Consider the following 57,671-nt stretch of genomic DNA (forward strand, 5'->3'; position numbering starts at 1 on the left):
GAGCGGCAGGAGGCGCAGAGCATCCTGCAGCTGGTGCTGGAGAGCACCACGGAAAGCCTCTGGCAGATCGATGCCACTGCGCTGACCATCGAACTTAGCGAACGGTTCGTGCGACGTTTTGGTCTGGGGGCAACGCTGCTGACGTTGAGCGAGTTCAACCAGCGCGTGCACCCGGACGACCTGGAACGCTTGCGTCATCTGCGCAAGCTGTTTGCCGACAGTGGCGAAGAATACTTCGACGCTGAGTATCGCTACCTCGATTGCCGTGGCGAGTACCTCTGGCTGCTGAGTCGTGGCAAGGTCCTGTCGCGTGACGAGAGCGGCTGGCCGCTGCGCATCGCCGGCACGCACGTCGACATCACCCGGCTCAAGCAGGTGCAGGAGGAGTTGCGTCACGCCAGCCTGGAAGCGCTCGCCGCCAGCCAGGCCAAGAGCCGCTTCCTGTCGAGCATGAGCCACGAACTGCGCACGCCGCTCAACGCCATCCATGGTTTCGCTCAACTGATCGAGATGGAGGTGCAGGACAAGCAGGACGCCAAACTGGAGACCGATTACTCGCGCGAGATCGTCAGCGCCAGCCGCCATCTCACCTCGCTGGTCGATGACATCCTCGACTTGTCGAGCATCGAGAGTCGGCGCCAGCAGTTGCAGTTCCAGCCGATCGAGATCGGCAGCCTGCTCAAGGGCTGTGCCGAACTGGTGCAGCCCGAAGTGCAGCAAAAACAGCTGCAAATGCAGGTGATGGAGGCGGCCGATCCGCCGTTGTTCGTGCAGGGCGACCCACGCCGGGTAAGGCAGATTCTGCTCAACCTGCTGTCCAACGCGATCAAGTACAACAGCCCACGCGGGATGATCCGCATGGGCTATGAGGTGCGCACCGACTGCGTACGCCTGTGGGTCGACGACACCGGGCCAGGGCTGTCGAGCGAGCAACAGACGCAGCTGTTCCAGCCGTTCCAGCGCCTCGGCCGCGAGAGCTCGAACATTCCGGGTACCGGTATCGGGCTGGTGCTGTGCCGCGAGTTGGCCACGCTGATGGATGGCGAGATCGGCGTGCGCAGCGAGGCGGGGGTGGGCAGTCGCTTCTGGCTCGACATCCCCAGTGCGGCAAGCCCTGAAGGCCCGGACAACGAGGCGGACGCGGTGCCAACGCAGAGCGTCAAGAGCCTGGTACAGGTGTTGTGCGTGGAGGATCACCCGGCCTGCATGAAGATTCTGCAGGCATCGTTGCGTGAGTTTGCCGAAGTCAGCGGCGTGAGCTCCTGCAAGCGGGCGCTGGCCGAATTGCAGAACAGTACACCTGCGCTGGTCTTGCTGGATATCGACCTGCCCGATGGCAGCGGGCTGGAGGTGCTCGACGCCATGCGCGCCGAGCCGCGCTTGCGTGATGTGCCAGTGATGGTGATCAGCGCCGTGGCCGACGCTCGCTTGTTCGAGGATGCCCGGGCGCGCGGCGCATCGGCCTGCCTGAGCAAGCCGGTGGATCTGCAGGAGGTCAGGCAGGTGGCGCTGGGTCTGCTTTATAGCGGCTTCTGACCGCTCACTCGCTGGCCGACAGCAGATCCAGGGCCTCGCCGAGTACCTTGACCGACTCGGCGTGATCGCCGGCCTTGTGCAGGGCTTCACCTTCGGCGCGCAGTTCCTTGACCTTGGCCAGCACCTCGGGGTCGGAGGGTGGATCGCTTTGCAGCAGCGCATCGATCTTGGCCATGTCTTGCGGGCAGTGCATGGCCCACAGCGGCAGGCTGATCAGGACAGCGGCGACAAACATGAGCGTGCGACGCATGATGAGTCTCCAGAAACGGGCGGCAGGAACTTCAGTATAGAAGTCCGCCGCCTGCGCGCTGCTGCTCAGTAGTGATACCAGCGCAGCTCCAGCTTCACCTCGTTGACCGGGCTGGCGAGTTGGCTGAATTCACGCTGAGCGCTCAGGCGCAGGCCGAGGTTGCGTGAGACTTCCCATTGCTGGTTGAGCGACAGGCGTCGCCGCACTTCGCCATTGTGGAAATAGTCGCCTGTGGCTTCCAGGGTCATGTTGCCCAGCGGGTTGCGCCAGAGCAGGCCGCTGTTGAAGCCCAGCGCCGGGGAGATTACGGCAGCGAAATCCTCGTTGTATTCCAGGCGCGCGGTGCCGAGGGCGAAGCCGAGCAGGTCGTCATGTAACTGCCAGGTGGCGCCGGCACCGCCGCTGATATGGCCGACCAGCGGGGTGTCGCCGTCCTCGCCGAGCACGCGCTCCAGACCACCACCGACCTGCCAGGAAAGCGGCTGCAGCAGGGCGTTGCGCGGCGTCAGCGAGCGTATGTTGGCCAGGTCCAGGCGTTGCAGCTGCCAGTGGTTGTTCTCGTACTGACGCAGCTTGAGCTGGAAGATCTCGATCTGCGCGCCGAGCGGGAATCCATCGAGGTTGTCGGTGAGATCGTGGTACGCCATGCGCAAGCCGTACTCGGCAAAAGCACGATCATCACGGCTGCCACCAGCCAGTTGCCAGGTGCGTGATTCGTGGCCTTCCTCAGGCAGCGGCGGGCGTTCGACTTGCAGCGGCGGCGGCGGGTTGCGATTGATCGCGCCGAGCAACTGGAAGCTGCGCTGGGCATTGCTGCTGCGCTCTTCATCGTTGGCGTGGTAACGCACCAGGCGGAAGGCAGCGTCCTGAATCAGCGCGCGGCGTTCTGCCGGCAGGGCGAGAAAGTCGCTGTCGTCGAGTTGCGCCGGGTCTTGGCTCAGGCGCAGGACCCAGGCCTGTTCGTCATGCTCGAGTGGTTCGGCGCGCGCCAGCAGTTCGCGTTCGCGGGAGGGGCGATAGTCGATGCGTTCGATCAGCCCGGCGTCCTTCACGGCGCGCACCGTGTCGGTGGGGATGGCAGTCAGCGGGAAGTGCTCGGTCAGTTCGATGCCGGGGCGGGCGATTTCCAGCAGCTCCAGCAGGCGGTACGAGCAGTTCTCGTCAAAGAAGAAGTAGTCGAAGCGGATCTGCTTGAGCTCCCAGACGTGTTCGACCATGCGCGCGGTTTCTTCCGGCGTCAGGTTCAGCCGGTACTCCCACAGGTCGCGGTTTTCCAGGCGGTTGTATTCGCTGAGTTTCTCGCGATACGGCACCAGGGCGAACAGGCCGGGATAGCCGCCCATCAGGCCGCGCCAGGCATAGAGGATGCTGTTGTCGTCGCCTTCGATGAAGGCGCCGAAATTCAGTGCGTAGCTCAGCAGTGCGGTGTTGTGGCTGTCGATATCGGCTTGGTCGATGCGCAGCAGGGTGTGGCCGAACATCGACGACGGGCTGTTCAGGTAGGCTGCCGGGAACACCAGCACCGTGCTGTGCGGATTGACGTCGGCGAACCAGTTTCGATATTCGGCGCAGTCCGGGCGGGGCAGGTCATCGAGCCGTAGTTGCGCTTTGAGCCAACGGGTACGTGCCGGGTAGACACACTGCGGGTGGCGGTCGCCCAGTTCGGCGGGCTGGTACAGCGCCTTGAGGGTTGCCTGTAGCTCGGCGGCCGGGTCGCTTGCGCCGTGTTCTGCGAGAAAGAAGTCGTCGTCGTCGACGTAGCTGCGCCAGCCGCCGAGCTTGCCGGTTTCGTAGTGACCGAGGGCGATCCAGTAGGGATCGTCGGCCAGTTGTTCGACCGTGGCGGCATGTAGGGGAAGGCTAAGGCTCAGGGCGAGGACGGCGAATATCCGTTTCAAGGTCGCTGTTCTTCTGGTCATGGCGATGGCCGAGCTTTGGCCAGGCTGCCGACTGGTGTCAAGGCAGTCGACGCCGGTATTTCGCGCAAGTGCTGATCGGCGTCAGTCATGGGTATTGCGCTGGCTATCACACTGAGCGCTCTTCATTAGGCAAGGAGATTGCTCATGGCTCACCGTGATGTGCTGGACGCTCTGCTGCATGACTACACGACCCGGGCCGAGGCGATTCGCCGCGACCTGGGGCGCAGCCACTCGGCGGATTTCGCCGAACAGGCGCAGCAGCGGCAGAACGATGAAGTGCTCGACGCCCTGCTGGCCGAGGCTGAACATGGACTGCTGCTGGTACGACAGGCCAAGCAGCGCCTTGCAGAAGGCCGCTATGGCGAGTGCCTGTGCTGCGGCGAGCCGATCGAGGCGGCGCGCCTGGCAGCTTTGCCGATAGCCGAGTACTGCCTGCTCTGCACTGAGGATCTTGGCGATGCCGGCAACCAGGCGAGCGGGTTGAGATAGCGCACACAGCGAGCAGCGGTCGGTGACCGGCATTGCCATCGACCTGCTGCCGCGTAGTGTGCGCTTGGCGGATAGGGCGCCGGCGTCCGGGTGGGCGGATGCCGGTGATTGGCTCTGAGTGTGGCGGCTTTTGCGCAGGCGAGGGTGACGGGGCGCTGATTCTCGGCTCGGATTTTTCATCCCGAGCTGAATCAAGCCTTGATCCCTTTCGCGCCACAGGCCCAGAATCACACCATGTTTTGCGGAAACTTCCGCCCGCTATAAGGATCGCCAATGTCCAAGCGTAGCCTCGATGCTTTGCGCCTTGCCCCCGAATCTCTGACCCGCCCCTTCGCCCCCGAGCAGTTCAACTTCAGCAGTACCGATGATCTCGAACCTTTCCGCGGCGTGCTGGGCCAGTCTCGCGCGGTCGAAGCTCTGCAGTTTGGCGTGGCTATGCCGCGCCCCGGTTACAACGTGTTCGTCATGGGCGAGCCCGGCACCGGGCGCTTCTCTTTCGTCCAGCGCTATCTCAAGGCCGAAGCCAAGCGCATGGAAACGCCGGCCGACCGGGTCTACGTCAACCATTTCGACGAGCCGCGCGAGCCGCGTGCACTGGAGCTGCCTTCCGGTACCGCGAGTGATTTCATCGCCGACATCAACCTGTTGGTCGACAATCTGCTGGCCACCTTCCCGGCGGTGTTCGAAACGCCGACCTACCAGCAGAAGAAGAGCGCCATCGACCGCGGCTTCAACAAGCGCTACGACCAGGCGCTGGACGTGATCGAGCGCCTGTCGCTGGAGAAGGGCGTGGCCCTGTACCGCGACAGCACCAATATCGCCTTCACCCCGATGGCCGACGGTAAAGCGCTGGACGAAGCCGAATTCGCGCAACTGCCGGAGGCCGAGCGTGAGCGTTTCCACGCCGATATCGCCGCGCTGGAAGAGCGCCTCAACGAGGAGCTGGCCAGCCTGCCGCAGTGGAAGCGCGAGTCGAGCAACCTGTTGCGTCAGCTCAATGAAGAAACTATCACCGTTGCCCTGCAGCCGCTGCTGGCACCATTGTCGAAAAAGTACGCTGAAAACGCTGGTGTCTGCGCCTATCTCCAAGCCATGCAGGTCAACCTGCTGAAAACCGCCGTCGAGCAACTGGTGGATGTCGACAAGGCCGATCCACAGCTGCGCAAGCTGCTGGAGGAAATGTACTGCCCGAGTCTGGTGGTCGGTCACCACGCCAACGGCGGTGCGCCGGTGGTGTTCGAGTCGCACCCGACTTACGACAACCTGTTCGGCCGCATCGAGTACAGCTCCGACCAGGGCGCCCTGTACACCAGCTACCGTCAGCTGCGCCCCGGCGCGTTGCACCGCGCCAACGGTGGCTATCTGGTGGTCGAGGCGGAAAAACTGCTCAGCGAACCTTTTGTCTGGGAAGCGCTGAAGCGCGCCCTGCATTCGCGTCAGTTGAAGATGGAGTCGCCGCTGGGCGATCTCGGCCGCATCGCCACCGTCACGCTCAACCCGCAGGTCATCCCGTTGCAGCTGAAGGTCATCATCATCGGTTCGCGCCAGCTGTACTACGCGCTGCAGGATGCCGACCCGGACTTCCAGGAGATGTTCCGCGTACTGGTCGACTTCGACGAAGACATCCCGCTCGCCGAGGAAAGCCTGGAGCAATTCGCCCAACTGATGAAAACGCGCACCTCGGAAGAGGGCATGGCGCCCATGACCGGCGCGGCCGTCGCGCGCCTGGCTACTTACAGCGCGCGCCTGGCTGAACACCAGGGGCGCCTGTCGGCGCGTATCGGTGACCTCTTCCAACTGGTCAGCGAGGCCGACTTCATTCGCCAGGTTGCCGGGGAAAGCATCACCGACGTCGGCCATATCGAGCGTGCGCTCAAGGCCAAGGCCACACGCACCGGGCGTGTTTCGGCGCGGATCATCGACGACATGCTGGCCGGCATCATTCTCATCGACACCTGCGGTGCCGCTGTGGGCAAGTGCAACGGCCTGACCGTGCTGGAAGTGGGCGACTCGGCCTTCGGTGTGCCGGCGCGGATTTCCGCCACCGTCTACCCGGGCGGCAGTGGCATCGTCGACATCGAGCGCGAAGTCAGCCTTGGCCAGCCGATCCACTCCAAGGGCGTGATGATTCTCACCGGTTTTCTCGGCAGCCGTTATGCGCAGGAATTCCCGCTGGAGATCTCCGCCAGCATCGCCCTTGAGCAGTCCTACGGCTATGTCGATGGCGACAGCGCCTCGCTCGGCGAGGTCTGCACGCTGATCTCGGCGTTGTCGCGTACGCCGCTCAAGCAGTGTTTCGCCATTACTGGTTCGATCAACCAGTTTGGCGAGGTACAGGCGGTCGGTGGGGTCAACGAGAAGATCGAAGGCTTCTTCCGCCTATGCGAGGCGCGAGGCCTGACTGGCGAGCAGGGGGTGATCATCCCGCACTCCAACGTCGCCAACCTGATGCTCGACGACCGCGTTCTGCAAGCGGTGCGTGCCGGCCAGTTCAATGTCTACGCCGTGCGCCATGTCGACGAAGCGCTAAGCCTGCTGGTCGGCGAGGCGGCCGGCCACCCGGACGAGAAAGGTCGCTTCCCCAAAGGCAGCGTCAACGCTCGCGTGGTTGAGCGTTTGCGCGATATCGCCGAAATCGGTCTGGAGGAAGAAGTCAAACCAGCCGACGCAGACAAGGCAAAAGCCGAGGCTGAGGCAGCTGCCGCCAAGCCGGCCAAGGCGCCACGCCGCAAGAAAGGCGCGGACGACGGCGCAGCGAACTGAGCAAATCTTGCGCGATTGTCCCTGATTGCCCGGGGCAGACGCGCAGGCCTTCTTGCTCACGCCTCATGCACAGAGTTATCCACAGATTGCGTGGATAACTTTGGCCTTCACAGCGCGACCGCTCGGGGTGTAGGCTGAAGCCTGGATTCTGCGAGGGTCGCCGCCATGTCGCGCAGCCTCTGCCTCACCCGCCAATGCCTGGGCCTGGTCACTCGCATCGAATGTGTGATCAAACCGCTGGCTGGAGACAACGGACGTTGGACATTACTCTGTGCAGCCGGTATGTCGGGGGCACAACCCTCGGCTGTCAAGGCGCAGGGCCCGTTCTATGGGCCTTCTGTCGCTGAGGAGGCGCTTACGGCGATTGCCGAGAGTCTGGCTCTGCAGGGCTACGTCGAGTGTTCTGAAGCGCCGATCTGGCGTCTGCATCTGCAGGCCGAGTTGCGCCGGGTCAATGGCGAGCGCCACAACCCTTCCGGACCATTCCAGCGTCACCCCGAAACCGACGGACAGAGCTGAAACGCCCGAATCAGGGCGCATTCGGGCAATCTGAGCGCTGCCATCGGACTGGGGTTATCCACAGTGCCTGGCACCTTCTGTTGGCGCAGTGCGATGGGTATACTCGCCGCGGTTTTCCCCCTCCTTCAGTGAGTTCTCCATGGAACGCTTTATCGAAAATACCATGTACGCATCGCGCTGGTTGCTGGCGCCGATCTACTTCGGTCTTTCTCTCGCCGTGCTTGCCTTGTCGGTCAAGTTCTTCCAAGAGCTTTATCACATCCTGCCGCAGATCTTTTCCCTTGCCGAAGCCGACGTGATTCTCAAGCTCCTGTCGCTGATCGACATGGCACTGGTGGGCGGGCTCCTGGTGATGGTGATGTTGTCCGGCTACGAGAACTTCGTTTCGCGCCTGGATATTCACGAAGGCACCGAGAAGCTGAGCTGGCTCGGCAAGATGGACTCCAGCTCGCTGAAGATGAAAGTGGCGGCGTCCATCGTGGCCATTTCGTCCATCCACCTGCTGAAGGTGTTCATGGACGCGAAGAACTACGATCTGGAGTACCTGAAGTGGTACGTGATCATTCACCTGACGTTCGTTGGCTCTGCCTTCGCCATGGGCTATCTGGACAAGGTCACCAAGCACGACTGACCTGGACCGACCTGAAGCCGCTTCACAACCGCCCGTCCGAACAGGACGGGCGTTTTGCTTTCTGGGCTTGAGGTTTCCCATTGTTGTACAAGAATTATTTTTGTATAAGTTCTTGTATAGAAATGTAGAAGGCGAGCCTCATGAATCTGCACGATCTTTCCACGCATGCCCAGGCCGGTCGCATCGACGAGTTGAGTCTGATCTCACTTGAGGGCGGCATCTATCTGCTCGAAGCGCGGATGGAAGGCAGGGCGCATCCGATCCTTACCGAGCAGGGAAAAACCCTGAATCTTCGCTCGGTAGAGCATGCCCGTGACGTGCTGCAGGACATGCCGCCGTTGCCTTTCTTCCTGGTGCACAGCTCGGTACATGACGAGATGTGTGGCATGCCCTCGGCTGACAACAGCCTGCGCGTGCCCATCGCCTTCCGCTCTGGCTGGTGACCGCTGCCATCGCACCGGCTGCGCTCTTGCAGGGCAGAGCCCTGGCAGTCATGGAAGTGAAGACCACTGGCGTTCATCCGGCGCGTGATGCCATCTGGGAGCTGGCGATCATCCAGGTCGATGCCGACGGCAACGTCGAAGCGCGCCTGCATTGGTTGTTCGAGCCCCGTGCAGCCTTGCCGGCGCCGTTGCTCAGCCTGGCAGGCCTGCATCCGCTGGAGTTGCGCGGCCAGCCGGCTATCGAGAGCGAGGCACAGGCGATAGCCAGTGCTATCCGGGGTCGCACACTGGTGGGCCACAATCTGCGCTTCAGCCTGGCGTTCCTGCGCCGCGTGCTGCCCGACTGGAAGGCATTGCGCCCCGCTCAGCTGTGCACGCTTCGTCTGGCTAGGGCGGCGCTGCCGGAGCTGGCTGGCGACGGCTTCGACGCGCTCTGCACGCATTTCGGTATTGCGCGTTTCTTCCGCCATCGAGCGGTGCCCGACGCCGAGGCCGTCTGGGCGTTGGCGCTGCACCTGCTTGAGCGGGTTGAGCCGTCGACGCTTGGCACTCAACTGCGCAGCACCGCGCGGCCACCGCTATTGGCTGCGGAACGTTTCGCCCGGTTGCCGGAGCGGCCAGGGGTGTATTACTTCCTGGGTGATGGCGGTGCACAACTCTACGTGGGCAAGAGCCGCAACCTGCGTCGCCGGGTTATGTCGCATTTTCAGAACGATCACCGCGATCGCCGCAGCCTGCAGATGGTGCAGCAGATTCGCGACGTACAGCTGGCAGTCACTGCCGGTGAACTGGGCGCGCTGTTGCTCGAATCCGCCGAGATCAAGCGCCTGCAACCCTTGTACAACCGCCGGCTGCGCAAGCAGCGCGAGCTGTTGACCTGGGCGCTGGCGGGCAAGCCTGGTGAGCTGCAAATAGAGCTGCTGCAGCACCAGGCATTGAGCCCTGGGCTCAGGCATGCCGGGTTGTTCCGCTCGCGTCACCATGCGCGCCAGTGGCTACTGGAGCAGGCACGCGAGCGGCGTCTTTGTCTGCGGGTGTTGGGGTTGGAAGAGGGCGAGGGTGCCTGCTTCGCTTTCCAGCTCGGACGCTGTGCTGGCGCGTGCTGCGGTGAAGAGTCGCGCCAGGCCCACGATGCGCGGCTGCTAGCCGGTGCAGAGCGCCTGCAGACCCAGGCCTGGCCCTGGGTGGGAGCGGTTGCCCTGGTCGAACGCGATGAGCAGCACGACCTCACCCAGTGGCACGTGCTCGACCAGTGGCGCCACCTCGGTACGGTGGAGTGTTTCGAGCAGATCGAGCCATTGCTGATCGAGCGGCGCGGCGGTTTCAACCTCGATACCTATCACATCCTGCTCGGCCATCTGCGCCGCCACCCGAACATGGAGATCGTGCCGCTGTGACTGCACGCCGCCTGATTCTGATCCTGGGTGACCAGCTCACCCACGGTCTTGCTGCCCTGAGTGACATTGATCCACAACATGATCACGTGCTGTTGGCCGAGGTGATGGAGGAAGCCAGCCATGTGCCGCATCACCCGAAGAAGATCGCGCTGATCTTCAGTGCCATGCGCCATTTCGCCGAAGCCTTGCGTGAGCAGGGTCTGCACGTGCACTACGTGACCCTGGATGATCCGGACAACAGTGGTTCGCTGCCCGGCGAGCTGCTGCGCTGGACGCAACGGCTCGATCCGGCCGAGGTGCATCTGACCGAGTGCGGTGACTGGCGTCTGGAGCAGGCGCTGCGTCACTGTGGCGTGCCGATTCACTGGCATCGGGACAGCCGCTTTCTCTGCAGCCGCGCTGCGTTCGCCGCCTGGGCCAAGGGGCGCAAGCAGTTGCGCATGGAGTTTTTCTACCGTGAGATGCGTCGCGATAGTGGGCTGTTGCTCAACCCCGACGGCACACCGGAGGGCGGTGCCTGGAACTTCGACGTCGACAACCGCAAGTCGTTGCCAAAAGGTGTGCATCCGCCTTTGCCGTTGTGCGTCGAGCCGGACGCCATCACGCGTGACGTACTGGCGTTGGTCGGGCAGCGTTTCACTAGTCATTACGGAAGGCTTGAAGGTTTCGATTACCCGGTTACGGCCGAGCAGGCCGAGCGCCTCTGGCAGCATTTTCTCGACAACGGCCTGGCCGACTTTGGTGACTATCAGGACGCCATGGCCGATGGCGAACCCTTTCTCTTTCACTCGCGCATCAGCGCCGCATTGAATATCGGCCTGCTCGATTTGCGGCGGCTCTGCGCCGAGGTCGAGGCGGCCTATCGCGCTGGCGACGTACCGCTGAACGCCGCCGAAGGGTTCATCCGCCAACTGATCGGCTGGCGCGAGTACGTGCGCGGCATCTACTGGCTGCGCATGCCGGAGTACGCCGAAGGCAATCGCTTTGGCAATTCACGTGCGCTACCTGAGTTCTACTGGACCGGCAAGACGCGGATGAACTGCATGCGTCAGGCCATCGGCCAGACTCTGGAGCATGCCTATGCGCACCATATCCAGCGACTGATGGTGACCGGTAATTTCGCCTTGCTCGCGGGCATCGCACCCAAGGATATCTGCGACTGGTACCTCGCCGTGTACATGGATGCCTTCGATTGGGTCGAGCTACCCAACACCCTGGGCATGGTGATGCATGCCGACGGTGGCTATTTAGGTTCCAAGCCGTATTGCGCCAGCGGCCAGTACATCAAGCGCATGTCCAATCATTGCCAGGGCTGCAGCTACAAGGTGAGCGAGAGCACCGGTGAGTCGGCCTGCCCTTTCAATGCGCTGTACTGGCATTTTCTGATGCGCCACCGCGAGCCCCTGGAGCGCAACCCGCGTATCGGCATGGTCTACCGCAACCTGGCGCGCATGACGGAGGCCAAGCAGCAGGCGCTGTGGGATTGGGGCGAGCGCCTGTTGGCGAAACTCGATGCCGGAGAAATGCTGTGAAAAAGAGCCAGTTGCCAGTCAAGACCTGCCTGGTGTGCGGCCTGCCGTTCAGCTGGCGCAAGAAGTGGGCGCGCTGCTGGGAAGAGGTGCGCTACTGCTCCGAGCGCTGCCGGCGTGCGCGCTGAGCGGGTGACCGGCGCTTGAGCCGGTCAACTCCAGTGCTGGTTCAGACCTGAAAGCGCGCGACCATGCCCTGCATGTTGGCAGCCAGGCTCGACAGGGCTCGGCTTGCGGTGCTGGTTTGCTCCGAACCGGCCGAGTTCTGCAGCGACAGATCGCGAATGTTGATCAGGTTGCGGTCTACTTCGCGGGCCACATGGGCCTGCTGTTCGGTGGCGCTGGCGATCACCAGGTTACGGTCGCCGATCTCGGCAATCGACTGGATGATCTGATCCAGTGCGACCCCCGCGCCTTCGGCGATATCCAGTGTCTGCTTGGCCAGGCCATTGCTCGACTCCATGGCGCGCACCGCCTGTTCGGTATCGTTTTGCACGGTGCTGATCATGGTCTCGATCTCACGGGTGGATTGCCCGGTCTTGTGCGCCAGGGCGCGCACTTCATCTGCGACCACGGCAAAGCCGCGACCCGCTTCACCAGCGCGCGCAGCCTCGATGGCGGCGTTGAGGGCGAGCAGGTTGGTCTGTTCGGCGATGCTGCGAATCACGTCGAGTACCTGGCTGATGCCTCGGATCTTGCCGGCCAGTTGGCCAAAGTTGCTCGAGGTCGAATCGACGTCGGCCGCCAACTGGTTGATCGACGACAGTGTCTGGGTGATGCGCTCGCTGCCCTGGCGGGCGATGCGCCCGGATTCGCTGGAGCTTTCCGAGGCACTGGCAGCGTTGCGCGCCACTTCGTCCACGGCGCTGCTCATTTCGGTGACTGCCGTGGCCGCCTGGTCGATCTCCAGGCTTTGCTGGTGCAGGTTGCGCGCGGTGCCATCGGTTACTGCACTCAGTTGTTCAGCGGCCGACGCCAGTTGGTTGGATGCATCGGCAATCTGCTCGATAGTGCCACGTAGATTGCCTTGCATGCTCTTCAATGCCTGCAACAGCTTCGCGGGTTCGTCGTTGCCCTGGGTGTCGATGCTCATGGTCAGATTGCCTCTGGCCACCGAGTCCGCGACCTGCACCGCTTCCGCCAGCGGCTTGACGATGCTGCGAGTAAGAAGCGCGGCCAGCATGACCGTGGCAATGGCAGATAGGACCATGACCAGCAAGGTGCCGCGGCTCGCCTGGGTATAAACGGAATCGGCGGCTTTTGCTGCGCCTGAGGCGCCCTGGCGATTGAGGGCTATCAGTGTATTGAGAGCCTTGACCATGGTGTCTGCCTGCTGGTTCATGGCCCCTGTAAGCAATTCCTGCGCGGCCTGACGGTCACCGTTTTGCAGATGCTGAGCGAGTTGGTCACGCAGTCTCAGATAGGCTGCCTCGGCACTCTTGAACTCTTCATAGGTGCTGCGTTCCTCGGATGAGCTGATCAAGGTCTCGTAGCGGGACTGCACACTCTTCAGGTCATCCAGCAGCTTCTGCGCCAGCGCCATGTTTTCCTGCAACTGCTGTGGGGTCTCGCTGAGCAGCATACGCAGGGTCACGGCGCGCAGACGCAGTATGTCTTGCGTGACGTCGCCCAGGGTATTGAGGCTGGGAATCCAGTTGTTTTCGACCTCGCTGGAGCGGTCATGCATGCTGTTCATCTGCAGCAGGGCAAAACCGCCGAGAGCGAAGACCAGCAGGGCGATCAAGCCAAATCCTATTGCAGCGCGTGGGGCTATGGAGATGGATCTGAAGTTCATGGTGGCAGTACTCGGAAATTGAGAAGGCGATTAACGGGCTGAGGTTTTTCTTATCGTTTTCAAGATCGATCAGTCTCCTTGCGCACAGTCGCTGAGGTCGTGCTGAAGTGTTTCGATCTTCTCGTAGAGGCCTTCGACCAGCGCGACCAGGTCCGGGTCAAAATGTTTGCCGGCTTGTTCGCGTATGTAGGCCTGTGCCTTTTCTGGGGGCCACGGCTCCTTGTAGGGGCGTGGCATGCGCAATGCGTCGTAGACGTCGCAAATCGCGACGATGCGTCCAGACAAGGGAATCTGTTCGCCGCTCAGTCCATTGGGATAGCCACTGCCATCCCATTTCTCGTGATGGGTCAGGGAAATTTCTGCGGCCAGAGCGGTGAGCTCAGAGGCGTGCTGGTCGGTGAGAATGGAGTGGCCGATTGTTGGGTGCTCATGCATCTGCCGGCGCTCATCATCGCTCAGTGGGCCAGGCTTGAGCAGGATGTGGTCGGCGATACCGATCTTGCCGACATCGTGCATCGGGGCGGCCTGACGAATCAGCTTGACCCAGTCGGCGCTCATGCCGTGAGCCTCGGCAATCAACGCGGCGGACTCACCGATACGTACGATATGGTTGCCGGTCTCGCTGTCACGGTAGGCAGCTGCACGCGCCAGGGTACGCACTACTGCGCCATAGCTCTGAGTCAGCTGCGTCGTGCGTTCGCGCACGCGTTGCTCCAGGGTGTGGTTGGCTTCGTGCAGGGCCAGGCTGGCCTGGCTGAGTTGCAGGTTGCTGCGTACGCGCAGGATCACCTCGGGCAGGTCGACCGGTTTGCTCAGGTAGTCGTTGGCGCCCAGCTCCAGGCCGGTGCGACGGCTGACGCTGTCGTTCAGCGCGGTGATGATGATGATCGGATTGCTGCTGCGATCACGGTCGGCCAGGGCGCGGAGGATGTCGAAGCCATTCGGCGCCGGCATGTCCAGATCCAGCAGCAGCAGGTTCCAGGGGTTGTGCTGTAACCACTCCAGCGCGGCGGCAGAATCGGAAAAGCTGATGGTATTGCGCATGCCGAAAGCCTTGAGGCTGGATTCCAGCAAGCGACTGTTGGCGACGACGTCATCGACGATGACCACCCGCGATTGAGTGAAGTCCTTAGACAGCATAACTCGCCTCCTTGCCGGTAAGGTCGCTGACCAATTGGCACAGTTCATTGGCGTCGATGGGCACACCCAGCAAGGCACTACCACCCAGGCTGACCAGATCCTGCAGTTGATCTTCACGGCTCAGCAGTACGATTGGCAGGTCGGCCAGTTCAGCATTCTGGCGCAAGGTGCGTAGCAGGTCGCGTCCGTCCATACCATTGAGCTCTACGCTGAGTAGCAGCAGATCAGGACGTCTGGCCAGCAGAGCAGCCAGTAGCTGGTTGCCGTCGTCGAACTGCAGCAGGTCGATGTTCGCCAGCGCCGTGCTGACGACCTCTCGATTCGTAGCATCAAGGTCGCCGTGATACACGCAGGCCGGGTGTTGCGCCAGCGAGGTGGTTACAGGTCGGCTGGGCTCGACGTAGCGGGTCAGGTCGATCCAGAAACTGCTGCCCTTGTTCGGCTCGCTGTGCAGGCCCATCTCTCCATTCATCAGCGCTGCATATTCCTTGCACAACGATAGGCCAATTCCGGTGCCCTGGATGGCGCCGTTTTCCTGGCCGAGACGCTGGAAGGGTTCGAACAGTAGAGGCTGCAGCTCGCTGGTGATGCCCATGCCGGTATCGCTGACCATCAAGCGCACTCGACCGTCGTGTTCCATGCAGCTGAGGCTGACGCTGCCTGCTGGTGTGTACTTGATGGCATTCGATAGCAGGTTGAGCAGCACCTGGCGCAGGCGGCGCGCGTCTGCCAGTACCGGCACCTGACTCGGCGGCAAGGAAAGCTCTAACTTCAAACCGCGGGCTTCGACCTCGGGTGCTACCAGGTCGGCACACTCGTTCATCAGGGCCACTGCGTCTACTTTGGCCATTTCCAGGCGCGGCAGGTCACTCTGCAGGCTCGACCAGTCGAGAATGTCCCCCACCAGTTGGTTGAGATGGCGGCTGGCAAGCAGAATTTCTTCGAGGTAATCGGTGTCCTGCTGTTGCAGTGGGCCCTGCTGCATGCGCATCAGCTGGGCGAAACCCTGTATCGCGTTCAGCGGTGTACGCAACTCATGACTCATGCTGGAGATGAACTGGCTCTTGGCGCGGCTAGCTTCCTGGGCTTCGTGGCTGGCACGTTGCAGCTGCGTGGCACTGCGCTCAAGGCGCTGGCCCATGGATTCGACGTTATCGATGATGGCTTCCAGTTCGTCGATGGTGGTCGCCGGGCGTTTCGGCTTCCAGTTGCCCTGGCCAATCTCACGGAGCATGGTGACGATGCCACCGATAGGTTTGCGCAGACGCTCGGTCAGCTCGCGGGCGCGGCCCCACATGAAGGCAAAGAACACCAGATAGAACAGCACCAGACCGCCGATCAGCAGGTAGCCGATGTTGCGGTAGTGGCTGGCGAGTTCGTTGGTCTGGCTGAATACCTCCATCTCATCGACCACCGTCAGCAGATGCCAGTCGGTGGATGGGATCGTTGCCCAGGCGACCAGGTGTGGACGGTCGTTGAGAGTGACGGAAAGCACGCCTTTGTCCCGCTGCGCAATGGCGTTGGCGAGGCCTTCGGTATCGGCACGTTTGAGCAGATTGAAGTCCTCGGGTTTGAACAGTTCCGAACTGATGGCTTCGTCGTAGGAGTGGGTGGTCAGTTCATCCAGGCCGAAGTCGTCCTCTCCGGCTGGAGGCAAGGCCATAATGTTCATTTCGTTGCTGACGATCACGCCATATCCGTTCCATGGCACCTCGAGGCTCTGGATATGTTCGAGCAACTTGCCGACGGTGATGTCCAGGCCGACTACGCCTTCGAGAAAGTCCCCGCCTAGCACGGGGGCAACGGCCGAGAGCATCCAGCCCTGGCCTGCTGGGTCGAGGTAGACATCGGTCCAGGCGACCTTGCGTTCGGGGTTGTGCTTGGCGTCAGCGAGGTAATAGAAGTTGTAATCGGGTATCACCATGTCGTGGGGATACTGCGCGGGTGTGTCGAACCAGGGATAGATGCGGTTGTAGCTGTCCCAGCTGTTGAAATAGATGCTGGCCACCAGCGGGTTCTGCTGCACGATTTCGCGCATCAGCGGATCGAGCCTACCCAGGCGCGCGACTTTCTGCAGGTCCTGTTTCTCTGGGGGCGTCACATTGGAGTAGAAGGATGCCGCGCCGCCGTCATCGCGAGGGCTGTAACGCACGCCGCTGGGCGTTATAGCCAGTTCTGCCGGTGCGATTGGCTGGCTCTCGTCCAGCGTCTGTTGGGTCAGGGCTACGTAGGTGTTGGTGAGACGGGCGATATGACCGAGTTCGCTTTCGACCAAGTGGGCTTCCTGGCCAGCTGCAGCCTGCAGATCGTTCAAGGCTGTCTCGCGCAGGTGGGATATCTGAGCGTCGCGGATGGATACGTTGGTGATCAGGTAGACGCTGATCAACACTGTCTCCACCAGAATCAGTGGGATCAGAGCCGTTTGCACGAAGGCACGCCATATCCATGTCCGAAGACTGACTCGAGAGCCGTTTTGCATGACGCACGCTCCTGCGTGGTGAGAGGGCGAACGAGGTGATATCAATATGATATCCAGGCTTTCCTTAAGTTAGGCTTAGCTAAAGGTAGTAGCAATTGCGCCAGATCAAGGGTGATTTAGATGTTTCATGCAGGCGGATGAACGGTAGAGATGGGGCGTGTGCGGTTCTGTGCTAGGCTGGCCGGCCTTTTTCATAGCCCCAAGCGGAGCCATTCATGTCCGAACTCAACTTCAGCCCCGATCTGTCCTCCGATGAGGGCCGCGTCAGCTACGGCATCGGTCGTCAACTCGGTGGTCAGTTGCGTGACAACCCGCCGCCCGGCGTTGACCTGACGGCCATCCTGGCTGGTCTGACCGACGCGTTCAGTGGCCAGGCCAGCCGCGTTTCCGAGGCCGAGCTGGGTGCCAGCTTCAAGGTCATCCGCGAAATCATGCAGGCCGAAGCTGCCGCCAAAGCCGAAGCTGCTGCAGGCGAGGGGCATGCATACTTGGCCGAGAACGCCAAGCGTGAGGGCGTGACCGTACTGGCCTCCGGCCTGCAGTATGAAGTGCTGGTGGCAGGCGAGGGCGCCAAGCCGTCGGCCGACGACCAGGTGCGTACCCACTACCATGGCACCCTGATCGACGGCACCGTGTTCGACAGCTCCTACGAGCGTGGCCAGCCGGCTGAATTCCCGGTCGGCGGCGTGATTCCGGGTTGGGTCGAGGCACTGCAACTGATGGGTACCGGCAGCAAATGGCGCCTGCACGTGCCGAGCGAGCTGGCCTACGGCGCCCAAGGCGTCGGCAGCATCCCGCCGCACAGTGTGCTGGTGTTCGATGTCGAGCTGCTCGACATCCTGTAAGCGCAATCGGCAGGCGGATCGTAGGGTGGACAACGCTGTTTTTTGTCCACCATTCGCGACTGCGGTGGACGGATGAAGCATCGTCCATCCTAGGCCGCGTGCCTGGGGACGCAGGCTGTTTCGTCGGTGCGCACAGCGCACCCTACGTGGCGGCCTGATTCAACGAAACGGGGCGCCCTGGTGACAGGGCGCCCCGTTTGCATTTCTCTGGGTAGGTGCGCCACGCGCACCAGTTTCTCAGGACGGGCGCAAGGCCCTCGCATAGCAGTAGAGAAACAGGCTGCGCACCAGTTCTTTGAGCACGATGGGTTCGCTGGAGCTGAGCTCCTGCAGGTCCAGGTCGCCCTGGTCACGCAGTTCGTCCAGCGCTTCTTCTTCGAGCATGGCGCAGACTTCCCCGGTTTCGCGGTTGAGAATGCGCAGGTAGGGATGCGGGCGGTCCAGCCAGGCATCGATCAGGTAGGTCATGGCAGGTCTCCTTGGCCGTCATTACGTAACTGAGAATAATTCCTATTACATAAATAGCAAGGGTTAATTGCGACCTTTTGTCGTTTCCGCGAATGAGGTGCGACGGTAAGGCTGGGCTGTGGGAGGGGGCTTCAGCCGCGACGGTCGCCGCTGAAGCGCCTCCCACAGGATCGGTCAGTGGGCGGGCGCGGCTTGCGCCTGCGGCTCGGCATCCGGTTTGGCCAGCAGGCTGTAGACACAGGGCAGGACGAACAGGGTGAACAGCGTGCCGACGCTCATGCCGGTGGCGATCACCAGGCCGATGTCGAAGCGGCTCACCGCACCGGCGCCGGTGGCGAGGATCAGCGGCACCATGCCGAACACCATTGCAGCAGTGGTCATCAGCACCGGACGCAGGCGGATGGCTGCTGCCTCTTCGATGGCCTCACGCAGCGGCAGGCCCTTCTCGCGGCGCAGCTGGTTGGCGAACTCGACGATGAGGATGCCATGCTTGCTGATCAGGCCGATCAGCGTCACCAGGCCCACCTGGGTGTAGATGTTCATGGTCGAGAAACCGAGGAAAATCGGGATCAGTGCGCCACAGATCGACAGCGGCACGGTGACCAGAATCACCAGCGGGTCGCGGAAGCTTTCGAACTGCGCCGCCAGCACCAGGAAGATGATCGCCAGCGCCAGGGCGAAGGTGACGAACAGCGCGCTGCCTTCCTGGATGTACTGACGCGAGGCACCGGCGTAGTCGAAGCTGTAGCCGCGCGGCGCTTCCTCGCGAGCGATGGCAGTGATGGTGTCGATTGCGTCGCCCTGGCTGACGATGGCCACGCCTTCGATGATCGCCGAGTTGAGCTGCTGGAACTGCTTGAGCTTGGTCGGTCGCGCACGGTCACTGATGCTGATCAGCGTACCCAGTGGCACCATGGCGCCACTTTCGCTGCGCACGTGGTAGTTGTCCAGCCAGCTCGGGTTCTCGCGATAGGCCCGCTCGACCTGGGCGATCACCTTGTAGCTACGGCCGTCGATGGTGAAGCGGTTGATCTCGCCCTCACCAAGCAGGCTGGCCAGGGTAGCCCCCAGGTCTTCCATGGAGACGCCCATCTGCGCGGCTTTGTCGCGGTCGATGTCGACGACGATTTCCGGCTTGTCGAAGGCCAGGTCGATGTTGAGGAAGGCGAATTTGCCCGACTCCTGCGCACGCGCCTTGACCCGTTCGGCCACCTGCAGCAGCGACTCGTAGTCATTCGGCGTGTTGATCACGAACTGGAAGGGCAGGCCCTCACCGGTGCCGGGCAGCGACGGCAGATTGAAGCCGAAGACCTGCAGGCCGGGGATATGGTTGAGCTTGGCCTGGACCTCGGGGAGGATTGCCATCTGCGTGCGCTCGCGCTCGTTCCAGGGCGTCAGCAGGAAACCACCGATACCCGACTGTACGCCGTCGAAACCATTGATCTGGAATGACGAGTAGTACTCGGGGAAGGTCTTGAAGATCTCCACGAACTGGTTGGTGTAGGCGTTGACGTAGTCGAGGTTGGTCGGCTGCGGTGCGTTGGCGAAGAGGAACACGATGCCCTGATCTTCCTCGGGAGCCAGTTCGCTCTGAGTGAAGCTGAGCAGGACCGGGATCAGCGCCATGACGATCACGCCGAACACCACCACTACCGGACGAGTGTTGAGCGTGCCGTGCAGCATCTTCTGGTAACGCTGCTTGAGCTTGTCGAAGATCATGTCCAGGCGATGGGCCAGGCCCGACGGGTTCTCTTCGTGGCGCAGCAGCTTGGCGCACATCATCGGTGACAGGGTCAGGGCGACGATGCCGGAGATGATCACCGCGCCGGCCAGGGTCAGGGCGAATTCCTTGAACAAGGCGCCGGTCAGGCCTTCGAGGAAGCCGATGGGCGCATAGACCGCGGCCAGGGTAATGGTCATCGAGATCACCGGCACGGCGATTTCGCGCGCGCCCTCGATGGCGGCATCGAACGGCGTCTTGCCCTCCTCGATATGGCGGTGGATGTTTTCCACCACGACGATGGCGTCGTCCACCACCAGGCCGATGGCCAAGACCATCGCCAGCAAGGTGAGCAGGTTGATCGAGTAACCCATCAGCTGCATGAAGAACAGCACGCCGATCATCGACAGCGGGATGGTGATCACCGGGATCAGCACCGAGCGGAACGCGCCGAGGAACAGGAAGACCACGACGATGACGATCAGCACCGCTTCGGCCAGGGTCTTGACCACTTCGTCGATGGACGCCTGGATGAACAGGGTGGCGTCGTAGGCGATGGCCACCTTGAGGTTCGGCGGCAGTTGCGCCTCCAGCTCCGGCAGGGCGCCGCGCACTTCCTTGATCACGTCCAGCGGGTTGGCGCTCGGCGTGCCCTTGATGGCGATGTACACCGAGGGAATGCCGTCGAAGGAGCTGATCGAGTCATAGTTGGCCGCACCCATTTCCACGCGGGCGATGTCACGCACCAGCACGCGGGTGTCGCCGAGTGTCTTCACCGGAATCGCGCCGAAGGCATCGGCCGACTTGAGGTCGGTGCTGGCGTTGATGCTGGTGACCACGTACTGGCCTTTCACCTCGCCCGCGGCGGAGAGGAAGTTGTACTTGCGCACCGCGCTGTTGAGGTCGCCAGCCGTGACGCCGTAGGCGGCCATCTTCACCGGGTCCAGCCACAGGCGCATGGCGAACACCTGGTTGCCGAGAATCTGTGCTTCGGCCATGCCGGGCAGCGTGGCCAGCTTGGGCTGGATGACGCGCGACAGGTAGTCGGTGATCTGCGGGTTGGACAGCTCGTCGCTGTAGAAGCTGACGTACATCAGCGCCGAGGCGTCGGCTGCCTCCTTGGACAGCACCGGGTCTTCGGCGTCTTGCGGCAACTGGTTCTTCACCTCGTTGGCCTTGGCCAGCAATTCGGTGAACAGACGGTCGCTGTTGGCGCCGATGCGCGCGTAGATGGAGATGGTGGACAGGTTCTGCTGGCTCGACGAGGTCATGTAGTCGATGCCTTCGGCACTGGCCAGGCTCTGTTGCAGCGGCTGAGTGATGTAGCCCTGGATGGTCTCGGCGTTGGCGCCGGGATAGGCGGTGGTCACCGTGATCAGGGCGTTCTCCATCTGCGGGTACTGGCGGATGGTCAGCTTGCTGAACGCCTGGAAACCGAGCAGGACGATGAGCAGGCTGACCACGGTGGCCAGCACCGGGCGGCGGATGAAGGGATCGGTAAAAGCCATGATGATTTCCTTGGCTGTTGCGGCCTGTGTGCAGGAGCGGGCATCGCGAGCGAACGCGGTGGCTCAAGAGCTTCGCGAGCAGCGCCCGCTCCTACGAGTTCTAGCGTTTGCTGTCGGTCTCGAGCTGCAGCGCCGGGTCGTCGACGATGACGACATGGGCGCCGTTGTCCAACTTGAGCTGGCCGGAGGTGACCACCTGCTCGCCGACCTTCAGGCCCTTGCCGATCACCACCTGGCCGGCACGGCGCTCGCCGGTTTCGACGAAGCGCCGCTCGACGGTCAGCTGGGCATTGCCGTCTGCGTCCTTGAGCGTCTTGCCATCTTCGTCCTGCTTCTCCTTCACCACGTACACCGAGTTGCCGTAGAGGGTGTAGGTGATGGCGGTCTCCGGCACCACGATCTGCGCTTGCTCACCCGGCAGCAGCACTTCCAGATTGGCGAACATACCCGGCAGCAGCTTCTCATCCGGGTTGCTCAGGGTGGCGCGGACCTGCAAGTTGCGGGTCTCGTTTTCCACCTTGGGGTTGATCGCGGCGATGCGGCCTTCGAACTGCTCGTCGGGGTAGGCGGCGACGCTCAGGCGCACTGGCTGGCCGACCTGCAGCTGCGGCGCGCGTTGCTCCGGCAGGAAGAAGTCGACGTGCAGGCGCGACAGATCCTGCAGGGTGGCGATGGTGGCGCCCGGCGAGAGGTAGTCGCCGGTGTCGACCTGACGAATACCGATGGTGCCGGCGAACGGTGCGTTGATGCGCTTCTTGTCCAGTTGCGCCTTGAGTTGGGCGACACTGGCCGTGGCTTTCTGCAGGGTCGAGGCCAGGCGATCAAACTCGCTCTTGGAAATGTTCGAGCGGCTGACCAGGCTGCGCCCGCGCTCATACTCGATCTGTGCCAGGCTGCGCTCGGCTTCGGCGGTGGCCAGGCTGGCGCGTTCCACTTCGCTGTCGAGCTGGATCAGCGGCTGGCCCAGGGTCACCTTCTGCCCCGACTCGAACATCACCTCGCGGACGATGCCGTCCACTTCCGCGGCCAGGTCCACACCCTGGAACGCCTTGAGCGTACCGATGGCCGGCAGACGACCTTGCCATGGCTGCTCTTCGGCATGGGCGGCGGACACGCTGATAGCCGGCTGCGGCGCCGAGAACATCTGGATCTGCTGGTAGATGGAGAAGCCTTTGTAGGCGGCGAGCGCGAGTACCACGACGAGTACCACGCCGAGCATGATGAGCATGCGACGGAGCAACATATTCCGTTTCCTTGGCAAGCTGAGAGGGGCCTGGGAATAGGCAAGAGAGGCACCTTAGTGCCAGTTGTGTTCGCTGTCAAAGCGTCTCGTTTGCGTCAAGTACGGCGCATGTTCGGCACCTCCCTGTGCCGGTCTGATAATGAGCTCAGGAGCCCAGGCGGCGGGTGACTTCGCCCAGTTGCCCGGACATGTCGTGCAGGTTGCGGCTGGCCATTTGCGTGCGCTCGACGTTGTCCTGGTTGGCACTGGCGATAGCGGTCAGCTCGGTGAGGTTGCGCGAGATATCCTCGGCTACCGAGGTCTGCTCTTCGGCGGCGGTGGCGATCTGCTGGTTCATGTCGCGGATGGCTTCCACCGCTTCGGTGATGCGCTGCAGCATGGCGCCCGCCGCGGTTACCTGGGTCACACCCTGTTCGCTGCGCTGCTGGCCGCTTTCGATCGCGCGCACAGCGTTCAGGGCGCCGCTCTGCACGGTGTCGATGATCTGGTTGATCTCGGCGGTCGATTCGGCGGTGCGCTGGGCGAGATGACGCACTTCGTCGGCGACCACGGCGAAACCGCGGCCCTGCTCGCCGGCGCGGGCGGCTTCGATGGCGGCATTGAGGGCCAGCAGGTTGGTCTGTTCGGCGATGCCACGGATCACTTCCAGCACCTTGCCGATGCGCCCGCTGTCGCTTTCCAGGCGGCGAATCACTTCGGCGGTATTGGCGATCTCGCCGCGGATGTCGGTGATGGTGGCGATGGTCGACTGCATCACCGTGCTGCCTTGGCGTGCCGAGTCGTCGGCATCGTTGGCCGCATGCGCGGCATCGGCGGCATGGCGTGCTACTTCCTGCGCCGTGGCAGACATCTCGTGCATGGCCGTGGCGACCTGATCGGTGCGCTCGAACTGCTCGCTGACACCCTCGGTCATGCGCGAGGCGATAGCGTTCAACTCGTTGCTGGCGCTGTCGAGGTTCTGCGTGCTCTGGTGCAGGCGCTCGCTGGTACTGGCGAGAAAGTCGCGTAGTGTATTCGCGGCGCGGGCCAGCAGTCCCAGCTCATCCTGACGGGTGCTTTCCACGCGTTGGCCGAAGCGGCCTTGGCTGAGCTGATCGACATGGCCGATCAGGTGGCGGATAGGGATGATCAGATTACGGTTGACCAGCCACAGGCTGAATATGGCGATGACCAGGGCGGCAGCCAGCATCACCACGGTGCCGCTGACAATGGTACGCGCGGCGCTGGCGTTGATCTGTTCGGCTTGGCTCAGGCTGTTCTGGCGCAATTGCTCGACCAGTGCAGTCATCTGCTCACTGGCCGCGCGGTCGATACCTTTCACTGCTGCATCGCCGGCTTGGGCGTTGGCGCCAGCGGCCACGAAGGCGTCGCGGCCCTTGCGGTAATTGCCACCAAGCGCCTGATGTTCGCTACGTAGGCGTTCGACCTGCGTCTTCAACGCCGGGTCGGCAGCGGCGACCAGAGTCAGTTGGCCGAGAATGTCCTGCACCTTGCGCTCCTGCGCTTCGAACTGGCTCCAGTAACGTTGCAGGTTGGCGCGGTCCTGGCCGCGCAGCAGAACGTTCTTCCATTCCTGTACCTGGATCTTGAATTCGACGTTGGCTGCGTCGATCAGGCGGGTTGACTCCAGTGGCCCATCGAGCAGGCTGCGGTAGGACTGAATACCGCTGGAGAGGAAGCTGAAGCAAGCCAGGGCGGTGACCAGGATCAAAGCCAGGCTGCCGCCGAGCAGGGCGAGAATCTGCGCGCGCAGGGATTTTTGCAGGAACATGACGGGATGCCTCGGAAGTCAGGCGGAGCGGGACACATTCAGCGTAGTTGGTGAATGTTGCAGATTCGTGAAATGTCTAGATGAGTTGTGGCGATCAGGATGAGGCTTGAATGATTGCGCAATCATCTTAATCTGGCTCGGGTTGTCTATTTTCGGCGGCCCAGCGGGGGGCGTCGAGTTTCATCACGAGGAAGATGCCATGACCGATAACTCCATCCCACGCGCTGACGATGACCGCATTACCTGGCTGAGCCTGCGTTCGGTCGCCCTGCCGCTGGCCAACCCGATCAGTGATGCCAAGGTGCTGACCGGCCGGCAGAAGCCGATGACCGAGATCGCCATCCTGATCGCCGAGATCGAGACCCGCGATGGTCACCGTGGCCTAGGTTTCAGCTACTCCAAGCGCGCCGGTGGTCCCGGCCAGTTTGCCCACGCCCTGGAAGTGGCGCCGAACCTGATCGGCGAGAACCCCAGCGATATCGCCAAACTCTGGGACAAGCTGTGCTGGGCCGGCGCCTCGGTCGGTCGCAGCGGCCTGGCGACCCAGGCCATCGGTGCCTTCGACGTGGCCCTGTGGGATCTCAAGGCGCGTCGTTCTGGTCTTTCCCTGGCGCGTCTACTCGGCAGCCATCGCGATTCGGTACGCTGCTACAACACCTCCGGCGGTTTCCTGCACACGCCGCTCGATCAGTTGCTGAAGAACACCGAGATCTCCCGTGAGAAGGGCATCGGTGGGATCAAACTCAAGGTCGGCCAGCCCGATTGGGCGCTGGATATCCACCGCGTCAGCACGGTGCGCGAACACCTGGGCGAGAGCTTCCCGCTGATGGTCGATGCCAACCAGCAATGGGACCGCCCGACTGCGCGACGCATGTGCCGACGCCTGGAGCCATTCGACCTGATCTGGATCGAGGAACCGCTGGACTGCTACGACGCCGAGGGCCACGCCGAGCTGGTGCGCCTGTTCGATACGCCAATCGCCACTGGCGAGATGCTTACCAGTCCGGCTGAACACTGGGAGTTCATCCGCCAGCGTGGCGCCGACTTCCTTATGCCCGATGCGCCGCGGGTTGGCGGGATCACGCCTTACCTGCGTGTGCAGACCCTGGCCGAGCAGGCCGGCATGACGCTGGCGCCGCACTTCGCCATGGAGTTGCACGTGCACCTGGCCGCCAGCCACACCCGCGAGCCGTGGGTCGAGCACTTCGAATGGCTGGAACCGCTGTTCAACGAGCGCCTGGAGATTCGTGACGGACGCATGCAGGTGCCGACCCGACCAGGCCTCGGCCTGAGCCTCAGCGAGCAGGTCGCCGGCTGGACGGTGCAGCAGGCGGAGGTTGGCAAGCGCGGCTGACCTGTTAGCTCGGCGGATAGATGTCTCGAGCCGCCTGGCGCACGGCATCGATCAATGACGGCAAGGCCGGATTGTCGTTGTCGTCGCGCCAGACCAGATGCAGCTCCCCGCACACGCCTTCTGGAAGCGGCAGGTCGCGGAAGCGCACCTGCTCGAAGCGAATGGCGCTGGCGCTACGCGGCACCATCGCCAGGCCCATGCCGGCATTGACCAGCGACAGGATGGTCAGGGTCGAGCCCAGCGCCTGCACGAACTCTGGCTGAACGCCTGTGGCGCGAAACAGGCCGGTGTGCAGTTCGTTGAAGGGTTGCCAGGCGGTATGCGCATAAAGAATGAAGGGCTGACCGTGGAGCATCTCCAGGGTCGGCCTTGCATGCTGCGCCAGCGGATGTTCGGCGGGTGCGGCCAGCACGAAGGGTTCGCGCAGCAGGCATTCGCTGGCCAGTCCGGGTTGCTGCAAGGGCGCGCGGACGATGGCCAGGTCCACACGCCGGGCGCGCAGCGCCTGCACCTGTTCGAAGGTGCTCATTTCCAGCAGTGCGATATCCACGCCAGGGCGTTCGCGCTTGGCGGTGGTGATTGCACGTGGCAGCACGTCGTACACCGCGCTGGCGACGAAGCTGATATTGAGTGCGCCACTTTCGCCGATGGCGGCCAGGCGGGCGCTCTGTGCAGCGCGATGGGCCTGGTCGAGCAGAGCCTGGGCTTCGACGAAGAAGGCGCGGCCGGCCGCCGTCAACGCCACCGAGCGGGTGCTGCGGGTAAACAGCGTCACGCCCAATTGATGCTCGAGCAACTGGATCTGCCGGCTTAGCGGCGGCTGGGTCATGTTCAGGCGCTCGGCGGCGCGGCGGAAGTTCAGCTCGGCGGCCAGGGTGGTGAAGCAGCGCAGTTGCGACAGCTCGAACACTGATTCAATCCAGGTATCAATTGAGTAGAAAGATAGATTAGACCTGCATCAATACAGGCGTCCATCATCGCTCCACGCTTTCGCGTTCGGAGTGACGATGAGCCTCGACTTTTACACCCCCGATCCGATCACCTGGATCGGCCTGCGCTCGGTGGATCTGCCACTGGCTCGGGCCGTGAGCGATGCCAAGGTGTCCACCGGCCGACAATTGCCGCTGTCGGCCGTCAGCCTGTTGTTCGTCGAACTGCAAACTCGCCAGGGGCATACCGGGCTTGGCTTCAGTTACACCCTGCGCACCGGTGGCCCAGCGCAGTACGCTCACGCCCGCGAGCTGGCACCGCTGCTGCTCAACGAGGATGGCAACGATATCGCCCGTCTCTGGGGGCGACTCAGTTGGGCCAGTGCCTCCATCGGCCGCAGTGGCCTGGCAGTGCAAAGCATTGCGGCGTTCGACACGGCGCTGTGGGATCTCAAGGCGCGGCGGGCTGGTTTGCCGCTGGCCAAGCTGCTCGGCGCCCAGCGTGACGCGGTGCCTTGCTACAACACCTCTGGCGGTTATCTGCAGGCGCCCATCGAGGAGGTCATCGAACGCGCCGGGCAGGCGCTGGCGGGCGGCATCGGTGGTATCAAGCTCAAGGTCGGGCAGCCGAATCAAACTGAAGATTTACGACGCGTGCGGGCCTTGCGTCATGCCCTCGGTGATGAAGTGGCGGTGATGGTAGACGTCAATCAGCAGTGGGATCGCACCACCGCGCTGCGCATGGGGCGCGCTCTGGAAGAGCTGAACCTGACCTGGATCGAAGAGCCGCTCGATGCGCACGATCTGGAGGGGCATGCGGCGCTGTCCGCACAGCTGGTTACCCCGGTCGGCAGCGGCGAGATGCTCAGCAGTGCCGCCGAGGCGTGCGCCTACGTGGAGCGCGGCGCGGTCGACGTGATCATGCACGACGCGCCGCGGGTCGGGGGTATCACGCCGTTCCTGCAGGTTGCCGAGGTGGCCAGGCGGCACGGCCTAGTCATGGCGCCGCACTTCGTCATGGAACTGCACATCCATCTGGCGGCTGCCTACGAGCATGCCACCTGGGTGGAGCATTTCGAGTGGCTGGAGCCGTTGTTCAACGAGCGTCTTGAGATTCGCAACGGTTGCATGCAGGTGCCTATGCGGGCCGGGTTAGGTCTGAGTCTGAGTGAGCGGGTGGCCGGCTGGACAGTGGCGCAGGACGCCTTTGGAGTGCGGGCGTGAGAGGGGAGGTGCTGGTATTCCCCTCGCCGTGTTGGCGAGGGGAAAGGTGGGGCGGGTCAGGTACGCAGGATTTCGTTGATCGCGCTGGGTTTTGGGCGCAGCGCGCTGAACACCTGCCAGAGCACGAACACCAGTGCCAGGCCAAGGAAGGTACCGGCGATGGGGTTGGTGAAGAAGTCGGCGAAGTTGCCGTCCGACAGCATCAGGCCACGGCGCAGATTGGTTTCTGCCATCGGCCCGAGGATGAAGCCGATGATGAACGGCGCCGCCGGCATGCCAGCCTTGACGAAGGCGTAACCGAGCAGACCGAACAGCAGGATCGACCAGACGTCGAACAGGCGGCTGGACAGGCCGAAGGCACCGACCACGCAAAGCACCAGGATGATCGGCAGCAGGATGTGCTTGGGCACGTCGAGCAGCTTGATGAACAGGCGCAGGCCGTAGAACTCCATGAACAGCATCATGCAGGTCGCGACGATCAGGGCGGCGAAGATGGTGTACACCAGCGGACCCTGACTGATGAACAGCAGCGGACCGGGCTGGATGCCGTGGATCAGGAAGCCGCCGAGCATGATCGCGGTGACGGTGTCGCCGGGGATGCCCAGGGTCATCAGCGGCATCATGGCGCCGCCGATACCGGCGTTGTTGGCCGTCTCGCTGGCGACCACGCCGCCGATGTTGCCTTTGCCGTAGGTGTGCCCATCTTTCGCGCGCTTCTTGGCGATGATGTAGGACACCAGGTTCGAGGTGCCCGCGCCGATGCCTGGCAGGATGCCGATACCCAGGCCGATCAGGCCGGAGCGGCCGGCGTTGGGCAGTTGCTCGCGGAACTCCTTGAGCGAGAAGCCAAAGCCCTTGATGTTCTTCATGCTCACCGACTTGGCCTTGCCCTGCACCGCATGGCGGCCGGTTTCGGCGAGCTTGATGATCTCGGCCACGGCGAACATGCCGATCATCACCGTGAGCATGGAGAAGCCGCCATTGAGCTCGCTGACGCCAAAGGTGAAACGGCGCACGGCTTCGACCGGCGCAATGCCGACGGTGGACACGGCGATGCCCAGTGCACCGGCGAACAAGCCCTTGACCATGGAACCGGCCGACAGCGTGGCGATCAGGGTCAGGGAAAATACAGCGATGGCGAAGTATTCATGCGGGCCGAAGCTCAGGGCCACCTTGGCCAGCTGCGGAGCGATGAACATCAGCGCGACGATGCTGAAGATGGTGCCGAGGAAGGAGAACACGATGCCGACGCCCAGCGCCTTGACGCCGTGCCCCTGCTCCATCAGCGGGCCACCGTCGAAGACCGTGGCGATGGAGGAGGGTGTTCCCGGAATCTTCAGCAGGATCGCCGAGATCAGGCCTCCGGAGGTGGCGCCGATGAACAGTGCCACCAGCAACGACAGACCCGTTTGCGGGCCCATGGTGAAGGTCAGCGGCAGGCATAGCGCCACTGCCATGGTCGCCGACAGGCCGGGCACGGCGCCGAAGACGATGCCCATGGCCACGCCGACGGCCATCAGCATCATGATGTTCAGTGAAAAGACGGCACCGAAGCCTTGCTGCAGTAATTCGAGCATGGTCGATCCTCAGATGAAATTGTTCAGCAGGCCAGCGGGCAGCAACAGGTCGAAGGCCTCGCGGAACAGCAGGAAAATGAGCGCAGAGCAGATAACGGCGATCAGTAGATAGGTCAGGTGCCTGGCTTTCTGGTTTACCGGGGTCAGCACGAGGAACTGTAGATACAGGTAAACCACGGTCATGATCGGGAAGCCCACAGGGCCGAGCAGGGCCATGTAGCCAAGGATCAGGCCGAGTGTCTTGATGACGGTCTTCGGTTCGACAATTTCAACAGTTGGCTCTTCGGCTTCTGCAGGAGCCGGACTGGCGGCGGGTTCGGCAGCCGCCTTGGGTTTGGCAAAGGCGCTGACCAGTTGCATCACGCCAAGCAGGCACAGGAATCCGGCCAGCAGTTTCGGCACGGTGGCCGCATCGACGCCGTCATGCCCAGGCAGCTGTTGCGCCATGATCAGGTAGGCAAGGCTGGCGCCGAGCATGGCGATGCCGATGATCAGCTCTTTCTTGTTCAGGGTGTTCATCGTGTACCTCGATGTTCTGAGGCGAAGCGCCGGCTCGAGTCGGTCGGGCCGGCGCTGCGGTATGGCTTACTTGGCCTTGCGCAGTTCATCCTTGAACTGCATGAAGTCTTCGCGGGTCTTGGCCAGAATCTGCTTGGCCTCTTCGGTAGCGAAGAAAGTGACCGGCTGCTTGAACTTCTTCAGGTCTTCAGCGTAGGCAGGCTTCTCGGCGATCTGCTGCATGATGTCGGACATTTTCTTCACGATCGCCGGGTCGGTGCCTTTCGGGAAGGCCACGACGTAGGGCTTGTCCATGGTGATGTCGAGGCCCTGCTCCTTGAGGGTCGGTACATCGCCAATCATGGCGTTACGTTCGTCGTTAGGCTGGCCCAGTGCGACCATCTGCCCGCCCTGAACATAATCCTGCACCGAGCCATAGGAGATGGCGCCCATGCCCAGGCGACCGCCGAGCATGCCGACCACGCGGTCGGACACGGTGCCGCCGTCGACCATCTTCAGTTTGATGTCAGCGAGTTTCTCCAGCATCAGGCCCTGCAGGTGGGAGAAGCTGCCCATCTCGGTGCCATAGGTGATGCTGCCCGGATTGGCTTTGGATTTTTCGATCAGCTCTTTCATGCTGTTCACGCCGGCCTGCTTGGAGGCGACGAACACAGTGCTCTTGTCTACGCCAGCGATGCAGGCCACATCGAAGGTTTCGTAGCTGTCTTCGGTCAGACCGGCGACTTCGTTGACGATCAACTGGCCCGGGTGAGTGAAGAGGATGGTGTTGCCATCCGCCGCAGCGCCTTTGACCTGTTCGGCCGCCAGGGTGCCACCGCCACCGGCGACGTTGGTCACCACCATGGTCTTGCCGGTGATCTCGTTGAAGTACTTGGCCATCATGCGGGCGTTGAAGTCGGTGTCGCCGCCTGGGTTGGCGATTACCACCACCTGGACGGGGCGAGTGGGCCAGTTCACTTCATCGGCGAAGGTGGCGGAATGGGTGGCCAGGACACCCATGCCGACCAGGGCAGAAAGGAGGGAGGCGCGGAATGTTTTTTTCATTGGAATACTCCGGGTTGGGATAAAAGCCGCGTGAGTCAGTCGCGGCCGAGGCTGGGACGTTTCGGGTCATACTGCCAACCCGGAACCAGGTACTGCATGGCCATGGCGTCGTCACGCGCACCGTTGGCCACCTTCTTGTAAAGCTCATGAGCGGCCATGATCCGCTCCATGTCCGGCTCGATACCGAGGCCGGGCTTGTCCGATACCTGCACCTGGCCACCGATGATCTGCAGCGGCTCGCGGGTCAGACGTTCCTCGTCTTCCTGCCAGATCCAGTGGGTGTCGATGGCCGTGACGCGGCCAGGTACGGCCGCAGCGGCATGGGTGAACATGGCCAGGGAAATATCGAAGTGGTTGTTCGAATGCGAACCCCAGGTCAGGCCGAATTCTTCACAGACCTGACCGAGGCGCACGGCGCCTTGCATGGTCCAGAAGTGCGGGTCGGCCAGGGGAATGTCCACGGCCTCCAGGCGCAACGAGTGCCCCATCTGCCGCCAGTCGGTGGCGACCATGTTGGTGGCGGTGGGGATGCCGGTGGCGCGCTTGAACTCGGCCATGATCTCGCGACCCGAGTAGCCATTCTCCGGGCCGCAAGGGTCTTCGGCATAGGTCAGCACGTGGCCTTGCCCTTGGCACAGGGCGATGGCTTCATCCAGCGACCAGGCGCCATTGGGGTCGAGGGTGACGCGGGCATCGGGGAAGCGCGCTTTGATCGCGCGGATCGCGTCCATTTCCTCGGCGCCACGCATCACGCCGCCCTTGAGCTTGAAGTCGTTGAAGCCGTAGCGCGCATGTGCCGCTTCGGCCAGGCGGGCGATGGCCTCTGGCGTCAGTGCGGCCTGATGGCGCAGGTGGTACCAGTCGTCCGCTGCGCCTTTGCCAGCGAGGTAGGGCAGGTCGGTGCGCTCGCGCTCACCTATATAGAAGAGGTAGGCGAGCATCGGCACGCTGTCGCGCTGTTGGCCGCTGCCGAGCAGTTCGGCCACCGGTACGTCCAGATGTTGGCCGAGCAAGTCGAGCAGGGCGGCTTCGACCGCGGTGATCACGTTGTCCAGGCGCAGGTTGATCTCGTGCGGCTGCTTGAGCACGCGTGCTTCGGATTCCGAGGTGACCTGGTGCTGAGTGGTCTGTGGCCCCTTGGCCGCGCCGGCGATGGCCTGACGCAGACGATTGAGTACATGGTTGTAACGGCCGACCGACTGGCCGATCACCAACTCGCGGCAGCGCTCCAGGGCCTGACGAATGCCTTCACCACCGGGCACCTCGCCACAACCGATGCGCCCGGCATTGTCCTTGAGCAGCACCAGGTTGCGGGTGAAGTAGGGGGCATGGGCGCCGCACAGGTTGAGCAGCATGCTGTCATGGCCGGCGACCGGAATGACCTGCATCTCGACGATCTGGGGTGTGCTGCTGCGGGAGGCTTCGTACATCTTGGCTGGGGCTCCGAAACTGGCGCGGCCCTCGGCCGCAATGGCGAAGGGACGGTTCAGTCGTGCACCGGGATCATCGTGCGATCCGCGCGGTAGCAAGTGAGAGCATGGGCAAAGACGGCAACGAGGCCTGCGCGGACTGCGCTGTTCAGGCGGCTGCTGACATCGGTGCGATGGCTGGCACGATGGCAGGGTGGGGCGGCAGTGAAGGTCTGTGACATGACCAGGGCCTCGTTTGTTTTTATTGGAATGTCATAGGTTGTCGTATGACTTGGTGAAATTAGTACCAGTCTGTTCCTGACCTGTCAACGCTGCCCATGGCTAATCATGATTGCGCTGCCATTTCTTCTGGCACGATCATGGAGGCTGCTCTAGTCTGAGCTTTACGCTTTTTGGCCGGTTTCCGGCGAAGCGGACGGGAGCAAGAAAATCTTCGACGAACGGACGATATAAAAACTGGTGTTTTTTTTGTTGTTGTACGATAACGTATCTCTACAGCTACGGCTGACGTCATTCCTCACAACTCGCTTTACAGGGTGTTCGCATAATGAATCCACAAGAACTTAAGTCCATCCTCTCCTCTGGTCTGCTGTCTTTCCCGGTGACCGACTTCGATGCTGCCGGTGATTTCAACCAGGCTGGCTACGTGCGTCGCCTCGAGTGGCTGGCACCGTACGGCGCTTCTGCCTTGTTCGCTGCTGGCGGGACTGGTGAGTTCTTCTCCCTGGCGCCGGACGAATACAGCGCCGTGATCAAGACCGCCGTGGACACTTGCGAGAAGTCCGTACCGATCCTAGCTGGCGTTGGCGGCCCGACCCGCGTTGCCATCCAGATGGCGCAGGAAGCCGAGCGCCTGGGCGCCAAAGGCCTGCTGCTGTTGCCGCACTACCTGACTGAAGCCTCGCAAGACGGCGTTGCCGCTCACGTCGAGCAGGTGTGCAAGTCGGTGAACATCGGCGTGGTGATCTACAACCGTAACGTCTGCCGCCTGAACGCCAATCTGCTGGAGCAACTGGCCGAGCGTTGCCCGAACCTGATCGGCTACAAAGATGGTCTGGGTGACATCGAATTGATGGTGTCGATCCGTCGTCGCCTGGGCGAGCGCTTGACCTACCTCGGCGGCCTGCCGACCGCTGAAGTCTACGCCGCTGCCTACAGGGCACTGGGCGTGCCGGTCTATTCCTCGGCCGTGTTCAACTTCATCCCGAAAACCGCCATGGACTTCTACCGCGCCATCGCCGCGGAAGATCACGTCACCGTTGGCAAGCTGATCGACGATTTCTTCCTGCCGTACCTGGACATCCGTAACCGCAAGGCCGGTTATGCCGTGAGCATCGTCAAAGCTGGTGCCAAGATCGTCGGTTACGATGCCGGTCCGGTACGTGCTCCGCTGACCGATCTGCTGCCGGACGAGTACGAAGCCCTGGCCAAGCTGATCGAAGCGCAAGGCGCGCAGTAACGCCACAGGGGGTCGCTCGCCTCGGCGAGCGACCCAGTCGCGCTTCGGTAAGCCGGGCGCGACAGCCTGAACAATTGTCGAACCCGCATAAGAACAACAGGGTAACGCTCATGACTTCACAGATTCCTGCCGCTGTCGGCACCCCGCTGATCACCGAGCTGCAAGTCGTGCCGGTCGCCGGCCAGGACAGCATGCTGCTCAACCTGAGCGGTGCCCATGGCCCTTACTTCACCCGCAACATCCTCATTCTCAAGGACAGCGCCGGCCATATCGGTGTCGGCGAAGTCCCCGGCGGCGAGGGCATCCGCAAGACCCTCGAAGACGCCCGCTCGATCCTCGTCGGCCAGCCGGTCGGCAACTACAACGCGCTGCTCAACCAGGTACGCCGCACCTTCGCTGATCGCGACTCCGGTGGCCGTGGCCTGCAGACCTTCGACCTGCGTATCACCATTCACGCGGTTACCGCGCTGGAGTCGGCGCTGCTCGACCTGCTCGGCCAGCACCTCGGTGTGCCGGTGGCGGCACTGCTCGGCGAAGGCCAGCAGCGCGACGCCGTGGAAATGCTCGGTTATCTGTTCTTCGTCGGTGACAAGGACAAGACCGATCTCGGCTACCGCGATGAGCGCGATGCCGATGACACCTGGGAGCGTGTGCGCAACCAGACCGCATTGACGCCGGAAACCATCGTCCGTCAGGCCGAGGCCGCGCATGCGCGTTATGGCTTCAACGATTTCAAACTCAAGGGCGGTGTGCTGCATGGCGAAGCCGAAGTCGAGGCGATCCGCGCCCTGGCCGCACGCTTCCCTGAGGCTCGTGTGACGCTGGACCCCAATGGCGGCTGGTCGCTGGATGAGGCCATCGGCCTGTGCCGCGACCTGCATGGCGTGCTGGCCTATGCCGAAGACCCGTGCGGCGCCGAGAACGGCTACAGCGGCCGTGAGGTGATGGCCGAGTTCCGTCGTGCCACCGGCCTGCCGACCGCGACCAACATGATCGCTACCGACTGGCGGCAGATGGGCCACACCATCTCCCTGCAATCGGTGGACATCCCGCTGGCCGACCCGCACTTCTGGACCATGGCCGGTTCGGTACGCGTGGCGCAGATGTGCAACGACTGGGGCCTGACCTGGGGTTCGCACTCCAACAATCACTTCGATATTTCCCTGGCGATGTTCACCCACGTCGCTGCCGCGGCGCCGGGCCGCGTGACCGCCATCGACACCCACTGGATCTGGCAGGACGGCCAGTATCTGACGCGCAACCCATTGCGTATCGAAGGCGGCCTGGTGCAGGTACCGAAAACGCCGGGTCTGGGCGTCGAGCTGGATTGGGACGCATTGGCCAAGGCGCATGAGCTGTACCTGGCCAAGGGCCTGGGTGCGCGTGACGACGCCATCGCCATGCAGTACTTGATCCCCAACTGGACCTTCAATAACAAGAAGCCCTGTCTGGTACGTTGAGCCAAGCCCGCAGTCCTGTAGGGTGGGCTTTAGCCCACCGATTGTAGCCACGGTGGGCTGCATTATTGGTGGGCTAAAGCCCACCCTACGGGGTGTTCGGCCTACCCTACGGGCTTAGCCTTTCCTGTTGTCTCACGAGCCTTGCCGATGCCAGATGCCAAACCGGGTCGTGTGCGCTACAGCATCTTGTTGATGCTGTTTCTGGTCACCACCATCACCTTCGCCGATCGCTCCAGCCTGTCCGTCGCCGGTTCGGCGATGCAAGCCGGCCTGGGTATCGACGCGGTGACGCTCGGCTACATCTTCTCGGCGTTCGGCTGGGCCTATGTGATCGGGCAGATACCGGGCGGTTGGCTATTCGACCGTTTCGGCACCAAGCCGGTGTACACCCTGGCGTTGTTCATCTGGTCGGCGCTGACCCTGCTGCAAGGTTTCGTCGGCTGGCTGCCGACCACCTGGGCGGTGACCTCGATGTTCCTCCTGCGTTTGCTGGTGGGGTTTGCCAGCGCGCCGTGCTTTCCCGGCAACGCACGGATCATCGCCTCCTGGTTTCCCTCCGCCGAGCGTGCCACTGCCACGGCGATCTCCAGCTCGGCGCAATACGCCGCTACCGCGTTGTTCGCGCCGCTGATGGGCTGGGTGGTGCAGGCGATGGGCTGGCAGTCGGTGTTCATCGTACTCGGTTGCCTGGGGCTGGCGCTGTCGTTCCTGTGGTTGACGCAACTGCATGGCCCACGCCAGCACCCGCGTATCGAAGCGGCCGAGCTGGCCCACCTGGAGCGTGGCGGTGCACTGATCGATCTCGAAGGGCAGCGCGGCAGCGCCGGCGGCTCGCAGTGGCGATACCTGGGCCTGCTGTTGCGCCAGCGCACCATGATCGGCATCTACCTCGGTCAGTACTGCAACAACGCCATCACCTATTTCTTCCTCACCTGGTTTCCCGTGTACCTGGTGCAGGCACGCGGCATGAGCATTATCGGCGCCGGTTTCGCCGCCGCCTTGCCGGCCATCAGCGGCTGCGTCGGCGGCGTGCTCGGTGGGTTGTTGTCCGATGGCATGGTGCGCCGTGGCCATTCACTGACCCTGGCGCGCAAGCTACCGATGGTGTTCGGTTTGTTGCTGTCGAGCAGCCTGGTGCTGTGTATTTTTGTCGAGGGCGACACGGCGGTGGTGGCGCTGATGGCCCTGGCGTTCTTCGGCAAGGGCCTCGGTTCGCTGGGCTGGACGCTGGTGGCCGACACCTCGCCACGGCAGATCCTCGGCCTGTCCGGCGGGTTGTTCAATACCTTCGGCAACCTGGCGGCGATCACCACGCCTATCGTCATCGGCTACCTGGTCAGCCTGACTGGTTCATTCGATGGAGCATTGGCCTACGTTGGCCTCAATGCCCTGCTGGCGGTCGTCAGCTTCGGCCTGATCGTCGGCCAAATTCGCAGGGTCGAGCTGGATGAGGGTGCCTCTGGCTCCACATCTGGCTCGGCATCCTGAGCGCATAACAGGAGCACGCAGCATGCAGTTGATTCCCCATCAGGATTCGCCCCGATACATCCGCCTGCACCCGAGCGACAACGTCGGTGTGGTGGTCAATGACCAGGGCGTCGCCGCCGGTGGCCAGTTCGATGACGGCCTGACGGCCATCGAAGGCATCCCGCAAAGCCACAAGGTGGCGTTGCGGGATATCGCCGAAGACGGCGAGGTGGTGCGCTATGGCGAAGTGATTGGCTATGCACTGAAACCTATCGCCGCCGGCAGCTGGGTGACCGAGCAGGTGCTGCGCATGCCGGAGCCGCCGGTGCTGGACAACCTGCCCAAGGCGACCATCAAGGCCGCGCCTGGCGAGCCGCTGGAAGGCTACAGCTTCGAGGGCTTCCGCAACCCGGACGGCAGCGTCGGCACCCGCAATATCCTCGGCGTGACCACCACCGTGCAGTGCGTGGTCGGTGTGCTCGATCACGTGGTCGAGCGCGTGCGCAAGGAGGTGCTGCCCAAGTACCCCAACGTCGACGATGTGGTGGCGCTGTCGCACAGCTACGGCTGCGGCGTGGCGATCAACGCGCCGGACGCGGTGGTGCCGATCCGCACCCTGTACAACATCAGCCGCAACCCCAACCTCGGTGGCCAGGCGCTGGTGATCAGCCTCGGCTGCGAGAAGCTGCAGGCCAACCAGTTGATGGATGGCGACCAGCTCACCAACGGCATGGACGAGGAGGACTGGCTGTTCCGCCTGCAGGATTCCGGCACTGGCTTCAGCGGCATGGTCGAGCAGATCATGGGCATGATCGAGGACCGTCTTAAGGTGCTCGATCAGCGTCGTCGCGAGACTGTGCCGGCCTCCGAGCTGGTGGTCGGCATGCAGTGCGGTGGCAGCGACGCCTTCTCCGGCATCACCGCCAACCCGGCTCTGGGCGTGGCCGCCGACCTGCTGGTGCGCGCTGGTGCCACTGTGATGTTCTCGGAGAACACCGAAGTGCGTGACGGCATCCACCTGCTGACGCCGCGCGCCGCTACTGTCGAAGTAGCCGATGCGTTGATTCGCGAGATGGACTGGTACGACCGCTACCTGCAGCGCGGCATGGCCGACCGCAGCGCCAACACCACGCCGGGCAACAAGAAGGGCGGACTGAACAACATCGTCGAGAAGGCCATGGGTTCGATCGCCAAGTCCGGCAACAGCCCGATTGCCGGCGTCGTCGCGCCGGGCGAGCGCATCCGCGGCAAGGGCCTGTGGTTCTGCGCCACCCCGGCCAGCGACTTCATCTGTGGCACCTTGCAGCTGGCAGCGGGCATGAACCTGCACATCTTCACCACCGGTCGCGGCACGCCTTATGGCTTGTCCATGGTGCCGGTGATCAAGGTGGCCACCCGTACTCAACTGGCCGAGCGCTGGCCGGACCTGATCGACGTCGACGCCGGGCAGATTGTCTCCGGGCGCATGACGCTGGAGGAAATGGGCTGGCATATCTTCCAGCTTTATCTGGACGTGGCCAGCGGGCGCAAGCAGACCTGCGCCGAGCACCTGCGCCTGCACAACGACCTGGTACTGTTCAACCCGGCGCCGGTGACCTGATATGACTGACCTGTCCGACGATCTGATTCAGGCGTTGCGCGAGGCGGTTGGCGAGGCCGGCCTGGTTACCGACGCTGAGCGCATGCAGAGCTACCTGAGCGACTGGCGCGGTGCCTATCGCGGCCAGGCCGCTGCCGTGCTGCGCCCGGGCTCGACCGAAGAGGTCGCTGCTGTGGTGCGTATTTGCGCGCAAGCCGGCGTGGCCCTGGTGCCACAAGGCGGTAATACCGGCCTCTGTGGCGGCTCGATCCCGGACGAGTCCGGTGCGCAGGTCGTGCTGTCGCTGACGCGCATGAAGCGCATCCGCGAAGTGGACGTGGCCAACGAGACCATCACCGTCGAAGCCGGGGTGATCCTGCAGCAACTGCAGGAGGCCGCCGCCGAAGTCGGCCGGCTGTTCCCGCTGTCGCTGGGCGCCGAAGGCAGTTGCACCGTCGGTGGCAACCTGGCGACCAATGCCGGCGGCACCGCGGTGCTGCGCTACGGCAACATGCGCGACCTGGCCCTGGGCCTGGAAGTGGTGTTGCCTGACGGGCGTATCTGGCACGGCCTGCGCGGGCTGCGCAAGGACAACACCGGCTATGACCTCAAGCACCTGTTCATCGGCAGCGAGGGCACCTTGGGCATCATCACCGCCGCTGTGCTCAAGCTGTTTCCCGCCGTGCGCAGCCTGACCACTGCCTGGGTGGCGCTGCCGAGCCCGCAGGCAGCCGTGGAGCTGATCGGGCAGATGCGTGGGCTGTGTGGCGACCGCCTGACCGGCTTCGAGCTGATGTCGCGGCAGAGCGTCGAGTTCGTCCTGCGCCATGTTGTCGGCGTCAGCGACCCGTTCGCCGAGGTGCATCCCTGGTACGTGTTGATCGAGCTGAGCGATACCCAGCCCAATGCGCCCTTGAACGAGCTGCTTGAACGGGGCCTCGGCGCCGCCTTCGAGCAAGGTGTGGCACTGGATGCCGTGGTCGCTGCCAGCGACGCGCAGGTGCGTGCACTGTGGGCGCTACGCGAGGGCATCTCGGAGGCGCAGAACCACGAGGGGCCGAGTCTCAAGCACGACATCAGCGTACCGGTCAGTCGTATTCCCGACTTCATCGCGCGCACCGACCAGGCGTTGCAGCAGGCATTTCCCGGTGTGCGCATCGTGGCCTACGGGCACGTCGGCGACGGCAACCTGCATTACAACATCAGCAAGCCAGTCGGCGCCGAGGATGGTCCGTTCAAGGCACAGGCCGAGGCGGTCATGCGCGTGATCTACGACTCGACCCTGGAGGATGCCGGTAGCATCAGCGCCGAACATGGCCTGGGCCAATCCAAGCGACTGGCCGCGCAACAGTACAAGGCGCCGCTGGAACTGGAGTTGATGGCTCGCGTCAAGCAGGCGCTGGATCCGGCCGGGCTGATGAACCCGGGCAAATTGCTGTGAATTGACAACTGAAACAGGAGGCCCCATGAGCAAAACCAAGGTGCTGCAGATCGGCCCGCTGAGCGAACGTTTCAACCGCGAGCTGGCCGAGGAATACGAGGTCAGCGCGCTCTGGCAGCAGGCCGAGCCGCTGGCATTCCTGCGCGAGCAGGGTGAACAGTTCATCTACATGGTGTCTTCGGCGCGTTTCGGCTGTACGGCTGATCAACTGGCGCTGCTGCCGAATCTGCGCGCCATCTGCAGTTTCGGCGTTGGCTACGATCCCTATCCACTAGATCTGCTGCGTGATCGCGGTATCGCCCTCAGCACCACGCCGGACGTGCTCAACGACTGTGTGGCCGACCTGGCCATGGGCCTGATGATCGACAGCGCGCGGCGCCTGTCCGAGGCTGAGCGCTTCGTGCGCAGCGGCGTCTGGAGCAGTACCACGGGTTTCCCGCTGGCGCGTCGGGTCAGCGGCAAGCGCCTGGGTATCGTCGGCCTCGGCCGCATCGGCGAGGCGGTGGCGCTACGCGCCTCGGGCTTTTCCATGCCAGTGCGTTACCACAATCGCCGTGCGGTCGAGGGCAGCCCTTACCAGCACGAGCCGGATCTGCTGGCACTGGCGCGCTGGGCGGACTTCCTGGTGCTGACCTGCCCGGGTGGCAAGGCCACCCATCATCTGATCAATGCCGAGGTGCTCGAAGCGCTGGGGGCTGATGGTTTTCTGATCAACGTGGCGCGCGGTTCAGTGGTCGATGAAGCGGCGCTGGTCACTGCCTTGCAGAGAGGTGTGATTGGCGGGGCCGGTCTGGACGTCTACGAACGCGAACCTCAGGTGCCGGCGGCATTGCGCGAGCTGGATAACGTGGTGCTGCTGCCGCACGTCGGCAGCGGTAGTGTCGAGACGCGCCAGCAGATGGCCGATCTGGTGCTGGACAACCTGCGCGCCTTTATCACCACCGGCAACTTGCTGACTCCATTGTAGGGCGGGTGCAACCCGCCAATCGAGATGGCGGGTTTCACCCGCCCTACGGCATACGCCGGGTAGCGCCTGCTGCCTGGCCTATCGTTGCACCGTCATGAGCGGTGCAATCGTTCCTTCCCTCCCGGCAGTACCCCCGGCGCACCACAAGTGCGCCGTTTTTTCTCGCGCGCGCTGATGTAGGCGGCTCATGCCCTGTAAACTGTGGCGTTTTCCGCAGGCAAGGGACAACCCACCGTGCAGTCGGTCATCTCCATCGCACAACTGAACAAGACCTATGCGTCGGGCCATCCGGCCCTGCAAGGCATCAACCTGGACATTCGCCAGGGCGAAATCTTCGCCTTGCTCGGCCCTAACGGCGCCGGCAAGACCACCCTGATCAGCATCATCTGCGGCATCGTCAATCCGGGCGAGGGTAGGGTGCTGGTGGCTGGCTACGACATCGTCCGCGACTACCGTGCAGCGCGTTCGCAGATCGGCCTGGTGCCGCAGGAGCTGGTCAGCGACGTGTTCGAAACCGTCTGGGCGACGGTCAAGTTCAGCCGTGGTCTGTTCGGCAAGAAGCCCGACCCGGCCTACCTGGAACAACTGCTCAAGGACCTGTCGCTGTGGGACAAGCGTAACGCCAAGATCATGGAACTGTCCGGCGGCATGAAGCGTCGGGTGATGATCGCCAAGGCGCTTTCCCACGAGCCGCAGATTCTCTTCCTCGACGAGCCTACCGCCGGTGTCGATGTGGAGCTGCGCCGCGACATGTGGAACATGGTGCGGCGCCTGCGCGAGCGTGGCGTGACCATCATCCTCACCACCCACTACATCGAGGAGGCCGAGGAAATGGCCGACCGCATCGGGGTGATCAGCAAGGGCCGCATCATCCTGGTGGAAGACAAGCAGGTGCTGATGCACAAGCTGGGCAAGAAGCAGCTGACCCTGCAATTGCAGCAGCCACTGTCCTGCGTGCCGGCCGAGCTGGCGCGCTATGGGCTGGAGCTGGCCGATCAGGGCCATGCCCTGGTGTTCACTTTCGATGCCCAGCACGAAAACACCGGCATTGCCGAGTTGCTGCGTGATCTGGCCCAGCACGGCATCGATTTCAAGGACCTGCAGTCGAGCCAGAGTTCCCTGGAGGAGATTTTCGTGTCCCTGCTCAAGGAGTCGCGCGCATGAACCTGTATGCCATCAAGGCCATCTACCTGTTCGAGCTGGCGCGCACCTGGCGCACCCTGCTACAGAGCATCGCCACGCCGGTGATCAGCACCTCGCTGTACTTCGTGGTGTTCGGCTCGGCCATCGGTTCGAGCATGACCCAAGTGCAGGGCGTGAGCTACGGCGCCTTCATCATCCCGGGGCTGATCATGCTGGCGCTGCTGACCGAGAGCATTTCCAACGCCTCGTTCGGCATCTACATGCCCAAATACTCGGGAAGCATCTACGAGCTTCTCTCGGCGCCGGTGTCCTACCTGGAAATCCTGATCGGCTATGTCGGCGCGGCGGCGACCAAGTCGGTAATCCTCGGCCTCATCATCCTGCTCACTGCACGGCTGTTCGTCGATTTCGAGATACAGCATCCGATCTGGATGGCGGCGTTTCTGGTGCTCACTGCGCTGACCTTCAGCCTGTTCGGCTTCATCATCGGCGTGTGGGCCGATGGCTGGGAGAAGCTGCAGATCGTCCCGGCACTGATCGTCACGCCGCTGACCTTTCTCGGTGGCGCCTTCTACTCCATCAGCATGCTGCCGCCAGCCTGGCAGACGGTGACCCTGTTCAACCCGGTAGTTTACCTGATCAGCGCGTTTCGCTGGAGCTTCTACGGCGTGTCGGACGTCAACGTCGGCGTCAGCCTGGCCATGGTGCTGGGCTTTCTGGCGCTGTGCATCGCCCTGGTGGGTTGGATCTTCAAGACCGGTTATCGGCTCAAGAGCTGAGGCCATTCGCGGGAAAAGAAGGGGGCGCATCATGCGCCCCCTTGTTCATTTGCAGCCTGTAGGGCGGGTGAAACCCGCCATGAAATAGGTGGCGGGTTGCACCCGCCCTACGAATCCGTGGCTAAAGCCCCTCCCACAAGCCTTGCTCATTTCACCCGCAGTTCACACTCGAAGGTTTCCGCTGGCGGCACGTTGGGCTCCCAGGGCTGCTGGTAGGTCAGCAGCAGGCGGCCTTCGCCCGGCTCGCGAGCGGTAAAGCGCCAGGTAGAAATGCCGCCAGCGCCCACCAGCCCGGCGTCTTCCGGGTTGCTGTAGACCTCCGGGCCGAGGCTTTGCAGAACGCTTGGCGCCGCGTCACGCACTTCCCAGCGAAAACCGGTGGTGGGGTTGCTGGGCAGGTTGAGGATCAGTTGCTGACCCTTGTTCAGCGTCAGCGGGCACTGCCGATCCTTCTTCAGCTCCAGCGTGCCGGATTGGTGGGCGCAGGCCGTGAGCAGGGCCAGGGCGGGCAGGATAAGCAGACGCAAGGTGGCGTGCATGACGAACTCCAGTCGACGAAACCTGGCCCAGCATAGCCGCACCGGGGTGCGGCGTGCGAGCCGTAGGGTGCGCCGTGCGCACCTTGGTCAGTCGAACAACACCTTGGCCACGTCGCTGTAGCGTTTGGCGAAGTGCACGGTGATGCCTTCCTTGAGGTAGTCCGGCAGTTCCTCGTAACTGCCGCGATTGGCCTCCGGCAGGATCAGCTCGTGGATCTTCTGCCTGCGCGCCGCGATCACCTTCTCGCGCACGCCGCCGATGGGCAGCACCTGGCCGGTGAGGGTCAACTCGCCGGTCATGGCCACGCCCTTTTTCGGCGCCTGGTTGCGCGCCAGAGAAAGCAGGGCGCTGGCCATGGTGACGCCGGCGCTGGGGCCGTCCTTGGGCGTGGCGCCTTCCGGTACGTGCAGGTGGACGAAGGCCTGGTCGAAGAAACTCGGGTCACCGCCGAACTGTTTGAGGTGCGAGCTGACGTAGCTGTAGGCGATCTCCGCCGACTCCTTCATCACCTCGCCGAGTTGGCCGGTGAGCTTGAAGCCGCGGTTGAGCGTATGCACACGTGTGGCCTCGATCGGCAATGTAGCGCCGCCCATGCTGGTCCAGGCCAGGCCGGTGATCACCCCGGTACCGGCCAGCACCCGCTCGTTGCGGAACACCGGCATGCCGAGTGCTTCCTCCAGATCCTTGGCGCCGATACGAATCTTCACCTCGGGATCTTCCAGCAACTTGACCACCGATTTGCGCACCAGCTTGCCCAGTTGTTTTTCCAACTGGCGCACGCCGGCTTCGCGGGCATAGCCTTCGATCACCGCGCGCAGCGCCGCGTCGCTGATGGACAGGCGCGTCTTCGGCACGCCGGCCTTTTCTAGTTGCTTGGGCCACAGGTGGCGTTTGGCGATAGCCAGCTTTTCCTCGGTGATGTAGCCGGACAGGCGGATCACTTCCATGCGGTCGAGCAGTGGCCCGGGGATGGAGTCGAGGGTGTTGGCGGTGCAGACGAACAGCACCTTGGACAGATCCAGGCGCAGGTCCAGATAGTGGTCGAGGAATTCGACGTTCTGTTCCGGGTCGAGGGTTTCCAGCAGCGCCGAGGCCGGGTCGCCCTGGTAACTGGTGCCCATCTTGTCGATCTCGTCGAGCATGATCACCGGGTTCATCACCTCGGCTTCCTTCAGCGCCTGCACCAGCTTGCCGGGCATGGCGCCGATGTAGGTGCGGCGATGACCCTTGATCTCCGCCTCGTCACGCATGCCGCCGACCGAGAAACGGTAGAACGGCCTGCCGAGTGATTCGGCGATGGACTTGCCGATGCTGGTCTTGCCCACGCCGGGCGGGCCGACCAGCAGCACGATGGACCCGGCGATCTCGCCCTTGAAGGCACCGACGGCAAGAAACTCGGTAATACGCTCCTTGATGTCGTCCATGCCGGCGTGGTGCTTGTCCAGCACCTTGCGCGCGCGGCCCAGGTCGAGCTTGTCCTCGCCATGAATACCCCAGGGCAGGGCGGTGGCCCAGTCCAGGTAATTGCGCGTGACGGCGTATTCCGGCGAGCCGGCTTCGAGGATCGATAGCTTGTTCAGCTCTTCATCGATGCGCTTCTGCGCTGGCGCCGGCAGGGTCTTGCCTTCCAGGCGGGCGAGAAACTCTTCGCGATCCGCGCTCTTGTCGTCCTTGCTGATGCCCAGTTCCTGCTGGATCAGCTTGAGCTGCTCCTTGAGGAAGAACTCGCGCTGGCGCTCGCCGATCTGCTTGTTGACCTCGGCCGACAGCTCTTTCTGCAGGCGGCCGACTTCGACTTCCTTGCGCAGCAGTGGCAGCACTTTCTCCATGCGTTTGAGCATGGGCACAGTGTCCAGCACTTCCTGTAGCTCCTGGCCGGAGGCGGTGGTCAGGGCGGCGGCGAAGTCGGTGAGCGGCGACGGCTCGTTGGGGCTGAAGCGATTGAGGTAGTTCTTCAGCTCCTCGCTGTACAGCGGGTTGAGCGGTAGCAGCTCCTTGATCGCGTTGATCAGCGCCATGCCGTAGGCCTTGACCTCGTCACGCGGGTAGGCCGGCGGCTGTGGATATTCCACTTCGGCCAGGTACGGGCCGCGGCGGCTGAGCCAGCCACGAATGCGCACGCGGGTCAGACCCTGGGCGACGAACTGCAGCTTGCCGCCTTCCTCGCTGACGTGGTGCACGCGCACCAGCGTGCCGTGCTCGGGCAGGCTGTCGAGGTCGAATTCGCCGTGCTCGTCCGGTGGGTTGTCGACGAAGAACACGGCCAGGCACTTGTGCTCGGTGTTGCCAACCCGCGTCAGGGTCCGACCCCAGGGCTGCTGGTTGACGATCACCGGCAACACCTGCGCCGGGAAGAATGGGCGGTTGTGGATGGGGATGATGTAGAGCTTGTCCGGCAACTGCTGCGCGGGCAGTACCAGGCCGGTGCTGCTGGACTGGGCGTGAACTTCGACGGCCTCTGGGGTGTTGTCCTGATCGTTCATGGAGCACCTTTGCGTGTACGTTGGTTGCTACATGGGGCGAGCGCGGGATTTTTTCAACGGCTCAATCAAGACTCAGGCGAATGCCCAGCAGGCGCTGTTCGATCAGCGGCGTGAGCAGGGCGAAGCATTCAGCGGGTGTCAGGCGTACGTGCGCAGGCTCGATCAGGTCGCTCTGCAGGCGCTCGATCAGTGCCAGCAGAGGCGGGTCCTGCTCCTGGTCGAGCAGGCGGTTGCAGAGAAAGCGCAGTTGCATCTGCAGGCCGGGCGGGCAGCGTTCGTAATTGGCTGCGCGTGTCGCCAGGCCCCGCAGCCTGGCGAGGTCTTCGAGTGAGCGGCAGGCTTCACCGAGGCCGCGAATCCTGAAGTGGTCCTGGCGATAGAGGCGATCTTCGAGCAGCTCGATCACCTCCAGCAGCGCCTCGATCAGTCGACAATGGGCATCGAAATCGGCGGGTTTGCGGCGTAGCTGCGGCCAGTGCTGTTGCAAGGGCGGCAGCAGCAGGCTGGCGCCAGGCCAGTTGAGCCAGAGTTCGTCCAGTTGCTGCGCCAGAGCGTTGCGTTGCGCCACGCTGTCGGCATCCAGCTGCGCTCCCAGGCCGCGATGCCTCTGCAGCGCCTGCAACAGGTCCAGGCAGCGCTGCACGATTTCGGTATCCGCCTGCTTGCTGGCTTTGAGCTGACGATGCTCTGCGCGATGGCTGAGCCAGTAACCCAGGACCAGCAGCAGAACCAGTATAGGCAGGAGAATCAGGGCGGTATCGCTCATCGAGGCTCGCTTGTTGTGGTCGATCCAGAGCAGCGAAGCAACTCTCCTGCCATCTGCCTGGCGGCTGCGTAATGTGGTTCAGCGAGTGAGCGTGGGTGCACGGTAATAGAGCCTGGAGTGCTTAGGAGGTACGATTCGGTGCGTAGGTTGCTATAGGTGCAACCGTTTGGCTGATAGGTGGTTGCGGCGTTTTTCTTTCGAAAGGAGTAAAGTGCAACCCTTGTTTCGTGCTGCCAGTCTTTTGCGATGCTGCAAGCCCGTGTGATCCGCCTGGATGAACAGGCCCATGAACATGCCCATGATCATCATCAGTTGGTGATGTCCCTGGTCGGCCGTGCCGAATTCGAAGTCGGCGGCCGTGGCGGGGAAGTCTGCCGCATGCGCGCCTGCCTGGTGCCGGGCGATGCTGCTCACCAGTTCGCCGGCATGGGTGACAACCGCATGCTGATTCTCGATCTGGACGAGCAGGACACGCCCAGCGAAGACCTGGAGCTGCTCCATCGCCTGTTCGAAACCCCTCGTTATCCCGCCCTCGATGTCGATTTCCAACACCTGCTGACCTATGCCGGCGCGGAGTTGGAGCGCTATGGCAGCGACTCGATCCTGGCGCGTTCTCTGGGTGGGGTATTGCTTCGTGCGTTGCACCTGCGCCTGTTCGGTGAGCAGCGCCGGCAGCCACAAGGTGCAATGGACCTGCAGCGGCTGGATGATTACATCGGTGAACACCTGGCGCGGCGCATCAGCGTTGCCGAGCTGGCGCAGGAAATGTGCCTGAGTCCCAGCCACTTCCATGCCCAGTTCAAGGACAGTGTCGGCCTCACGCCACACCAATACCTGCTCCAGACCCGCCTCGACCGTGCCGCGCGCATGCTGCGCGAAAGCAACCTGCCGCTGGTGCGCATCGCCGAGGAGTGTGGTTTCTCCAGCCAGAGCGCGCTGACCACGGCCATGCGCCGCTACATGGGCCTGACCCCGAAACGCCTGCGCGCCGCGTAGGGCGTTTAACCGAACACCGCAGATTTGGCGGGTTGCACCCGCCCTACAACACTGAGTCGATGCCGCTTTTGTAGGAGTGAGCTCTGCTCGCGAAGCTTTTGCTGCTGGCGCTGTTCGCGAGCAGAGCTCGCTCCTACAGGGCTGGCAGTTAGCCGCCTGTGACCTTGTTGATCACGCCGCTGCATCTACAGTGGCGTAACCCAGCATTGGCGCACCGCCGAAGATCGCCCAGTCGAGTAGGGTGGGCTTCAGCCCACCAGTCAGCCCACATGCCATGTAAGTCTGGTGGGGTCAGACGTAGTTCTGCGGGCTCAGCTTGCGCTCGATCAGCTCGATGAGGATGTGCAGGGTCTTGATATGCAACTCCTGCACGCGGTCGGCGAAGTCGCCACCCGGGGCGCAGATGCACACGTCGGCCAGGCTTTCCAGTAGCGAGCCGGGCTTACCGGTCAGGGCGATCACCTTCACGCCCAGCGTCTTGGCCGCTTCGGCGGCCTTGACCACGTTGGGGCTCTTGCCGCTGGTGCTGATGGCGATCAGCACGTCACCTGCGCGGCCGTGGGACTCGATGTAGCGCGAGAAGATGAAGTCGTAGCCGAAATCATTGGCCACGCAGCTGATGTGGCTGGGGTCGCTGATCGATACGGCGGCGATGCCCGGGCGGTTCTTGCGATAGCGCCCGGTCAGTTCCTCGGCGAAGTGCATGGCGTCGCACATCGAGCCGCCGTTGCCGCAGGAAAAGGCCTTGCCCTTGTTCTCGAAACTCTCGACCAGCAGCTCGGCTGCCTTCTGGATATTGCCCAGGGTTTGTTCGTTGGCGAGGAAGGCCTCCAGCGCACGCTGGGCTTCCTGCAGGCTGTTGCGGATATGCTCGATCATCTTGGGCCTCAAGGCAGGTCGCTGCTGGAATAGAAGGCGGTCAACACTTTCACCAGATGATCCAGGTCATGGCTGCCGGCCAGTTCGCGGATCGAGTGCATGGCGAAGGTGGGCAGGCCGATATCGACCGTGCGCACGCCCAGCTGGCTGGCGGTGATCGGGCCGATGGTAGAGCCGCAGCCCATGTCGCTGCGCACCACGAAACTCTGCACCGGCACTTCGTTCTCCAGGCACAGATGGCGGAAGAACCCGGCGGTCTCGCTGTTGGTGGCGTAGCGCTGGTTGCTGTTGATCTTGATCACCGGGCCGGCGTTGAGCTTGGGCCCGTGGTTGCCGTCGTGCTTGTCGGCGTAGTTGGGGTGCACGCCATGGGCGTTGTCGGCCGACACCAGCAGTGAGCGCTGGATGGCGCGGACGAAGGCGTCGCCTTCTGGCAGCACGCGGCGCAGTACCTGTTCGAGGAACGGGCCGTCGGCGCCGCAGGCCGAGCAGGAGCCCACTTCTTCGTGGTCGGTGCAGACCAGTACGCAGGTTTCCTCGTCGTCCGAGTCGATCAGCGCCTGCAGGCCGGCGTAGCAGGACAGCAGGTTGTCCAGGCGCGCGCTGGCGATGAAGTCCTGGTTGAGGCCGACGATGGCGGCGCTCTGGGTGTCGTAGAAGCTCAGCTCGTAGTCCAGCACCGCGTCCGGGTTGAAGTCGTGCTCCATGGCCAGCTGTTCGGCGAGCAGGGCGCGGAAGTCGGCAGTTTCGCTGCTGGCGAGCTGGGCCAGGATCGGCGGCAGTTCGTTCTGCGGGTTGATCGCCCAGCCCTGGTTGGCCTCACGGTTGAGGTGGATGGCCAGGCTGGGGATCACGGCGATGGGCTGGTAGAAGTCGATCAGCTGGCTCTCGACCTTGCCGTCGCGGCGGTAGGTCACGCGGCCAGCCAGCGACAGGTCACGGTCGAACCAGGGGGCGAGCAGGGCGCCGCCGTAGACTTCCACGCCGAGCTGGAAGAAGCCCTGGCGTTGCAGCTCAGGGTTCGGCTTGACGCGCAGGCAGGGGCTGTCGGTATGTGCGCCGACCAGACGAATGCCGCCGTCGACGGCCGGGCGTTTGCCCAGTTTGAAAGCGATGATCGAGGAGTCGTTGCGGGTTACGTAGTAGCGGCCGCCGGCTTCGGTCTGCCAGGGGGCGCGTTCGTCCAGATGACGGTAACCCGCGGCTTCCAGGCGCATGGCCAGGCTGGTGGTGGCATGGAAAGGCGTCGGCGAGGCGTTGAGAAAATCGAGCAAGCCTTGGATCAGTTCTTCGCGCATAGGGACTCCGGGCAACGATGGCGCGAGTGTAACCAATTTGCATCGCGCTGTGCCGGCTATGCACTTGTTTGGGGCGATAGTCTCAGGCTATCCGCGGGTAGGGTGCGCTGTACGCACCGCTTCGCGTTTGTTGTCTGAGATTGCCCCGCCGCCTTTGCTGGTGCGCACGGCGCACCCTACGGGAGATGAGGGCTGGGAGTCGTCAGAACGGCGCCGGGCACTCGAAGCGCAGGCGCTCGCCCGTTTGCGGGTGGGTGAGGGCGAGCATGCTGGCGTGCAGGCACAGGCGCTCATGGGCGGCCAAGGCCTGTTCGTGGGCGTAGAGGCGGTCGCCCAGCAGCGGGTGACCGATGGACAGCATGTGCACGCGCAGTTGGTGCGAACGGCCGGTGATGGGCGTGAGTTCGACCCGGCACCAGTCGCCGCAGCGCTCGACGATGCGCCAGTGGGTCAGCGCGTGCTTGCCCAGTTCATGATCGACGACGTGGCGTGGTTTGGTCGGCGGGTCGTAGCGTAGCGGCAGGTCGATGCTGCCGCTGTCGGCCTGCGGCTGGCCCCAGCACAGGGCGGTGTAGGCCTTCTCGGTCTCGCGGTCGTGGAACTGGCGCGACAGCTCGCGGTGGCTGTCGGCATCGCGGGCCAGGACGATGATGCCGGAGGTTTCCCAGTCCAGCCGATGCACGATGCGCGCTTCAGGGTAGCCGTTTTCCTGCAGGCGGGTGACCAGGCAATCCTTGTTGTCATCGGCGCGGCCCGGCACCGACAGCAGCAGGGTGGGCTTGTTGATCACCAACAGGGCGGCGTCCTGGTGGAGCATTTCGATCTGGCTTAGCGGCATGGTGTGTGGGCTGGTGTAGGAGCGGATTTATCCGCGATGCTGTTGGCCTGTAGAAGCTTCGCGGATGAATCCGCTCCTACAGGTGCGTGTTGCTACAAACGAACACGGCGGCCGAAGCCGCCGTGAGCGCTGCCAGTCTCGATCAACGATCCGGCAGAGTGATATTCAGCTCCAGGATCGAGCAACTGCCCTGGTTTTCCAGGGCGACCTGTACCTGGTCGGAGTCGATGTTGACGTACTTGCGGATCACTTCCACCAACTCCTGCTGTAGGGCAGGCAGGTAGTCAGGCTGAGTACGCTGGCCGCGTTCGTGGGCAACGATGATCTGCAGGCGCTCTTTGGCGATGGAGGCTGTGGTTTCCTTCTTGCGCGAACGCAAGAAGTCAAAAATATTCATTCTCGACCTCCAAACAGGCGCTGCAGGAAGCCCTGCTTCTTCACATCCAGGAAGCGGTGCGCAACTTCCTTGCCCAGCAGTCGATCGACTGCGTCGCTGTAAGCCTGGCCGGCATCGCTCTGGTCATCGAGGATGACCGGGATACCCTGGTTGGATGCCTTGAGCACGGCCTGGGATTCGGGGATCACGCCGAGCAGGCGGATGGCGAGGATTTCCTCGACGTCTTCGACGCCGAGCATCTCGCCCTTGGTGACGCGCTCGGGGTTGTAACGGGTCAGCAGCAGGTGCTCCTTGATTGGCTCTTCGCCTTTCTCGGCGCGTCGCGATTTGCTCGCCAGCAGGCCGAGCATACGGTCGGAGTCACGTACCGAGGACACTTCCGGGTTGGTCACGACGATGGCTTCGTCGGCGAAATACATTGCCAAGTGCGCACCCTTCTCGATACCGGCCGGCGAATCGCAGACCACGTATTCGAAATTCTGCGACAGCTCGCTGATCACCTTCTCGACGCCTTCCAGAGTCAGGGCGTCCTTGTCACGGGTCTGGCTGGCGGCCAGCACGTAGAGGTTCTCGAGGCGCTTGTCCTTGATCAGGGCCTGGGTCAGGGTGGCTTCGCCGTTGACGACGTTGACGAAGTCGTACACCACGCGGCGTTCGCAGCCCATGATCAGGTCGAGGTTACGCAGGCCGACGTCGAAGTCGACGATGACGGTCTTGTGGCCGCGCAGGGCGAGGCCGGTACCGATGGCAGCGCTGGTGGTGGTTTTACCGACGCCACCTTTGCCGGAAGTGACTACGAGGATCTTGGCCAAGGTGATTCACCCTAAAAAATGAAAAAAACGCGGGAATCCATCAGCCAATCGAGGCTTCCGGATGCCTTTTTTATGTCCGTAAAAAGTGGCCGCAGTATCCGTTAAAGGCGGGTGATGTTCAACACGTCACCCGACAGGCTGACCTGTATCGCGTCGCCCCACAGCGGGTCGCGTCGCAGGTCTTCGGCGACCTTGTAATGGCCGGCAATCGACAACATTTCGGCGCCCATTTGCTGACAAAAAATCCGTGCCTTGGTGTTGCCTTTGATGCCAGCCAGAGCACGGCCACGCATGGGCGCGTAAACATGGATGTTGCCATCGGCGAGAAGTTCCGCCCCAGCGCTGACCGGCGCCAGTACGATCAGATCGCCACCCTGGGCATAAATCTGCTGGCCGCCGCGTACCGGTGTGGTGACGATGCGGCTGGGCTTGTGCTCCGGTTCGGCCGGTTTTTCTTCGACTTTCTTCGGTACCGGATCGATGGGGCGCTCGCGTGCGCCGGACGGTGGCAGTACTGGCAGATCCATGGCTTCGGCGGCAGCGATGTCACTTTCCCGCGAGGCGCGGATGGCCAGGGTGCGCAAGCCGTGGCGGCGGCAGACGGCCATCAGTTCGGCCAGGTCCAGTTCGCCTTCGCCTTCCGGTAGTTTGTCCAGGGCCAGCACCAGCGGCGTGTTGCTGAAGAAGGCCGGGGCCTGGGCGACTTTTTCCGTCAGTTGCGCGTCGAGGCGTTCGAGATCGTTGTGCGCCAGTTCCATCACGGTGATGGCGAGCATGCTGCCCTTGAGCTGGAACACGGGGTCTTGGGCGAGGAGGTCGGCTTGGCTCATGGTGATGCGATGGGCCTTCTGGCGAGTCGAAAGATGCCCGGACTTATAACGACATAGCCCGCATGCCGCAAGCCGCGCGCGTCGGCGAAGAGTGGTCGGGGCGATGCGAGGTAGAGGCCACGGCTGTCGATTCGCTGTCGTGACCAGTGGTGCTGGCAGCGATGCCACCGAGCCGGCCGGGAAAACTGCGTTAGAATGCGCGGCTTTGTAAGTGATCGGAAACGCCTCATGGATCGCCCCCGCTTTCGCGCCTGTTTTCTTTATCCGCGCTTCTGGCCGCTGTGGCTGGGCCTTGGGCTGCTGTGGCTGGTGGTGCAGTTGCCTTATGGCATGCAGCTGAAGCTGGGGCGGGCGCTGGGCTGGCTGATGTACCACACGGCCAGCTCGCGTCGGCAGATCGCCACGCGCAACCTGGAGCTGTGCTTTCCCGGCAAGAGCGCCGCCGAGCGCGAGCGTCTGCTCAAGGAGAACTTCGCCTCCACCGGTATCGCCTTCTTCGAAATGGCCATGAGCTGGTGGTGGCCCAAGGCGCGGCTGGCGCGGTTGGCACATGTAGAAGGCCTCGAGCACCTGCAGCAGGCGCAAGCCGAGGGACAGGGCGTGATCCTCATGGCGGTGCACTTCACCACCCTGGAGATCGGCGCCGCGCTGCTCGGTCAGTTGCACACCATCGACGGTATGTACCGCGAGCACGATAACCCGTTGTTCGACTATATCCAGCGCCGTGGCCGCGAGCGCCACAACCTCGATGCCAGCGCCATCGAGCGCGAGGACATTCGCGCCATGCTCAAAGTACTGCGTGCCGGTCGCGCGATCTGGTATGCGCCGGATCAGGACTACGGCCGCAAGCAGAGCATCTTCGTGCCGTTGTTCGGCATCCAGGCGGCGACGGTCACTGCTACCACCAAGTTCGCTCGTCTGGGCAAGGCGCGCGTAGTGCCCTTCACCCAGCAGCGCCTGGCTGATGGCAGCGGTTATCGTCTGGTGATCCATCCGCCGCTCGCAGGTTTCCCGGGCGAGAGTGAAGAAGCCGATTGCCTGCGTATCAACCAGTGGATCGAACAGGTGATCAGCGCCTGCCCCGAGCAGTACCTGTGGGCTCACCGTCGCTTCAAGACGCGCCCCGAAGGCGAAGCGAAGCTCTACGGAGCGCGCACATAGCGCATCTATACTGCAACGAAAAACAGGATCGCCCGATGACCGTGATTGCCCGTCCCGATGCGCCCGTAACTGGGTTGATCCTCTCTGGTGGTGGGGCGCGGGCGGCCTATCAGGTGGGTGTACTGTCAGCCATCGCCGATCTGCTACCGGATACGTCGCACAATCCCTTTCCGGTTATCGTCGGTACCTCGGCCGGGGCGATCAACGCCGTCAGCCTGGCTTGTGGTGCGCTGCAGTTCGGCGAAGCGGTGCGGCGCCTGACCTCGGTCTGGCAGGGCTTTCATACCCACATGGTGTATCGCAGCGACTGGCCTGGGGTGCTGCGCCAGGCGGCACGTTTCGTTGGCCACAGCCTGCTCGGCCTGGGGCGCGATGCTCCGGTGGCGTTGCTCGACAGCTCGCCGCTACGTGAGCTGCTGGCGCGTGAACTGGATTTTTCCGGTATCGCGGCGGCGGTACGCCATCGCCAGTTGCGCGCGGTGGCGGTGACCGCTTTCGGTTACGAAAGCGGCCAGGCGATGACCTTCTATCAGGGCCGCGCCACCATCGACCCCTGGTTTCGCCACCGCCGTGTCGGTGTGCCGACGCGGTTGCAACTCGAACACCTACTGGCCAGCGCGTCGATCCCGCTGATCTTTCCGCCGGTGAAGATCAACCGCGAATATTTCGGTGACGGCGCAGTACGTCAGGCCGCGCCGATCAGCCCGGCACTGCATCTGGGTGCCAGTCGCGTACTGGTGATCGGGGTCAGTGGCAACGCACACAGCAGTACGTCTGTGCCGGTACCGGTCAGCCCGGCCAACCGACCGCCAAGCCTGGCGCAGATTGGCGGGCACATGCTCAACAGCACCTTTATCGACAACCTGGAAACCGATATCGAACTGCTCGAACGGCTCAACCAGATGAGCGCATTGGTGCCGCCGGAGTCGCGCCCGCGCGGGTTGGGCTTGAACCCGGTGGACGTGCTGGTGATCGCCCCAAGCCAGCCGCTGGATCAGATCGCCGCACGCCATCAGCGCGAGCTGCCCCGGGCATTGCGCCTGTTCCTGCGTGGCCCAGGCGCGACCAAGGCCGGTGGTGCGGGCGTGCTCAGCTACCTGCTGTTCGAGCCCGGCTATTGCAGTGAGCTGATCGAACTGGGCTATCAGGATGCGATGACGCGCAAGGCCGACCTCTGTCGCTTTCTCGGGCTGGCCGAAGTGGCGCAGCCTGCCTGAACCGCCGTGTTCGCGATTTGGTAGGCTGCGCTGCGTGTTCTCTCAATGGCTGGCGACGCGTGCGGCGCACCCTACAGTTTGCTCGGCAGTGCTTCAGGCCAGCACACCATCGCGAAAATCACGCAGGGCCTGCTCGATTTCCTCGCGGCTGTTCATCACGAACGGCCCGTATTGCACGATGGGCTCATTCAGCGGTGTGCCGGCGATCAGCAGCACTCGCGCGCCCTGGGCGCTGGTCAGGTGCAGTTCACCCTCGTCGGAGAGGCGTACCAGGCGCCCGGCACCGGCCGCTTGAGCGTTGGCTCCAGGCAGCTCCAGCGAACCCTCGTAAACGTAGAGCATGACCCGCTGACCATCGGCCAGGCGCGGTGAAACCTGGCTGCCGGCCGGCAGGTGCAGGTCGAAGAGCTGAGGCTGGGTGTGTGGACGCTGCACGGCGCCTGCCTGACGAATCTCGCCGTCATCGAATTCACCGGCGATCACCACCACCTCGACGCCGGACGCCGTGTTGATGCGCGGGATCTCGCTGGCCGGGATGTCGCGATAACCGGCTTCGCCCAACTTGTCCTTGGCCGGCAGGTTGAGCCACAGCTGGAAGCCGCGCATGGCGCCGGACTCCTGCTCGGGCATCTCGCTGTGGATGATGCCGCGCGCGGCGGTCATCCATTGCACGCCACCGCTACCGAGTAGGCCGACGTTGCCCAGGTGATCTTCATGGCGCATGCGCCCTTCGATCATGTAGGTAATGGTCTCGAAACCACGGTGCGGGTGCGGCGGGAAACCGGCGATGTAGTCGTCGGGATTGTCGGTGGAGAACTCGTCGAGCATCAGGAACGGATCGAAGCGTTCCAGGCCAGGCCCACCGATCACGCGGTTGAGGCGCACACCGGCGCCGTCGGAAGCGGGTTGGCCAGGCTGGATGCTGATGACGCGGCGTTGCGAGGTCATGGCGGGCTCCTTGAGTGGTAGGAATGACGCCATGCTATGCGTATTGAATCGATCTTTGGTTGGAAAATTTCTGGGAGATGCATCGATTAATTCGATGCATCTCCCAGGAGTCAGTCGGCGATCTTCAGCTTGCGCGACTCGTGGTAGAAGAAGCGCAGCTTCTCGTACTCGAATGGCGAGTTCAGTTGGCCGTAGCGGAAGCCGGTATTGGCGCGGGTGTCGACGACACGCAGCACGGTAATGCCGGGGTTGCTGCGGCTGGCATCGGCCACGTCGAGGTAGTTGACCGCGTTTTCCAGGCTGTAGTCCGCCACCAGGCCACCGGTGTCGCGCAGGTTCGACGGACCGAGCAGCGGCAGCATCAGGTACGGACCGGCAGGTACGCCGTAGTAACCCAGCGTCTGGCCGAAGTCTTCGCTCAAGCGCGGCAGACCCATCATCGTCGCCGGGTCCCAGACGCCGCCCACCCCGATGATGGTGTTGAACAGCAAGCGAGCCGTGCTGTTCATCGCCCGCTTGCCCTTGAGCTGCAGCAGGCTGTTGGCCAGCGTGGGAATCTCGCCCAGGTTGTTGAAGAAGTTGTGCACGCCGCTCTGCACCAGGTTCGGCGTGACGTAGCGGTAGCCGTCGACCACGGGCAGGAACACCCACTGATCGAAGCGGTAGTTGAAGTGATAGACGCGGCGGTTCCACGACTCCAGCGGGTCATAGACCTGCAGGGCGTCACTGGAAGCGCGTTCGAATTCCTGCTGATCCAGACCAGGGTTGAACTGCAGGTGCTGCAGTGGATTGGTGAAGCCGTCGGCGTCTACCTGGTGCTCGGCCAGGGCCTGCCCGCTGGCCAGCAGCAGGGCGATGATGAGAGTGCTGTGCTTAACCACGGAAGAACTCCAGCATGGCGTCGGCGTTGACGCGATAGTTGAGGTTGCCGCAGTGCCCGCCGCGCGGGTAAAGGGTCAGGCGCTCGCCAAAGGTGCTGCGCAGGAAGCCGATGTCGCCCTGGCCGAGGATCAGGTCGTCGGCGTTGTGCATCACGGCGATCTTGTCGCTGCCTTTGAGGTAATCCTCCAGTGCATACAGGCTGCTCTTTTCGATCAACTGGTTGAGGCTGCCGCCGTCATAACGAGCGCGCCACATGGGCATCAGTTGCTCGGCGATGTAGCAGTCGAAGTCGCAGCGCAGGGCCATCTGGAAGAAGGGTGTGAGGCTGGTGCTCTCGGTGATGTGGTAGTCGCGCGGGGTGATCAGGCCGCGGCGGTTGAGCAGGTCCGAGGTGAATACGATGTCGGCAGACGAGAAGCGGAATGAAGTGCCGATCAGCATCGCCATCTGCTCATTGGAAAGCTTTTCCTTGGACTGCTGGAAGTCGTAGAGCATGGCCTCGTTGATGTCCAGATAGCCCTTGTCGTTGAAGTAGCGGGTCAGCTTGCCCAGCACCAGGTCGTAGAAGTTGGTGCTGTTGTCGATGCCCTGCACCTTGGTCTGCACCAGTTTGTCCAGATTGCTGATGGAGGTGTAGAGGTTGACTGGCGGGTTGAGCAGCAGCACGCGTTTGAAGTCGAAGGCGCGGCGGGTTTCATCCAGCTGGCTGACGAAGGCGGCATGCAGCGCGCCCAGGCTGTAGCCGGTCAGCAGGAACTCGCTGACTTCCAGCTTCGGATGCTGGGCACGCACGGCTTGCATGGCGCG

General features: G+C 63.1%; 49 protein-coding genes (2 of these 49 only partly in view). 23 read left to right on the forward strand and 26 right to left on the reverse strand.

The annotated features are described in order from the left end of the window. On the forward strand, nt 1–1,536 hold the 3' portion of the coding sequence (locus BM059_RS13255; RefSeq protein ID WP_074939193.1) for a hybrid sensor histidine kinase/response regulator. The gene continues 1,380 nt to the left of window position 1, outside the view; only the last 1,536 of its 2,916 coding nucleotides appear in the window; its start codon lies beyond the left edge, outside the window; its stop codon occupies nt 1,534–1,536. 4 nt (nt 1,537–1,540) lie between these two features. Here the strand turns inward: BM059_RS13255 and BM059_RS13260 are convergent, their stop codons facing one another. Continuing rightward, a complete protein-coding gene (locus tag BM059_RS13260) occupies nt 1,541–1,786 on the reverse strand; it encodes a hypothetical protein (RefSeq protein ID WP_037001694.1) in 246 nt (81 codons plus the stop codon). 65 nt (nt 1,787–1,851) lie between these two features. Then, nucleotides 1,852–3,684: an Lnb N-terminal periplasmic domain-containing protein gene (locus tag BM059_RS13265; RefSeq protein WP_074939195.1), complete on the reverse strand. Its 1,833-nt coding sequence runs from the start codon at nt 3,682–3,684 to the stop codon at nt 1,852–1,854. Between the two features lie 165 nt (nt 3,685–3,849). Here BM059_RS13265 and BM059_RS13270 point away from each other — a divergent pair, with 165 nt between their 5' ends. From BM059_RS13270 to BM059_RS13305, 8 genes are all read left to right on the forward strand, one after another. Further along, nucleotides 3,850–4,194 (forward strand): TraR/DksA family transcriptional regulator, encoded by a 345-nt coding sequence (locus BM059_RS13270; protein WP_074939197.1) that lies wholly within the window; start codon nt 3,850–3,852, stop codon nt 4,192–4,194. A gap of 273 nt (nt 4,195–4,467) precedes the next feature. Beyond that, entirely contained in the window at nt 4,468–6,957 is a 2,490-nt protein-coding gene (locus tag BM059_RS13275; RefSeq protein WP_074939199.1) for a Lon protease family protein, read from the forward strand. A gap of 165 nt (nt 6,958–7,122) precedes the next feature. Further along, nucleotides 7,123–7,476 (forward strand): PA4575 family protein, encoded by a 354-nt coding sequence (locus tag BM059_RS13280; RefSeq protein WP_037001690.1) that lies wholly within the window; start codon nt 7,123–7,125, stop codon nt 7,474–7,476. Between the two features lie 139 nt (nt 7,477–7,615). After that, a complete protein-coding gene (locus BM059_RS13285; protein WP_004423362.1) occupies nt 7,616–8,107 on the forward strand; it encodes a TIGR00645 family protein in 492 nt (163 codons plus the stop codon). A gap of 140 nt (nt 8,108–8,247) precedes the next feature. After that, nucleotides 8,248–8,550 carry a DUF6482 family protein gene (locus BM059_RS13290; protein WP_037001689.1) on the forward strand — a complete coding sequence of 101 codons (303 nt, stop codon included), beginning with the start codon at nt 8,248–8,250 and terminating at the stop codon, nt 8,548–8,550. A 50-nt stretch (nt 8,551–8,600) separates the two neighbouring features. Further along, nucleotides 8,601–9,947, forward strand: a complete 1,347-nt coding sequence (locus BM059_RS13295) for a 3'-5' exonuclease family protein (protein WP_074939372.1) — start codon at nt 8,601–8,603, stop codon at nt 9,945–9,947. Then, nucleotides 9,944–11,479 (forward strand): cryptochrome/photolyase family protein, encoded by a 1,536-nt coding sequence (locus tag BM059_RS13300; protein ID WP_074939201.1) that lies wholly within the window; start codon nt 9,944–9,946, stop codon nt 11,477–11,479. Before BM059_RS13295 ends, BM059_RS13300 begins: the two co-directional genes overlap by 4 nt. Further along, nucleotides 11,476–11,604 carry a DUF2256 domain-containing protein gene (locus BM059_RS13305; RefSeq protein ID WP_074939203.1) on the forward strand — a complete coding sequence of 43 codons (129 nt, stop codon included), beginning with the start codon at nt 11,476–11,478 and terminating at the stop codon, nt 11,602–11,604. Before BM059_RS13300 ends, BM059_RS13305 begins: the two co-directional genes overlap by 4 nt. Nucleotides 11,605–11,645: 41 nt before the next feature. Here the strand turns inward: BM059_RS13305 and BM059_RS13310 are convergent, their stop codons facing one another. The 3 genes from BM059_RS13310 to BM059_RS13320 form a co-directional block, all read right to left on the reverse strand. Beyond that, nucleotides 11,646–13,271, reverse strand: coding sequence for a methyl-accepting chemotaxis protein (locus tag BM059_RS13310; protein ID WP_074939204.1), 1,626 nt, complete (start codon nt 13,269–13,271; stop codon nt 11,646–11,648). A gap of 69 nt (nt 13,272–13,340) precedes the next feature. Then, nucleotides 13,341–14,411 carry an HD domain-containing phosphohydrolase gene (locus BM059_RS13315; RefSeq protein ID WP_074939206.1) on the reverse strand — a complete coding sequence of 357 codons (1,071 nt, stop codon included), beginning with the start codon at nt 14,409–14,411 and terminating at the stop codon, nt 13,341–13,343. Next, nucleotides 14,401–16,890: an ATP-binding protein gene (locus tag BM059_RS13320; RefSeq protein ID WP_074939208.1), complete on the reverse strand. Its 2,490-nt coding sequence runs from the start codon at nt 16,888–16,890 to the stop codon at nt 14,401–14,403. The genes BM059_RS13315 and BM059_RS13320 overlap by 11 nt, the downstream gene beginning before the upstream one ends. A gap of 215 nt (nt 16,891–17,105) precedes the next feature. On the opposite strand from BM059_RS13320, the gene BM059_RS13325 reads away from it, so the two are divergent. Beyond that, nucleotides 17,106–17,735 carry a BamJ family beta-barrel-assembly machinery protein gene (locus BM059_RS13325; protein WP_074939210.1) on the forward strand — a complete coding sequence of 210 codons (630 nt, stop codon included), beginning with the start codon at nt 17,106–17,108 and terminating at the stop codon, nt 17,733–17,735. Between the two features lie 237 nt (nt 17,736–17,972). On the opposite strand, the gene BM059_RS13330 is transcribed toward BM059_RS13325, so the two are convergent. From BM059_RS13330 to BM059_RS13345, 4 genes are all read right to left on the reverse strand, one after another. After that, entirely contained in the window at nt 17,973–18,203 is a 231-nt protein-coding gene (locus tag BM059_RS13330) for a PA4570 family protein (RefSeq protein ID WP_037001679.1), read from the reverse strand. A 174-nt stretch (nt 18,204–18,377) separates the two neighbouring features. Continuing rightward, a complete protein-coding gene (locus BM059_RS13335) occupies nt 18,378–21,431 on the reverse strand; it encodes a multidrug efflux RND transporter permease subunit (RefSeq protein ID WP_037001678.1) in 3,054 nt (1,017 codons plus the stop codon). Between the two features lie 100 nt (nt 21,432–21,531). Further along, on the reverse strand, nt 21,532–22,674 hold the full coding sequence (locus BM059_RS13340; protein ID WP_074939212.1) for an efflux RND transporter periplasmic adaptor subunit: 1,143 nt from the start codon (nt 22,672–22,674) through the stop codon (nt 21,532–21,534). A 145-nt stretch (nt 22,675–22,819) separates the two neighbouring features. Continuing rightward, complete coding sequence (locus BM059_RS13345; protein ID WP_074939214.1) at nt 22,820–24,445, reverse strand: methyl-accepting chemotaxis protein; 1,626 nt, start codon at nt 24,443–24,445, stop codon at nt 22,820–22,822. A gap of 199 nt (nt 24,446–24,644) precedes the next feature. On the opposite strand from BM059_RS13345, the gene BM059_RS13350 reads away from it, so the two are divergent. Next, on the forward strand, nt 24,645–25,799 hold the full coding sequence (locus tag BM059_RS13350; RefSeq protein WP_074939216.1) for an L-talarate/galactarate dehydratase: 1,155 nt from the start codon (nt 24,645–24,647) through the stop codon (nt 25,797–25,799). 4 nt (nt 25,800–25,803) lie between these two features. On the opposite strand, the gene BM059_RS13355 is transcribed toward BM059_RS13350, so the two are convergent. Next, the gene (locus BM059_RS13355) at nt 25,804–26,709 is read right to left on the reverse strand and encodes a LysR family transcriptional regulator (protein WP_074939218.1); all 906 of its coding nucleotides are present in this window, start codon (nt 26,707–26,709) and stop codon (nt 25,804–25,806) included. Nucleotides 26,710–26,806: 97 nt separating this feature from the next. Between BM059_RS13355 and BM059_RS13360 the strand changes: the two genes are divergently transcribed. Further along, nucleotides 26,807–27,952, forward strand: coding sequence for an L-talarate/galactarate dehydratase (locus tag BM059_RS13360; protein ID WP_074939220.1), 1,146 nt, complete (start codon nt 26,807–26,809; stop codon nt 27,950–27,952). Nucleotides 27,953–28,008: 56 nt separating this feature from the next. Here BM059_RS13360 and BM059_RS13365 read toward each other — a convergent pair whose 3' ends face one another. From BM059_RS13365 to BM059_RS13380, 4 genes are all read right to left on the reverse strand, one after another. Further along, on the reverse strand, nt 28,009–29,529 hold the full coding sequence (locus BM059_RS13365; RefSeq protein ID WP_074939222.1) for a tripartite tricarboxylate transporter permease: 1,521 nt from the start codon (nt 29,527–29,529) through the stop codon (nt 28,009–28,011). A gap of 9 nt (nt 29,530–29,538) precedes the next feature. Continuing rightward, entirely contained in the window at nt 29,539–30,048 is a 510-nt protein-coding gene (locus BM059_RS13370) for a tripartite tricarboxylate transporter TctB family protein (RefSeq protein WP_037001664.1), read from the reverse strand. Nucleotides 30,049–30,114: 66 nt separating this feature from the next. Next, nucleotides 30,115–31,092, reverse strand: a complete 978-nt coding sequence (locus BM059_RS13375; protein WP_074939224.1) for a tripartite tricarboxylate transporter substrate binding protein — start codon at nt 31,090–31,092, stop codon at nt 30,115–30,117. A gap of 35 nt (nt 31,093–31,127) precedes the next feature. Then, on the reverse strand, nt 31,128–32,522 hold the full coding sequence (locus BM059_RS13380) for an enolase C-terminal domain-like protein (RefSeq protein ID WP_074939226.1): 1,395 nt from the start codon (nt 32,520–32,522) through the stop codon (nt 31,128–31,130). 547 nt (nt 32,523–33,069) lie between these two features. Here BM059_RS13380 and kdgD point away from each other — a divergent pair. The 8 genes from kdgD to BM059_RS13420 all read left to right on the forward strand — a co-directional run bounded on the left by kdgD (nt 33,070) and on the right by BM059_RS13420 (nt 42,817). Continuing rightward, nucleotides 33,070–33,981, forward strand: coding sequence for a 5-dehydro-4-deoxyglucarate dehydratase (gene kdgD / locus BM059_RS13385; protein WP_037001661.1), 912 nt, complete (start codon nt 33,070–33,072; stop codon nt 33,979–33,981). A gap of 110 nt (nt 33,982–34,091) precedes the next feature. Next, nucleotides 34,092–35,441 (forward strand): glucarate dehydratase, encoded by a 1,350-nt coding sequence (gene gudD / locus BM059_RS13390; protein ID WP_074939228.1) that lies wholly within the window; start codon nt 34,092–34,094, stop codon nt 35,439–35,441. 147 nt (nt 35,442–35,588) lie between these two features. Next, a complete protein-coding gene (locus BM059_RS13395) occupies nt 35,589–36,929 on the forward strand; it encodes an MFS transporter (RefSeq protein ID WP_037001658.1) in 1,341 nt (446 codons plus the stop codon). Nucleotides 36,930–36,951: 22 nt separating this feature from the next. Then, nucleotides 36,952–38,508 (forward strand): galactarate dehydratase, encoded by a 1,557-nt coding sequence (gene garD, locus BM059_RS13400; protein WP_074939230.1) that lies wholly within the window; start codon nt 36,952–36,954, stop codon nt 38,506–38,508. 1 nt (nt 38,509) lies between these two features. Further along, a complete protein-coding gene (locus tag BM059_RS13405; protein ID WP_083413276.1) occupies nt 38,510–39,928 on the forward strand; it encodes an FAD-binding oxidoreductase in 1,419 nt (472 codons plus the stop codon). Between the two features lie 25 nt (nt 39,929–39,953). Continuing rightward, nucleotides 39,954–40,895 (forward strand): 2-hydroxyacid dehydrogenase, encoded by a 942-nt coding sequence (locus BM059_RS13410; RefSeq protein WP_074939232.1) that lies wholly within the window; start codon nt 39,954–39,956, stop codon nt 40,893–40,895. A gap of 234 nt (nt 40,896–41,129) precedes the next feature. Beyond that, nucleotides 41,130–42,059: an ABC transporter ATP-binding protein gene (locus tag BM059_RS13415; protein ID WP_074939234.1), complete on the forward strand. Its 930-nt coding sequence runs from the start codon at nt 41,130–41,132 to the stop codon at nt 42,057–42,059. Continuing rightward, the gene (locus tag BM059_RS13420) at nt 42,056–42,817 is read left to right on the forward strand and encodes an ABC transporter permease (protein ID WP_074939236.1); all 762 of its coding nucleotides are present in this window, start codon (nt 42,056–42,058) and stop codon (nt 42,815–42,817) included. Before BM059_RS13415 ends, BM059_RS13420 begins: the two co-directional genes overlap by 4 nt. Before the next feature lie 146 nt (nt 42,818–42,963). On the opposite strand, the gene BM059_RS13425 is transcribed toward BM059_RS13420, so the two are convergent. From BM059_RS13425 to BM059_RS13435, 3 genes are all read right to left on the reverse strand, one after another. Continuing rightward, a complete protein-coding gene (locus BM059_RS13425; RefSeq protein WP_074939238.1) occupies nt 42,964–43,356 on the reverse strand; it encodes a protease inhibitor I42 family protein in 393 nt (130 codons plus the stop codon). An 87-nt stretch (nt 43,357–43,443) separates the two neighbouring features. After that, entirely contained in the window at nt 43,444–45,840 is a 2,397-nt protein-coding gene (gene lon, locus BM059_RS13430; RefSeq protein ID WP_037003634.1) for an endopeptidase La, read from the reverse strand. Nucleotides 45,841–45,901: 61 nt separating this feature from the next. Beyond that, nucleotides 45,902–46,606, reverse strand: a complete 705-nt coding sequence (locus BM059_RS13435) for a hypothetical protein (protein WP_074939240.1) — start codon at nt 46,604–46,606, stop codon at nt 45,902–45,904. Nucleotides 46,607–46,852: 246 nt separating this feature from the next. Between BM059_RS13435 and BM059_RS13440 the strand changes: the two genes are divergently transcribed. Continuing rightward, nucleotides 46,853–47,602, forward strand: coding sequence for a helix-turn-helix transcriptional regulator (locus tag BM059_RS13440; RefSeq protein ID WP_061241868.1), 750 nt, complete (start codon nt 46,853–46,855; stop codon nt 47,600–47,602). Nucleotides 47,603–47,893: 291 nt separating this feature from the next. Here the strand turns inward: BM059_RS13440 and lpcA are convergent, their stop codons facing one another. From lpcA to minC, 6 genes are all read right to left on the reverse strand, one after another. Further along, a complete protein-coding gene (lpcA, locus tag BM059_RS13445) occupies nt 47,894–48,481 on the reverse strand; it encodes a D-sedoheptulose 7-phosphate isomerase (protein ID WP_074939242.1) in 588 nt (195 codons plus the stop codon). Between the two features lie 8 nt (nt 48,482–48,489). Continuing rightward, nucleotides 48,490–49,779, reverse strand: a complete 1,290-nt coding sequence (locus tag BM059_RS13450; protein ID WP_074939243.1) for a M18 family aminopeptidase — start codon at nt 49,777–49,779, stop codon at nt 48,490–48,492. A 202-nt stretch (nt 49,780–49,981) separates the two neighbouring features. Continuing rightward, nucleotides 49,982–50,617: an RluA family pseudouridine synthase gene (locus BM059_RS13455; RefSeq protein WP_074939245.1), complete on the reverse strand. Its 636-nt coding sequence runs from the start codon at nt 50,615–50,617 to the stop codon at nt 49,982–49,984. A gap of 142 nt (nt 50,618–50,759) precedes the next feature. Next, nucleotides 50,760–51,014 (reverse strand): cell division topological specificity factor MinE, encoded by a 255-nt coding sequence (gene minE / locus BM059_RS13460; RefSeq protein ID WP_004423407.1) that lies wholly within the window; start codon nt 51,012–51,014, stop codon nt 50,760–50,762. Continuing rightward, nucleotides 51,011–51,826, reverse strand: a complete 816-nt coding sequence (gene minD, locus BM059_RS13465) for a septum site-determining protein MinD (protein ID WP_037003648.1) — start codon at nt 51,824–51,826, stop codon at nt 51,011–51,013. The genes minE and minD overlap by 4 nt, the downstream gene beginning before the upstream one ends. A gap of 101 nt (nt 51,827–51,927) precedes the next feature. Then, the gene (gene minC / locus BM059_RS13470; protein ID WP_074939247.1) at nt 51,928–52,656 is read right to left on the reverse strand and encodes a septum site-determining protein MinC; all 729 of its coding nucleotides are present in this window, start codon (nt 52,654–52,656) and stop codon (nt 51,928–51,930) included. 228 nt (nt 52,657–52,884) lie between these two features. Between minC and BM059_RS13475 the strand changes: the two genes are divergently transcribed. Both BM059_RS13475 and BM059_RS13480 read left to right on the forward strand, forming a co-directional pair. Further along, nucleotides 52,885–53,817, forward strand: a complete 933-nt coding sequence (locus tag BM059_RS13475; protein ID WP_074939249.1) for a lipid A biosynthesis lauroyl acyltransferase — start codon at nt 52,885–52,887, stop codon at nt 53,815–53,817. A gap of 35 nt (nt 53,818–53,852) precedes the next feature. After that, the gene (locus BM059_RS13480) at nt 53,853–55,034 is read left to right on the forward strand and encodes a patatin-like phospholipase family protein (RefSeq protein WP_074939250.1); all 1,182 of its coding nucleotides are present in this window, start codon (nt 53,853–53,855) and stop codon (nt 55,032–55,034) included. 93 nt (nt 55,035–55,127) lie between these two features. Here BM059_RS13480 and BM059_RS13485 read toward each other — a convergent pair whose 3' ends face one another. The 3 genes from BM059_RS13485 to BM059_RS13495 form a co-directional block, all read right to left on the reverse strand. Next, entirely contained in the window at nt 55,128–55,982 is an 855-nt protein-coding gene (locus tag BM059_RS13485) for a pirin family protein (RefSeq protein ID WP_074939252.1), read from the reverse strand. Nucleotides 55,983–56,092: 110 nt separating this feature from the next. After that, on the reverse strand, nt 56,093–56,863 hold the full coding sequence (locus BM059_RS13490; RefSeq protein WP_037003663.1) for an MlaA family lipoprotein: 771 nt from the start codon (nt 56,861–56,863) through the stop codon (nt 56,093–56,095). Continuing rightward, a protein-coding gene (locus BM059_RS13495) for an alpha/beta fold hydrolase family protein (RefSeq protein WP_037003664.1) crosses the window boundary here: on the reverse strand, nt 56,856–57,671 show its 3' portion. Its footprint extends 483 nt past the window's final position; 816 of the gene's 1,299 nt are visible here — the last part of the coding sequence; the start codon falls outside the window, past its right edge — the gene reads right to left on this strand; it ends in the stop codon at nt 56,856–56,858. The genes BM059_RS13490 and BM059_RS13495 overlap by 8 nt, the downstream gene beginning before the upstream one ends.

The sequence above is a fragment of the Ectopseudomonas composti genome, from assembly GCF_900115475.1.
Classification (GTDB): Bacteria; Pseudomonadota; Gammaproteobacteria; order Pseudomonadales; family Pseudomonadaceae; genus Aquipseudomonas; species Aquipseudomonas composti.

Excerpts from the sequence above, each read along its gene's own strand:
- BM059_RS13260 (WP_037001694.1), bottom strand. The coding sequence starts at position 1,786 with ATGCGTCGCACGCTCATGTTTGTCGCCGCTGTCCTGATCAGCCTGCCG.
- BM059_RS13270 (WP_074939197.1), top strand. The coding sequence starts at position 3,850 with ATGGCTCACCGTGATGTGCTGGACGCTCTGCTGCATGACTACACGACC.
- BM059_RS13275 (WP_074939199.1), top strand. The coding sequence starts at position 4,468 with ATGTCCAAGCGTAGCCTCGATGCTTTGCGCCTTGCCCCCGAATCTCTG.
- BM059_RS13280 (WP_037001690.1), top strand. The coding sequence starts at position 7,123 with ATGTCGCGCAGCCTCTGCCTCACCCGCCAATGCCTGGGCCTGGTCACT.
- BM059_RS13285 (WP_004423362.1), top strand. The coding sequence starts at position 7,616 with ATGGAACGCTTTATCGAAAATACCATGTACGCATCGCGCTGGTTGCTG.
- BM059_RS13290 (WP_037001689.1), top strand. The coding sequence starts at position 8,248 with ATGAATCTGCACGATCTTTCCACGCATGCCCAGGCCGGTCGCATCGAC.
- BM059_RS13295 (WP_074939372.1), top strand. The coding sequence starts at position 8,601 with ATGGAAGTGAAGACCACTGGCGTTCATCCGGCGCGTGATGCCATCTGG.
- BM059_RS13310 (WP_074939204.1), bottom strand. The coding sequence starts at position 13,271 with ATGAACTTCAGATCCATCTCCATAGCCCCACGCGCTGCAATAGGATTT.
- BM059_RS13315 (WP_074939206.1), bottom strand. The coding sequence starts at position 14,411 with ATGCTGTCTAAGGACTTCACTCAATCGCGGGTGGTCATCGTCGATGAC.
- BM059_RS13320 (WP_074939208.1), bottom strand. The coding sequence starts at position 16,890 with ATGCAAAACGGCTCTCGAGTCAGTCTTCGGACATGGATATGGCGTGCC.
- BM059_RS13325 (WP_074939210.1), top strand. The coding sequence starts at position 17,106 with ATGTCCGAACTCAACTTCAGCCCCGATCTGTCCTCCGATGAGGGCCGC.
- BM059_RS13330 (WP_037001679.1), bottom strand. The coding sequence starts at position 18,203 with ATGACCTACCTGATCGATGCCTGGCTGGACCGCCCGCATCCCTACCTG.
- BM059_RS13335 (WP_037001678.1), bottom strand. The coding sequence starts at position 21,431 with ATGGCTTTTACCGATCCCTTCATCCGCCGCCCGGTGCTGGCCACCGTG.
- BM059_RS13340 (WP_074939212.1), bottom strand. The coding sequence starts at position 22,674 with ATGTTGCTCCGTCGCATGCTCATCATGCTCGGCGTGGTACTCGTCGTG.
- BM059_RS13345 (WP_074939214.1), bottom strand. The coding sequence starts at position 24,445 with ATGTTCCTGCAAAAATCCCTGCGCGCGCAGATTCTCGCCCTGCTCGGC.
- BM059_RS13350 (WP_074939216.1), top strand. The coding sequence starts at position 24,645 with ATGACCGATAACTCCATCCCACGCGCTGACGATGACCGCATTACCTGG.
- BM059_RS13360 (WP_074939220.1), top strand. The coding sequence starts at position 26,807 with ATGAGCCTCGACTTTTACACCCCCGATCCGATCACCTGGATCGGCCTG.
- BM059_RS13365 (WP_074939222.1), bottom strand. The coding sequence starts at position 29,529 with ATGCTCGAATTACTGCAGCAAGGCTTCGGTGCCGTCTTTTCACTGAAC.
- BM059_RS13370 (WP_037001664.1), bottom strand. The coding sequence starts at position 30,048 with ATGAACACCCTGAACAAGAAAGAGCTGATCATCGGCATCGCCATGCTC.
- BM059_RS13375 (WP_074939224.1), bottom strand. The coding sequence starts at position 31,092 with ATGAAAAAAACATTCCGCGCCTCCCTCCTTTCTGCCCTGGTCGGCATG.
- BM059_RS13380 (WP_074939226.1), bottom strand. The coding sequence starts at position 32,522 with ATGTACGAAGCCTCCCGCAGCAGCACACCCCAGATCGTCGAGATGCAG.
- kdgD (WP_037001661.1), top strand. The coding sequence starts at position 33,070 with ATGAATCCACAAGAACTTAAGTCCATCCTCTCCTCTGGTCTGCTGTCT.
- gudD (WP_074939228.1), top strand. The coding sequence starts at position 34,092 with ATGACTTCACAGATTCCTGCCGCTGTCGGCACCCCGCTGATCACCGAG.
- BM059_RS13395 (WP_037001658.1), top strand. The coding sequence starts at position 35,589 with ATGCCAGATGCCAAACCGGGTCGTGTGCGCTACAGCATCTTGTTGATG.
- garD (WP_074939230.1), top strand. The coding sequence starts at position 36,952 with ATGCAGTTGATTCCCCATCAGGATTCGCCCCGATACATCCGCCTGCAC.
- BM059_RS13405 (WP_083413276.1), top strand. The coding sequence starts at position 38,510 with ATGACTGACCTGTCCGACGATCTGATTCAGGCGTTGCGCGAGGCGGTT.
- BM059_RS13410 (WP_074939232.1), top strand. The coding sequence starts at position 39,954 with ATGAGCAAAACCAAGGTGCTGCAGATCGGCCCGCTGAGCGAACGTTTC.
- BM059_RS13420 (WP_074939236.1), top strand. The coding sequence starts at position 42,056 with ATGAACCTGTATGCCATCAAGGCCATCTACCTGTTCGAGCTGGCGCGC.
- BM059_RS13425 (WP_074939238.1), bottom strand. The coding sequence starts at position 43,356 with ATGCACGCCACCTTGCGTCTGCTTATCCTGCCCGCCCTGGCCCTGCTC.
- lon (WP_037003634.1), bottom strand. The coding sequence starts at position 45,840 with ATGAACGATCAGGACAACACCCCAGAGGCCGTCGAAGTTCACGCCCAG.
- BM059_RS13435 (WP_074939240.1), bottom strand. The coding sequence starts at position 46,606 with ATGAGCGATACCGCCCTGATTCTCCTGCCTATACTGGTTCTGCTGCTG.
- BM059_RS13440 (WP_061241868.1), top strand. The coding sequence starts at position 46,853 with ATGCTGCAAGCCCGTGTGATCCGCCTGGATGAACAGGCCCATGAACAT.
- lpcA (WP_074939242.1), bottom strand. The coding sequence starts at position 48,481 with ATGATCGAGCATATCCGCAACAGCCTGCAGGAAGCCCAGCGTGCGCTG.
- BM059_RS13450 (WP_074939243.1), bottom strand. The coding sequence starts at position 49,779 with ATGCGCGAAGAACTGATCCAAGGCTTGCTCGATTTTCTCAACGCCTCG.
- BM059_RS13455 (WP_074939245.1), bottom strand. The coding sequence starts at position 50,617 with ATGCCGCTAAGCCAGATCGAAATGCTCCACCAGGACGCCGCCCTGTTG.
- minE (WP_004423407.1), bottom strand. The coding sequence starts at position 51,014 with ATGAATATTTTTGACTTCTTGCGTTCGCGCAAGAAGGAAACCACAGCC.
- minC (WP_074939247.1), bottom strand. The coding sequence starts at position 52,656 with ATGAGCCAAGCCGACCTCCTCGCCCAAGACCCCGTGTTCCAGCTCAAG.
- BM059_RS13475 (WP_074939249.1), top strand. The coding sequence starts at position 52,885 with ATGGATCGCCCCCGCTTTCGCGCCTGTTTTCTTTATCCGCGCTTCTGG.
- BM059_RS13480 (WP_074939250.1), top strand. The coding sequence starts at position 53,853 with ATGACCGTGATTGCCCGTCCCGATGCGCCCGTAACTGGGTTGATCCTC.
- BM059_RS13485 (WP_074939252.1), bottom strand. The coding sequence starts at position 55,982 with ATGACCTCGCAACGCCGCGTCATCAGCATCCAGCCTGGCCAACCCGCT.